This is a genomic window from Fibrobacterota bacterium, from assembly GCA_019509785.1.
Classification (GTDB): domain Bacteria; phylum Fibrobacterota; class Fibrobacteria; order UBA11236; family UBA11236; genus Chersky-265.
Window position 1 is genome coordinate 1 of record JAEKLQ010000057.1, and the last position, 57671, is coordinate 57671.

A 57671-nucleotide genomic window follows, 5' to 3' on the forward strand; every position below is an offset into this window, starting at 1 on the left:
GTATTCGGCGAAATGCATTTTTGGTCTTGCCTCCTATTGCCCCCGAAACACTCCTATGGTGGAATTGGATAAAGTCACCCACTACAGACCATTGGGAAGCTTCCTTGGGCCTGCAACCAGTGGCCAAAAGGAAAATAGCCGTTAGGTAATTGGCCCTAGCCGCTTCGCTCCCTCCGGGTCTAAGTGCCCGGTCCTTTAAGCATTCGAAGAGGGCCAGCACTTGAGGCAAGGGTAATGGATAGTTCCGATGCCCAGAGGTAGGGGCATGGGATTCCATCTTGGAGAGAGTCACCCCGTCCATGGGATTAAACCCTATCCACCTTTTCCGAGTTGCATAGTGGCACACGTTTCGGAAGTAGGTTAGCTCCTTATTGAGAAGAGATTTTGTATTGGGTTGCCCTTTTGTCCCGCCTAGCTTCCGTGGCTTCCTCCAAGCGATGTACCCTTTCCCGTGGTCGAATTGGCCTAGGGCCTCAATCCCCTGGACTTGGCAATACATGGCCCATAAATCCCCGAACCGATGTAGGGCTTGGACCGTGACTAACTTGACTCTTACCGTTCGATGCTGATGGGCCGGAATGCGGTCTAGGAGATCCGCTAGGGCCTTTATTGGAACCTTGGCCCCCTTTCCTTCCATAAGCGTTCCACGGGTCACTAAGAGGCTTAGAAGGACTTTTATCCGGTCCTCGTTTCCAAGGAAGCTCGGGAAGTACGGGGCATAGTGATCAAGGGCTTGGGTCCGGTTGTATTCGGCAATGGTTTCCCGGACTGTGACGGGCTTAGGCTGTATGGTTGGTACAGGGGCCAAGATTGGCTTTGGGGCTTCCCCTCCTAGTTCGGATAGGTGGTCCGCTAGAACGTCCTTCCAAAGCCTTCTATCCCTTCGTAGCATGGCCTTTATTACCCGGCCCATCCACTTGGGGGAAATGGCCCTTCTTTGTCCCTCAGTCAGGGACAGGTTAAAGACAAAATCATGGGCCTGTAAGGCGATTGCATGGGCACTAGGCTCCTTGGTTCCTATGCCATAGACTAGGGCCTTTCCGATGTACGGCGCGGCCTTGTGGTCTCGTATCCGGTTGAGGTTGAATATTGAAGCCATGGAACCTTTCCAGGTGCCGGAATAGTACCGGCGGGAATAGGATGACCATGGGCCGTATTGGCTTACTTCGGGTTTTCTATGAAGAGGAAGGCGGTTAACCAGGCTTGGGAAGCAAAAGCTCTACCAACTGAGCTAAATCCGCACGTGCCCCGGATCTTCGGCGGCTCGGATAATATAGACTGCCCAAGTGGATTTGGAAACGTCCTCGGGCTCGACGGTAATGCCCGGGCAATGCGGCTGGCGTTGGCCCCGGCTGGCTCAATTTTCCAAATTCACGGGGAGTTATTAACTTAGGTGCCGAACCAAAGAAACGGAAATCGACTATCATGGAATCCACTCTCGTCATTATCAAGCCCAACGGCGTTAAAGGCGGCATCATCGGGGAGATCATCTCCCGCTACGAGAAGGCGCGCTTGTCCGTTTCGGCGATCCAGATCAAGAGCTTGAGCAAGGCCGAGGCCGAAGGCTTCTATGCCGAGCACAAGGAGAGGGGATTCTTCGGGGAACTGGTTGGCTTCATGACCTCGGGCCCGGTCGTTCTGCTGGCCCTGTCGGGCGAGAAGGCCGTGGAGAAGGTACGCACCATCAACGGCGCAACCAATCCCGCCAATGCCTCCGCGGGCACAATCCGCCACGATTTCGCGCCGAACACCGGCGAAAACATCGTACACTCGTCGGACTCGGCCGTCAGCGCCGCCCGCGAGATCGCCTATTGGTTCGAAAAGACGGCGATAATCTCGTATCCCGCCTATTCCTACGTGAAGTGATCCGCCGGCGCCGCCGCGCCGCCGCCGTGGGGGTGCCTTGTGATACACGCATTCGGCGATAGCCAGCCGGCCTTAGGGCCCAGGGTTTTCGTCGCCCCCAGCGCCGACGTCATCGGCCGGGTGGAATTAGGCGAAGACGCCTCCATCTTTTTCCAATGCGTGCTGCGGGCCGATATCAATTTCATCCGCGTGGGCCCGCGCAGCAACGTCCAAGACCATACCACCATCCACGTCGCCAGCGATCTCGGGACGACCTTGGGCGCGGATGTTTCCGTAGGCCATGGCTGTACCATCCATGCTTGCACCGTGGGCGATCGCGTATTGGTGGGGATGGGCAGCATCATCATGGACGGCGCGGTGGTGGGGGACGATTGCCTGATCGCGGCGGGCAGCCTGCTGCCCAAGGGAAAGGCCTACCAGGCCGGCACCTTGATCATGGGCAACCCCGCCAAGCCCGTCAGAGGACTCTCCGCCGATGAGATCGCAGGCTTGGCAAAGCTGGCCCACAAGTACGTGAACGTGAAGGACGTTTACCTGCATTCGCGACCATGGCCTGGTTGAAATCCCTCGGCGTCTTCGCCCTCTTATTGATCGTCGGCGCCTGGGTCATCAACGCCTACGTGGTCGTGAAAGGCAAGGGCCGCACGTTCCAGGCCGCCGAAGATGCTCCCGCGGTAGATGCGGTCATCGTGCCGGGCGCCAGCGTGTACCGATCAGGCAGGCTCTCGCCCGTATTGCGCCAGCGCATGGAAGGGGCGCTGCGCTACCTCGCCTTGCACAAGGGCGTCAAACTGATCCTTTCCGGCCACGCCATCCCCCACGGGTATAGCGAAACCACCGCTATGGTGGAATTCGCGCGCGCCAACGCCGTTCCGGAAAAGGATATCATGGTGGACGACAGGGGGCGTAGCACCTATGTTACCCTGCTCAATTTCCGGCGCGCCTCGCCGCTTCGCCGCATCCTGATCGTGAGCCAGGACTACCACCTTCCCAGGGCCCTGTACATCGCGCAAGCCATGGGATTCGAATCGGCCGGGTTGGTGGTGAGCGAGGATGCCGCGCAATCCGGTAACATGCCCTTCCGCGAATACTTCACCCGCCTCAAGGACTTCCTCTTGCTGCGCGTGTCGGGATGGTTCAATGCCAATTGAACCGGAATCCGTCCTCCTTTCCGCGGGAGGGCGCGGTCCCCGGCGCCGGGGCGCAGTCGGCAAGGTAGACATCGCCTTCCTGATCAATCCCATCTCGGGCGGCGGCATCGGCAAGCGCGTCTTCCATCAATTGCCCGAGATCATGGCTTCCTTCGGCTTCGCGCCGGGCGCCTGGCGAGCCGAGTTGACCGAGGCCGGGCGTCTCGAAGAGCAGACGGACGGGCTGCTGGAGTCGGCGCGTAAGGTCATCGCCGTGGGCGGCGACGGGACCATCGGCTTCGTGCTCAGCCGCCTGCGCCTCCGGGATCTGGGCGACACGGAGATCGGCCTCATCCCCCTCGGGACCGGGAACGATCTGGGCCGCGCCCTGGGCATCTTCCGCATCTACAATGAGCGCGGCCTGTTGGCATGCGTGAAGCGGTTGCTCAAGGCGCAATGCGCGCGTTTCGATTTGTGGGACATCAACGGGCGGCTCACCATGGCCTCGTACGTGAGCTTAGGGATGGATGCGGCCGTGCTGCACGACTTCGACGTCGCCCGCAAGGCGGGCAAAATCCCCAAGGGTTCGCTGTTCAATAAGCTGTATTACATGAAGGCCTTCATGGCGCGGGCCACCGGCCGCATCTCGGGACGATGCACCTTGGTGCTGGGCCTGGAGGGCGGTGAGCAGCGTATCGAACTCACGGGCGGCATCTGCTGCGTGATCGCAAATATCAATTCCTACGCGGCCGGCGCGCGCCTCTTCCCTTCCGCCCGCTTCGACGACGGCCTCCTGGAGGTCGCGGTTTTCGATCGGCTCTGGAAGTTCTCCTCGTTGGTAGGGGTCACGCGATTGATTCCGCGTTTCGCCAAGCTGATGGGCCCCCGCGTCCGCCTATACCAGGCCCGCAGCGTGGAAATCCAAGGCGGGACCGGGGAGTTCTGCCAGGTCGATGGCGAAGACGTCACCGCCTACCTGGCGGAGGCCGGGAGCCTGCGTATCCTTCCTTCCCGGCAAGTGCAATTGCTCGATCTGCGCCGGGAATCCTTCAGTCTGTTTTAGACGACCAGGATTCCTGGTCTGCTTTGATCAGCAGTTCCACGTCATCCGCCACCAGCCCGCGCACCCCGGCCGACAATGCCGCCTTGAACTCCTTCTCCCCATGGATATCCCAGATGAGGAAGGTCCCGGAATCGGGAACATCCGGGTCTTGGCGGGTCAGCAGATCGACTTGGGAAGGCCGCACGGGGGCCTGGCGCGCGTTCCGATCGGCCACGTCCCTGCGCTCGCGAATGTAGCGGCGGAATATGTCCCAGGATACCGAGAAGTGGCGGATGGCCACCGCGGTCTCGGCGTCTTCGCCGGAATGGACTTCGCGGAAGCGCGCATAATCCTCGAAGATGCCCCCCAGGATCGGGAAGAGCCTTTCCTTCGATATAAAGCGCAAGATGCCGCCATGGAAGCTGGCCATGAAGGTATCGGGATGGGCGCCCGCCGCCTTCGCCATACGGGCGCATTTCTCGGCCAAGGTCTCGATATAGCCTTGGTTCTTCTCGACCGCCTTCGGGATTTTCAGTTCCAGGTAAAATGGCTTGCGGCCGAACTCCGCGAGGAACTGCTCCAAGCTGGGCATGCGGTAAGCCGGGGACGAGGCGCGCCCGGGCTTCCAGCGTAGGGCCATCTTTTGTAGTTCTTCCCAAGTCAGATCGAAGACGGATTCGCCCCGGCCCGCCAGGCGATGGCAATCGTCATCGTGGAATACCACCGGCACGCCGTCCCGGCTCAGTTGCACGTCGAACTCGACCATGTCGCATCCCGCCGCGTAGGCCGCGCGAAACGCCTCCAAGGTGTTTTCCAAATGCGAGTCGTGCCGTCCCCGATGCGCGACCTTCCAGAAATCGCTCATTTTCCGCCGCCCCCCGCCGATGCCGCCGTATGCCGGTTAGCTCGCAGGAAAGCGGGATAATCCGCTTCGATCCCCAAGGCCGAAATTCCGGGAGTGCGGGTCCTGAAGAAGGCATCCACCCGATCGAGGCACTCGGTCCCGCCGCCCCGGGTGAAATACGCGTCGGTGCGGCGACGCAGGAAATCCTCGGAGGTGCGGGCCCACTCTTTCTCCGCGGCCCATGCCAGCTCTCCGGTCAGCAGGCCGTAGGGGCCCGGCAGCCTTTCGCGCCGCGCCGCTTCACCGGATACGAATTCGGCCAGTTCCAGCGCCCGCTTGCCGTAACGGCGCAGCCAAGCCGCGGCCACGGGCTCGTCGGCGAAGGGATAGGCCATTAATCCGCGCCTCACCGCATCGCGCTCTTGCGTGTCCTTCCACGCCCCGGGAAGTGGCCTCGGCTTGATGTCCTTAATGGATGCCTTTTTACCGAGGATGTGCTTCAGGAAGGCATCGGCGAAGCTGCGATGGGTCGTGTATTTCCCGCCGACCCCAGAATACACCTTGTCACGCAAGGTATGGAATTCGTGTTCGCGGCTCAGGCCCACGGTGGAACCCTTCCCGCTACGAGCCAAGGGGCGGATTCCGGTGATGGTGCAGATGATATCGGGTTTCCAATCCGGGAAGTAAGTCGCCGCCAGCCGCAGCAATTCGCCGATCTCCGCTTCCCGCGGAACGGCGGGCCCGGCGGGGATTTCCTCCAGTTCGGTCTCCGTGGTTCCAATCAGATGCTTCCCCTTCCATGGCACGACGAAGAAATAGCGTTTGGATCCCGGCACCGGCAGGATGAAGCAGGAGCGCGAGGGCAGCCCGTCCGCGATCAGATGGATGCCTTGGGACAACCGCACCTGGGGAGCGCTGCCCGGGAAGGCGGAAGCGATGACCTGATCGGTCCAGGGCCCGGCCACGATGGCCACCTGGCGGGCCCGGTGGACGATCTCCTTCCCCGTCAAACGGTCGGACACCGTCACTTCCATGCGACCGTCACCTGCGGGTTCCGCCCCCTGGAAAGATTGGTAGTTGCTGATACGGGCGCCCAAGGACGCCGCGTCCGCCAGGTTTTCCATGACCAGGCGGGCATCGTCCATGACGCAGTCGGTATAGGCGTAGGCGCCGCAATCCTCCCCGGGCAGGAAGGCCGGCTCCAGGCGTCTCAGCTCGGCGGGCGGCACCCAGCGGTGCGCTTCCAAGCGGCGCCCCGCGGCCAGCAAATCGTACAAGGCCAATCCCGCTTTGATGATGGGGCGGGCGTGCCGGCCCAAGCGGGTGCTGGGAAAGAAAAAGCGCCGGGCTTCCACCAAGTGGGGCGCCAGGCCGAGCAAGGCGGCGCGCTCGCGCACCGCGTCTTTCACCAGGCCGAAATCGTATGTCTCGAGGTAACGCAGGCCGCCATGGAGTAGTTTCGAGGTATTGGTGCTCGCTCCCCGGCCGAAATCCCCGGCTTCGAACAAAGCGGTGGCCAGGCCGTTGAAAGCGGCTAAGCGGGCCAAGGCAGCGCCATTGATACCGCCCCCTACGATGATCAGATCGTAATCCAAGCTGCCTCGATCCCTTTCGCGGACATTTTCCTATTTTTCAAGGCGAATTGATTCCTAAATAACACGATTTTCCACTTTCTCACCAGGACAGGAGTCCATGCCCGTTTCCCTCCTCCGCTTCGTCATTACCGCCCTTTTGGCATGCGCCTGGGTCGGCGCCGCCGATGCGCCCCCAGCCGCGACCCCGACCGCCGCCGCCCCTGCGCCGCAAGCCGCCCCCGCCTCCAAGGATGCGCCCGCGCCCGTGAGCGCGCCTGTTGCGACGGATGCGGCCCCCGTGGATCCGGCTGCCGCGCCCGCTTCCCCTTCCGCCAATCCCCCCAAGGCCAAGACCCGCAAAGGCGGCGCGAAGGCTGCCAAAACGGCGAAGGGCCCGGCTTCGATCGTGATCACCGTCGGCCCCAACAAGATCTCGAAGAGCCAAATCGACACCTTGGCCGATCTGATGATCAACGCCCGTCATCAGGATGGTTCCGCGCCCCAGCGTGGCGAGCGCGAATATATCGCTAAAATGGTGGCCACCAACCTCATCGGGCAGGATTTGCTCGATCTGGAAGCCAAGCGCCTGAACGTGGTCGCGGATCAGAAATCCCTCGACTCCTTGTCGAGAGCCTTCCGCGCCAACTTCCCCAGCGATGAGGCCTATAAGCAGGCCTTACGCTCGGCCGGGGACACCGAAGCGGGCTTGCGCGAGAAGATGGCCCGCCAGATCAAGGCGGACAAGTTGCTGAACGCGCAGATGAGCCCGATGGAGCGGCCCTCCGAAAAGGAAATGCGGGATTTCTTCGCCGCCCACAAATCGGCCTTCCCCATCAACGATTCCCTGCGCGCCTGCCAAATCCTGTTCATGGTCGACGCCAATACCAGCGCCGGCGAGGCCGCGAAGAAGAAGAGCGAGCTGGAGTTGATCCGGGCGGATCTGGCCAAGGATACGGCGCGTATCGATGCGCTCCTCACCCGCTTCGTGATGAAGGCGCGCGAGATTTCCGATGGCCCCGAGAAAAAGGATGGCGGCGATCTGCAACGCTTCCTGCCTGGCGATTTCAACCCGGAGTTCAAGAAGCAAGTCACCGCCCTTAAAGTCGGCCAGATGTCGCCGGTGTTCCGCACCCCGCTCGGCTGGCACCTGGTCGTGCTGACGGAACGGAACGACGGGAAGTTCGAGAGCTACCAACTCCAAATCGCCCGCGCCCTGGTGACCGAGAAGGCTGCCAAGGCGGGTAAGGACCTGAAGAAATACCTCAAGACCCTGGCGGACCGCTACAAAGTCGCCTTCCTCGACGAGGGATACCGCGACAGCACCGTCGCGGGAGTCTACGAGCATTAAGGCAGGGTTCGGAGGCCGCATGGAAAGGACCTTGATCGCCCAAGACCAGCTGATCGGCGTGCGCTTCGAGAAGTGCGTGGTGGAAAAGCTGATCGGCCGCGGCGGTTATGGCCTTTCCTATCTCGCCTTCGACGGGGAGCTGCAAGAACATCGCGTCATCAAGGTCTCCCAGGATTCGGGCCTGGACGAAGCGACGCGCCGCCGCCACCTCAAGACCTTCCTGGAGGAAGGCCTCATCCTCAGCCGCCTCAAGCATCCGCAGATCGTGACCCTGCGCGGTCAGGGGGACAAGCACGGCCATCGCTACATGATCCTGGATTACATCCAGGGCTATAGCCTCCGCGCCATCCTCGATGCCGTGGGGCAGCGCCAAGTCGCCCTCGGGTGCGCTTGGCAGGACCTGATGGATCCCATCACCGCATCGGCCCTGATCCTTTCGGCCCTCTATCCGCTGGAGTACGCCCACCGCGCCAACGTGCATCTTCCCGATCGAGAGATCTTCGGCGTGGCCCATCGGGACATCTCCCCCGGGAACCTGATCCTGGGCGTGAAGGGGAACGAGAAAGGGCGCCTGGTGCTTATCGATTTCGGCACGGCCAAAACGGCCCTGAACGAGAACGTCACCGTCGATCAGAACCTGGTCGGAACCATTCCCTATATGGGGAAGGCGCGACTGCAGAAGGCCAACTCGCCGGAAGAGCGCGCGCTGCACCAGGAGTTCTGGAAGGACTTCCGCGAGACCCAGCACGACATCCACGCCATCGGCGTGCTCTACTACCAACTGCTCACGGGCCGGCTCCCGTTCTACGGCGAGACGACGCCGCAAATCATCGTCAAGATCCTGGATCGCGAAGCCTACACCCAGTGCCACCTGGACATCGCTTCCGCGCATCCCTATGCTTCCGGGGTCTTGAGGAAATGCCTGGCCTGGAACGATTTCAATCTCCCCCTTTCCGAGCAGGAATACCAGTACCCGGACGCGGCCGCCATGCGCCCCGAGATGGAAGAGGTCTTCCATTCCCTCTCTGGAGGCAGATCTGTTAACGACGTTCTCATCGCATTGGGCAAGCGCATGGCCCATCCGGAAGCCCTGGCCCCCGCGGAGGAAGGCGCCAAGGCCAAGAGCGGAACGGCCTCCACGGGATCGCTGTCCATGCCCGTGGTCCCGCAGCGCACTTCCGAAATGTTGCGCGCCCTGCCTTATCCGGTGAAGAAGCGCTCGCCTTGGCCCTACTTCGCCTTGGGCGCGGGATTATTGGTGATCGCCCTGGGGGCCGCATGGCGCTTCGCCCCCAGGCACTCCGACCTTTTCGCAAGGGCCAAGTCGGAACCCGGTCCATCCACGCACTCGTCCCCCCTTCCCGCATCCGCCCAACCCGTCACCGCGGTTCCGGCCTCCGGCACGCGAGCACCCGCCGCGCCGGCCGCGCGCCCCCTTCCCGCGCCTCGCGAAATCCTGGAGAACCTGGGCTCCGCGAAAGCGGCATCCCATCCGGATAAATCTTCCCGCCCCGCTCCGGCCTCCGCGAAACCCTCCTCCCGCCCGAACCCGGCAACCAAGGCCGCCCGCCCTGGCGGGAATTCCACCCTAACCCCGAATGCGGGCCGGGTCTCCCCGGGGGACGTCGCTCCCGAGGTCCCGCAGGTTGCCCCTTCCTCCGAAACCTCCGGGGAATTCGCCAAGGAGGAATTCGTGCAGGCTCAGACCCTGGTTCGCGAAGAGGATCCTTCCGCGTTCGAGCACATTAACGCCTTGTTGGCCAGGCATCCGGGATCGCCGGATCTCCGCCTGCTGAAATCCCAGGTGATTTTGCTGCGCAACCCCTCTTCGGCCGAGGCTCGCGGAGAGCTGTCGGCCTTGCAATCCGCACGGCCGGAATTCATGCATCCCGGCCTGTTCCATGAACAGTCGCTCTACCTCCTCTGGCAAGCGGATGCCGCCGCCTTCGAGGCCCAAAAAACCCCGGAGAACCGGGTCAGGCTGCTCAAATCCGCCAATGCTTACCTCTCCGAATACGGTTCGCTTCCCGCCTACCAGTCCAAGGTACAGGGAATCAAGGACCGCCTTCCGCGCTGAATCCGGCATTTGCGGAATACCGGCCTCGAACCTTTGAATTTCCAAGCGGTTTTGATAAATTAATGCGCCCGTTCGTATTGGCCCTGCCAGTACGGCGCCGGTTTCATTCAGAAGAGAGATAAAGGACTGCCATGTACTCTGTCATCGAATGCGGTGGATTCCAACATAAAGTCACCGTCGGGGAAACCCTGAAGCTTCCCAAAATGGACGTCAAGGTGGGCGACGTCGTCACCGTGTCCAACGTCCTCCTCTTCGCCGACGGCGGCACCATCCAGGTCGGCGCTCCGCTCGTTTCCGGCGCGGCCGTAACGCTTGAGGTCCTCAACCAGGGCAAGGCCGACAAGGTCATCTCCTTCAAGCGCAAGCAGCGGAAGCGCTACCGCCGCACCGTCGGCCATCGCCAACAGTTCACCGAAGTTCTCGTGACCGGGATCGCATCCGGCTCCGCCAAGGCCAACGTCGATGAGAAGGCCAAGATCCGCGCCCGGGCCCGCATCACGGCCCTCGAAGCGCGCAAGGTCCAGCAACCGAAGGTAACCCGCGCGCAAAAGATCGCCGCGGCCCAAGCCAAGTAAGCATTAGCCAGGGAAGATAAGGGAAAACATCACATGGCACATAAAAAAGGTCTAGGCAGCACTCGTAACGGCCGCGATTCCAATCCGAAGTACCGTGGCGTGAAAAAGTTCGGCGGCGAAACCGTCATCCCCGGGAACATCATCCTTCGCCAGAAGGGGACCCGCTGGCATCCGGGCCATAACGTCGGCATCGGCAGGGACTTCACCATCTACTCCCTGATCGAGGGCCAGGTGAAGTTCGAGCGCTACGGGAAAGATCGCCAGAAGGTCAGCGTCTATCCTGCGGTCGCCGTAGCGGCCGCCGCGGCCTAATCCACAGGCTCCCCAAACATCTCTACGTGAAAAGGCTTCCTTCCGGAAGCCTTTTTTCATTCCTTTCCGGAATGGCTGCCGCTTTCCGGGATCCCCATTCTTTATATCTTACTCGGCGATGCGCCTAGGCTTTAAATGCATTGCCTCGTTCGGCTTGGGCGCCTTGCTATTGAGCTGCACCTCCGAGCCCAGCGGAGTAAATCTGGACATCTTCCGCAGCCCTAGCCTATTCCGCGCCGATACCACGGCCTCCGATCATCCCTTCTGCGATCAAACCAACCCCGTCGGTACCCCCGCTGCCTGTAAACAAGAGCATAAGTACAAGCTGACCTGGTTGCGGCCGGAAGATACCGCGAACTTCCAGGGTTACCGCATCTATTTCGACACCGTCCCCGATGACAAGAAGTGGGCGGATGTCCAGAAACATCCCGAATTGGCCTCGGTCATCGTCCACCGCTCTCCGGTGAATGACAGCCTGGTTTTCGTCTTCACTAGCGACCGCAAAACCCTTCCCGATACCTTGCTCCCGGGCCAGGATCGAATCGTGGCGCTCGATAGCAACGGCCGCGCGGAGCTCAGCACGGGAAAACTGGTTTTCGCCCTGGTCCCGGTGTATAGCGGGAGCGGAGCCCAAGGCCAGCCTCAGTACGCGTACTTCGTCACTACGGATCGTCAGGCTCCGGACGTGTTCCGTCCGGATATCCGGCCTCTGCCCCACGGTCTCCGCATCGCTTGGGAGCGGCCCACCGATCGGGTGAGTTTCTTCGACCCCGGCTTGGATACGGGAGTCATCAAGGGGTACCGCCTGGAGTTGGGCTTGGACGGACGCATAACCGCCAATCGCCTGAATAGCTTCCAGCCTAAGCTCAAATCCTATCGCATGGGCGGCTCGGATAGTACGGCGGCCGTTCTGGATAGCCTGGAGCTCAAGAATGGCGTCCCCGACAAGATGCTCTTCAAACTCCCGGACGGCCATCGCTCGGCCAAACACACGCATCCCGATGCCACCGACAGCATGTACGTGGAGATCGAGGGTATGTTCCCGCAGGATACCCTGACCGTGCAGCTTTGGGCCATCGATAGCGCGGGCAATTCCAATGACAGCGCGATGTCGCCGGTCTCCATACGCACGACCGATACCACCCAGCCTTCGACGCCCAAGCTCGGTTTCGACTCCCTTTCGCTGAACGGTTTCACCATTACATGGTTGGCCGCGCGGGATTCCGTGGCCGGCCCCGGCGGCCTGACGGAGGCCGATCACCCCAACGCGAACATCATGGATTACCGGCTGACCCGCACCATGGTCCGGGCGCCCGGCGAGCGGACCACCAGCCTGGACCGGATGGACACCATAGTTCAGGATTCCTTGGTCCCGACGCGATCGCAGTTCCGCATCCCGGTCCGGTTCCTACCGCCGGGCGCGACCTATCATATGACCTTGTTCGCCGAAGACAGTTCGGGTTATCCTTCGCAGATCGATACCATGAACGTTACCACCCCGAAGGTCGCCTTCGCCGATACCGACAGCGTACTCACTTGTCCGCCGGGATTCATCCCTATGCCGCGCGGGAAATTCCAGCTGGGTTCGAACGCTTTCCCGGGTTCGGACGAAACGCCCCCGCGCATCGCGGCCATGGCGCCCTACTGCATCGAACCCTACGAGCATCGCGACTCCACCGGGCAACGCTTCGTCTCCAACGTGACCTACGAACAAGCCGAAGCCATCTGCGAAGCCATCAGTCCCGAATTCGCGACCAAGCTTTGCAGCGAAGCGGAATGGGAACGCGCTTGCGAAGGGCCCACCGCCGACTCGGCCTTGGCCCTGCGCCACGGGATCCAATCCGAGACCAATGATCCTTCCATTTTGCAGGCCAGTTGCAATCAGGCCACCAATGATTCGGATATGGCCTTCAATTTCTCCTTGCGCAATCCCATCTGCCTCACCACCGAAGGAGTATACGACATGGCCGGCAATTTGTCCGAGTGGGTGCGGGATACGTATTTCCCGAACGCTTACAATAGCTTATCTGGGGACACCTTGCGCCTGGATCACGGCACCGTCTTCGCGGACTCGGGAGAACGCCCGCCGCACTCCCTGCGCGGCGGCAATTACCTGAAACCCGACCGCCTGCAATTATCGGCCGTGCAAAACCTGGCGCGCTGCTCCAATCGGGATTTCCCGGAACAAGTACGGCCCGTGTACCGGGACAGTTGCCTCAGCGAGGATAAGCCCAGGCTCGTGGTGATCTTCGGCACGGGATTGGATGGGCACCGCTGCTTTACACCGAAGGATGTTTTCCTGGACCCGGACGTTACGGACTTGCGCCCGGCGCCCCGCATAGATACGGCCATCCTGGCATTCCATCGCGGCTCCACGAAAGTGGACACGCAACGCTTTAGCCCGGACTCCACCTTCCGTGGGAAAAAACCCACCTCGGCGAAACTCACGACCAAGACCCTCGCGGTCGTCAAGTTCGAGAGGATCTTGCCTATCTCCGCGCAGGACAGCGTTTACGACGATACCTTGGACGCCACCGAATTCCTGGACACGACGCAGGCGGGTTTGGCGAAAATCTTCCAGCGGGAGGCTTCGAACTCCGAATGGACGGTCCATAAGGAAGACGGAAAGTTCGCGATCAAATATCTCTACGCGTACACGCAATTGGGAAGCAAGCCTGCCCTGCCCTACTACTCCAATCGCGCCATCGGATTCCGTTGCTGTAGCTTGGCGGCCAAAAAAGTTGTTCCTACCGATTCCGTCGCCGGCCCCTCAGCGATGAGCGCAGCACTTCATCGATGAGGGCTGACGAGATCCCCCAGCGAGCGCCAAATCTTCCGCGGTAAAGAACTAACCAGCAACCGGCCCAAGTCTTCCTCCGCGACCCAGGCATAGCCTTCCGGGAGGATGCTCGCGGCTTTCCGCGCCTCTACGCTTGCCTCCGCCACGCGAACGCGATAGCGGTAATGGGTGATGCCATGGGACACGGTGGCGGGACGGGGCTTTAGGTGGGCGCCCGCCAGGCCGGGTAATGCCGCCTTCCATGCTTCCCTCAGGCCCGTCCAATCCGGAACCGCGAAGAACGGGAAGTTGACCAGGCCCGCCAAGCGTTCGGACTTGCCCGCCGTGTAAAGCAGGACTTCGCGGCCCTTCCCCGCGTTCCGATAGGCGGCGACCGCGTAGCCCTCCACGTCTACCCGGGCTTTACCTTCCTTGACTGGAGGCAAGGCCGCCTGGGTCCCCTCCTTGCGGGCCACGCAACCCGCGGCCAAAGGGCAATCGTCGCAGGCGGGATTGCGGGGGGTACAGATCAAAGCCCCCAGCTCCATCAACCCTTCATTGACCAATCCAGGCCGGTGGGCCTCGGCCCATTCACGGGCCTTGTCCCAATAGGCGGCACGGTTCGCCTTGGAATCGGGCAAGAAGGCCATACCGTACAGGCGGCTGAACACGCGGACCAGGTTCCCGTCCAGGATGGGTTCGGGGCGATCGAAGGCCAGGCTGGCGATGGCCCCCGCGGTGTATTCGCCGATGCCTTTCAACGCCATCAACCCTTCGCGGGAATCCGGAAAAACCCCTCCGCGCGAAGCGAGCTCCCGCGCAGTAACCAGGATGTTACGGGCGCGCGAGTAATACCCCAGCCCCGCCCAGGCTTCCAACACGTCCGCCTCGGCCGCGGCGGCCAGCGCGGCCACGTCCGGGAACCGCGCCATCCAGCGTTCGAAGTAGGGTACAACCGTAGCGACCTGGGTTTGCTGCAACATGATCTCGGCGATCCAGACCCGATAAGGATCACGCCGCGGCCCGCCGCCCGATTCGGAAAGGGCTTCCGGTGCGGAAAAGGGTTGGCGCCAAGGCAAATCGCGTTGGCCCGCGGAGAACCAGGCGGCCAGGGCCTCGGCTTCGCGTTCCACCTTCCCGGTCTTTAGGGCCGGCGGCATCGTTACTTCAAGCCTCAAAATCGGACATGGCGGCTACCACCGCATCGATCTGTCGCTCGGAAAGGTACACGTGGGGCGACAGGCGGATGCGTCCCAAGCGCGCTGCCGCGATAATTCCCCGGCCTTTGAGCGTCTTCACCGCGGCGATCGCGTCTTGACCCGGCCGGATCGCGCTTACGATGCCAGCGGCCGCATCGGGATAGGCGTCGGAATGGATGCCGTACCCGATTTCCCGTAAGCCCTCGGAAAGCCGCCGGGACAAGGCGCGGATGCGTTCCTGGACCCGGGCAAAGCCTAGCCCCTCGAGATAAGCGAGGCTGGCATCGAAGTACACCCAGTCGGTCATGCTTCCCGTGGAAAGCGTAAACCGGTCCGCCGTAGGTTTCCAGCCATGCTTATAAGGAAGATACTCCTGGTCGCCCGGAACCGATTCGGTGCCTTTGAAAACCGGCCGCAGGGATTCCAGATGATCGCCATCCACGTACATTACGCCTAGGCCCAGCGGGCCTAGCAGCCATTTCCATCCCGAGAACGCCATGTACCGGATACGCGCCGCCTTCACGTCCAGCTTCAGCAAACCGGCGCCTTGGGAGCCATCCACTACGAAGGCAGCGCCCCGCTCCGCGCAGAGCGCGCCCATTTCCGCCAGAGGCAAGGGCATCCCCGTGCACCAATGGACCGCGGAGAGGGCCACCACACGGACGCGGGGCCCGAGCGCATCCCGGAAGCCGGCGAGGAAGGCAGCGGGCGTTTCGGCCATGGGAATGGTTCGTAAGCGAACGCCTTTTTCCGCCCAATGCTCCCAAGGGTAAACGTTACTGGGATACTCGTTCTCCAGGAGCAGAATTTCGTCCCCGGGATCCAAGGACAGGCCATGGGAAATGAAATTCATCCCTTCCGAGGTATGGTGGATTAAGGCGATTTCTCCCGGCCGCGCGCCCAGCAAGGACTCGATGCGCCTTTGGATGGAAGCCCGGACGCCAACGTAGGACCAACCCTTGGCTTCCCCGCCCCTGAGACCGTACTCCTCAAGCCAAGCTCCGACCGCGCGCCGGATCGGATCGCCAACCGGCGTGGTGCCGCAATTGTTCAGCCAAATGAGATTGCGGTTGATCGGGAAATCGGCATGCACCCGGTCCCAATCCGCTTCGCTCGAAGCCGACGGGCCGGAATCCGAAGAGGCCATGGGATTAATTGGGGGTCGGGTTCCCGGCATTCCCGGCAGGGCTTCCGCCGCGCGGATCTCCGTACACCTTTTCGACTTTGTCGCCCTTGAAGGTGATACCCGTGATGAGATTGCCTTTGCTATTCACGTATTCCCAGTTTGTGTCGCCGCCGGTGGTGCGGTCCGGCGCGCCATAGAGCTGGAAAACCATCTCACGGGCCATGCCCACCTCCACGTACCCGTCGAGGAAGGCCTGCTTAACATTTTCCGGTATGCCGAACCCGTTCTGGATGATGTAGTCCTTGCGTTCCTCGGCCGGCAATCCGCGGGAAACCAGCGGACGGGTATAGCCAGTGGCGCAGGCGTCCAGGATAAGGCTGAAAACCACCGCCGAAACGAGTAGACCAGCGCCCGCCCAAAGCGGCAACCGGCGGGGCCTGTGGCCCGGACGCGACTCGGCGCCTTCCCGTTGCTTTCCCTTGGGGCCGGCTGGGTCGATGCTCATGCGATTCCTCCCTGCGATATATCTGAAAAGGCTTCCGGGAAAATATAAGAAGAGAACCCGCGGCCCGAAGGCCTCCTTCCCGATCACGGGCCCAAGGGGAATATTCTAGATTTTCAAGATACGCCTCGCGAGGAGTTGCCGAAGTTGCCCGTCCTCCTTCCCAGAATTTCCCGCATCTTCCTCATCCTGGCCCTGGCCGCGGCCGGCATCAGGAAAGCGCCCGCCGATACCGTTAAGCCCCTTTTGTTCGGGCCCTTCTTCATGAACCAGATCAGCATCACGGGAAGTCCGGCTGGCTATGATTACATCCTCACCAACGGCTTCTATCATTTCCAGGTCGGCTGGATCGAACCCATTGCGCAGGGGAATAGCGGCCTTTTCAGCGAAACATACTTCGAAACCGACGGAAACCTCAACGTTTCCCCCTTCACCTCGGACGTCGGCACCACCTTCAATCTGAAGCCCCTGCGGTACCTGGAACTCGGGCTCAGCTATAACCGCATGATGTTCCACAACTCCATGGTTTCATTCGCCAGCCCGAACGGCTTGCCGGACAAAAGGCTTTATCGTCCCGATGAGATCCTTTCTAGGCGCCAAGAATTGGGCGGCGCGGATATTTTCACCTACCATGCCAACTTCACGTTGGATATGGGACTGGCGCAATTCTATCTCTCGGGATCGCGCACTCTATGGGACATGGACGCGAAGGGCAAGGACTACGTGTACGAATACGGGGACGGTTTGCTGCTGTCCATACGCGACCGCGTGAACTACGCCATGGCCCAGACCACTTTCGATCTTCGGCCCCATTCCGTATTCCACAAAATGTCTTTCGTGGGGCTAGCCTTGAGGGATCAATACTGGGCCACGGAAACATCCAAACTCAAAAAGAATCTGGTATCGGGCGGGATTACCGGAATCCGCCTGGGACAGAATTCCCGTTTCCAGCGCCGCGGACTCGATTTAAGCCTGGGATATTGGACCCTCCACGATCAAATCCCTTCGGGGAATTTCGTGAAGTCGTGGGTGATCATCGCGGATTGGCAGTGGAACATCCACGTGCTTAAGATTTGATCGCTAGCGGCAATTCCGTATTTGGATCCTAATTCCGGGCCTCGCTCGATCCCTCGTCGGCGGATTCCGTTTCGGGAGAACCTTCGGTGCCCGGAGGAAGAACAAGAGGGTGCTTCTCCAAAAGACTCAGGCGCGCGTGCTCTTTGCGGGCCTGCGGCGGCTCGGAGAAGGAAAAATTCTTGAAGCACATCCTGAGGCTGGACAAGGAGTCGTTGTCCGCCAATCCCAGATCGGTCGCCAGCCATTTCCCGTCTAGCTCCTGGTAGGCTTTCACCGCCATGGTCTTCAAACGTTCCCCGTGGGTCCCGTAGAAAACCAAGCTCTTGACCAACACCGGGCTCTTGGATAATTCCACATCCAAGCGGCTGTAAAACGATTGGTACAGAGGCTTCAGCACTATGCTGATTTGATAGGTGGAATCGGTGATACGTAGGCTTTTGCAGGCGGAAAATTCCAAGAAGAAATCCGCCGGCAACTTGAGCATGTCTTCATAGGTGAGCAAGGTGCCGAACACGCCCTTCTTCCATTGCCGGTTGGCGATGCGCCGCACGCGATGCGTTTCTTCGTCCGTGATCCACTGTTCCTTGCCGAAATTCAGGCTCTTGTATTCGAACGCCTTGCGCGCCCCGGTAAGACAAAGCTTGCGCTCACCCAAATCGTCGGCGAACTCGGCGTAGCCTGCCAAGGAATCCTTGCCCGAAGTGAAATCGTCATGAACCATTTCCACCGTGGCCTGATACCGGCCATGGAATTGGTTTTCCAAAGCCTGAGTCAGAAGGGGACGTGCGATTTCATCCTGGCTCGTTCCGGCCGGCTCCGCGAAGGCCGAGCCGGTCCCTGTGATAGAGACGAATAGGATAAAGACTTTTAAATAGCGGATTGGCAGCATGCGAAATTCCAAATCTCGGGTAAACCGGGTCGCCGTTCCCTAAATTATATAATTCGGCACCCATCAGAAACCGCTATCCCGGTCGCAAAAAAGCCCGCAGATCCGCTATCTACGGGCTTTAACTCCAAGTGACGGGCGGCATGTAAGCGCTTGATCGAATGTATCCTTGCGCGCGGCCGAATTTCCGAGCCTCTCCAAGCCGGCTGAGGAGTGAGGAAGGCCATCTTTCCATGGCCTTCCTTTCCTGAATCTCACTCACCCTGGGCCGTAACCTCGATATTGTCCCAGGACTCGTCGGCGGGATTGCTGGATAGGCCCTTGCCGGCCTTCGTATCCGCCTGGCCCGCGGCCAAAGTCTGCCGGATCTTGAGTTCGATCTCCTCGGCCATGGCCCGGTTTTCCTTGAGAAAATCCCTGGCCTTCTCGCGGCCTTGACCGATGCGTTCCTTCCCGTAGGAGAACCAAGTCCCGCTCTTCTGCACGATCTCCATCTCCGTGGCCAAATCCAGAAGGCTGCCCTCGCGGGAGATACCGGTGCCGTAAAGGATGTCGAATTCGCATTGCTTGAAGGGCGCGGCCACCTTGTTCTTCACCACCTTCACCTTGGTACGGCTGCCGATCACCTCTTCCCCTTCCTTGAGGGAAGCGATCTTGCGGATATCCAGGCGCACCGAGGCGTAGAACTTCAAGGCGTTACCGCCGGTGGTGGTCTCCGGATTGCCGAACATCACGCCGATTTTCATGCGCAATTGGTTGATGAAGATAAGGCAGCAATGGGAGCGGTTCAGGATGCCGGTGAGCTTGCGAAGGGCTTGGGACATGAGGCGGGCCTGAAGCCCCATATGGGAATCGCCCATTTCGCCGTTGATTTCGGCCGCCGGCACCAAGGCCGCCACCGAATCAACCACGATCAGATCGATGGCTCCGCTACGGACCAAGGTTTCGCAAATGTCGAGGGCCTGCTCGCCGGTATCGGGCTGGGAGACCAACAGGTTATCGATATCCACGCCCAGTTTACGGGCGTATTGCGCGTCGAAGGCATGCTCGGCATCGATGAAGGCCGCCACGCCGCCGGCACGTTGAGCTTCCGCAATAGCGTGCAGGGTGAGGGTGGTCTTGCCCGAGGATTCCGGTCCAAAAATCTCGACGACGCGCCCCTTAGGTAGCCCGCCTATCCCAAGGCACATATCCAGCTGGATGCAGCCAGTGCTAATGGTCGGGATATCCATGGTCTCCTGGCTACCCAAGGTCATAATTGAACCCTTGCCGTGGTTCTTCTCGATTTGGGCCACGGCAGCGTCCAAAGCCCGCTTCTTGTTGGCGGTTTCTTCGGAAACGGGGGGAGAGGATTTTTTACTGGACATCATGAACTCCTTCTGGAAGGGAGGTGGAAAAGGCGCAGGTGGCCTTTGGGGAATATTTTAGAATATACTGCACATACGTGCAAGGGCATTTTTGGGTAGACGTGATGCTCATACCAGTTGTCCTGAGATCAAGAGCCGGAGTTGATTGAGCGCCCAATAAGCCGAGCGCCAGCGGATGGAATTCCGGTCGCCACGCAGCTTCACCAGGCGGGCATGGGCCCGCTCCTTGGAGGCGACGGCGATCCAAACGGTTCCCACAGACTTCTCCGGGGTACCTCCGGTGGGCCCGGCCACGCCGGTGACCGCGGCCGCGAAATCGGCGCCGGACCGCTCCCGACAGCCACGGGCCATGGCGAGGGCGGTCGCCTCCGAGACCGCGCCATGGGCGGCCAAGATGGCGGGATCGACCCCGAGCAAGTCGGTCTTGGCTTGATTGGAATAGGTGAGATAGCCCTGCCGGAAAACCTCGGAACTGCCCGAAGTTTCCGTAATCAAGAAACCCAGTCCCCCGCCGGTGCAGGATTCGGCTACGGACACCGTGGCTCCCTTGGCCTTGAGGGCGGACACCACGGCCTCGGGAAGGCTGAGGCCTCCCGCATCCACCAGGGATTCCCGCGGAATGGCCGCCAGCATGGAGGCCCAAGCCGCATCGAGCTCGGCGGCGCGTTGTTCCCGCTCCGCAGGAGAGCATAGGACGGAGAGACCCAAGTGCACGCCCCGCTCTTGGGGTAGACTCGAGAAGCGGAAACCCGCAGGCCAAGCGAGGGAAGCGAAAGCTTCGCGCTGCGCGCCTTCGGACCAAGCCCAGGTCCAGGCCTTTTTTTCGAGCAGGATCGAATCCCCGGTAAGGCCGGGAAGCACATGGAGACGGAACATGGCGTCCAGCTCGGCGGGAACTCCCGGGAAGGAATAAGCCGGAATGCCGTTGACTTCGAAGGCGAAGCCGCAGGCCGTACCCGCGGGGTTACGTAACGGGCGCGTTCCGTCCGGGACGAAAGCCTGGTTACGCTGCCCATCGGACAGCATCGGTTTCGGGCGGCCCACGAAAGCGGCCATCCCCCCGAGGAACTCCTCCAGCCAGGCCAGGGCTTCGGCGCTTTCGCGCAAGGGCTTGCCCAACCACGCCGCCACCGCCTGCCGGGTGAGATCATCGCGTGTCGGCCCCAGGCCGCCGGTGAGGATCAAGAGATCCGCGGGCGAAGGGGCATGCCGCCCAGAGGCCAAGTCCAAGGCGCGGCCGATATCCTCTTCATCGTCCGCGACGACCAGCGAGAAGGCCACGGCATGGCCCAAGGGCGACACGATGCGGGAAAGATCGAATTGATTGGTATTCAGGATCTTGCCGCCGAGCAGTTCGTCCCCGATATTGATTACGCCGATTCGCATGGAAGAAATATACCCTACCGCCGGGGACAGGAAGTGGCCCAGATGCGGACGCCGGCGTGCGGCCCATCCCGACGAAGGCGATATCGCGTCACGCGAAGTTGCTACCTTTGCTTCCCAAGCCGATGTGGTCCAAGGCATTGCTCAGAACCTTACCCGCACTTGCGGCCCTCGGGATCGCCCTCGCGTCCATCTGCGCGCGTCCGGCGGAGGCGCAAACCCATAGCGGCATCCCGGAAATCGACTCCCTGCCTTTAAAGGATTGGGGAGGGCCGGACCATCCTCTCCCCTACGGCAAAATCATGATCTTGTCGGCCCTGGTTCCCGGTGCCGGGCAGATTTACGGAAACCATCCCGTGCGGGGCGGCTTCCTGATCGGAATGGAAACCTTGTTGGCCGGCCTTTCGATTTATTCGAACCTGGTGGATATCCCGCATTGGCGCAATCAGGCCAACGATGCCTTGGACCAGGCCGATCTGTTGTTCCTACGGCAAAGCCTGGAGCCCGACAGCGTCGCGGCCTTGGAAGGCCAGCGCCGGAAGCAAATCGCCTTCGCCCGGGATCGCGTGCGCCTGGCCGCGCAGCAACAGGACCTGGCCAATTCCGAATTCGCCTGGGCCATCGGGCTGCACGCTTACGGAATCCTGGATGCGGGGGAGATCGCCTGGCGTAGCCAGCATCGCGATACCGAGCCCCGTTCGGTGCGCCGGGCCATGGCTTGGGGAATGCTCTTCCCCGGTGGCGGCCAACTCTACAATCATCGTTACGGCAAGTTCGGCATGCTTTGGATGACGCTGGGGGCCAGCACGGTTTCCGCCTGGTCGCGGCAGGAAATGGTGGACCTTTTCAATCGCCGCATCGCCATCGCGCGCAGCGAGCAGCCCGCGGGTTCGGAAACCCTGACGGACATGGAGAAGGATAGGACCTTGTACCGCAAGCGGCGTAACCAATATTATTGGGGCATGGCCCTGTTCTACGTTTACGGGGTCCTGGACGGGATGGTGGATGCGGCTCTATCCGATTTCGACGCGCCCGCCAAATTCGCCGTCGCGCCTTCGCCCGATGGCGGATTGGCGGTTTCCTGGCAAGTGCCTTTCTGAAGGATCCTTTTATATCCCATCTTCGCTCGTGGCCTTCCGCCATCTCGCGAGGAACGCCTCCCATTCCTTCTTCGCGTACTCCAATCCCTCCCCCGGGTTAGGCGCTGTTCGCACGTATTCGTCCAGGCACTCGGCGAGGGTCGGAGGTTCGAGATGGCGTATCCAGCGATCGAGGCGGAAATCGAAATACAGCTCGCGATGATCGAGCGGCCATCCCGGCGGGAGCTTTTCCGCCAAGCGGCCCATGAGAGCCGCCGGAAAGCCGGCTTCGGCAAGGGGCAAAAGGAAAGCCGCCCCCGAGGGACCGTCCCAGGCTTTACCCAGGGACCGCAGGACGGATTCCAAAGCCTCCGCTTGGGGCGGAGAAAGGCGCTGGAGCCGGGACTTCGGATCGGAATCGTCCAGGCGGAAAGGTTTGCCCATGTCGGCCAGCATAGCATGGGCGGGGACCGAGTGGCCAGGTCCCGAGAGTGGACGAGGTAAAAACGAAAAGGCCCCGGGGAGGTTTCCCCGAGGCCTGCGCAAACCGACTGGAAACGTTTATGGGCCGGCGGTGAGGGGCTTTTCCCTCACTAGTACCATACTGTTCGCGTCCAGGGCCAATTTGGTGGGATCGATCTTTTCGCCAAGGAAAATGAACAAATGGGCGACATTGCCCGCTTCGCCGGCGATGAACACGTTCCCCTCGACATGCAGCGAGGCGCTATCCAAGCGGACCGCCGTTATCCCCTGCAGGGTGCGCATGTCCGCTTTCCAGCTCCGCTGGGTCATGACGGTCTCTAGGTTCGCCTGAGTCCCCGTATAGGCCGGCGGAGGAAGGGTATCCGCCGGAGGGGGATTGTTCACGACATGGGTGGTGTCCGTCGGCGGATTGTTGTTGGGCTGTTGATCGGGATTCGCCGCCATGGGGTAATTGTCCCGGATGGCCAGCTTCAGCTTATCCGACGGATCCGCGAAGAGGACGTATTTGCTGGCCCCGGCTTTGTCGTAAACGAAGACGTACTGCAAAATCGGATCCTTGATCAGGGACAACGGGTTCACTTCCACGCGGAAATACGCGCCTGTGGAATCCTTGACCACGCCGATGAAGTTGGCGGAAGCGACGAGAGCGGCCTTTACGAGATCCAGGCTACCCATGTAGGGCTGGGGCTGTCCGCCCGGGGGGGGCTGGGTGCAATTCGCCGTGGCCGGATCGCAGGGCTGGGTGCAGTTGGTCCTAGTCGGATCGCAGGGCTGGTTGCAAGTGGTCTTGGTCGGATCACAAGGCTGCGTACAGGTTGCCTTGGTCGGGTCGCAGGGCTGGGGGCAAGTGGTCTTAGTCGGATCGCAAGGCTGCGTACAGGTTGCCTTGGTCGGGTCGCAGGGCTGGTTGCAGGGACCCTTGGTGGAATCGCACGGCGGATTCTGCACTATGGGATTGGTGGCCGGGCATTGCGTTCCGGGCTTGCCGTAGTCCAGCGAAATCGGGCGCATTTCGACGATGGGTACGATGCTGTGGACATCGCCGTAGGAATCGCGGGCCTTGTCCATGATGGCCGGTTGGCCGACGATGTACTGGTCCTCTATCGCGACTACGATGCTCTGGCCCATCTGGAAGGCCATGGAATCGGAATTATGCGCCTGCTTGGAAACGTCCGAGCCGTCCTTCATCGGAAGCAGCTCGAGCTTCAAGACCACCTGGCCGCACATCGGGGAGAGCGCGTTGCTTACGCCCACGCTGTCGTCCTTCACGCGGTAGACGTGGCCGCCCATCGAGACGAAGAAGTAATCGCCATCCTTCAGGCTCAGCTTGGCCGTGACGAACATACGGTAGTTGGCCGCGCCGGACATATAAGTGCGGCTGTAGTTCGTGGTCGGATTGGTGGCCGGGTTGCAAACCTGGCCCGCGGGGCACTGGTTCGGATCGGTGGAGCAATTGGTCTTGGTCGGATCGCAGTTCGTGGTCGTGCACGAGCCCTTGGTGGGGTCGCAAACCGGCTGGTTGTTGACCGGATTGGAAACGAAGCCGCCACCGGTCTTGTCCTGGAAAATCCAGCCTTTCATGCTGCCCTTCGCGCCCGTGAGTCCGATGGTGAAATCGGCCTTGGCTACGCGTCCGCACATCTGGCCGGGCCAGCTAATGTGGATCCCGTTGGTGTCGGACTCCTGGAAGAAGTGGCCGTCCACCACCCAATTGCCCTGGCCGTCGTTGAAGACGTGGCCGCCGGCCTGGGTATGGTGATAAACCTTTCCGTCCGGGGTCTTGTAGGACCAGTCCGCATCGTAGTCGAAGGAACCGTCGGGCTGGCCGCGGAAGTTGGCGCCCGGCACCACGGCGAGGGTATCGCCGAAAGCGCCGATGTAGATCGCCGTAGTGCCGTTGAAGACGATCACCGCGCCGGTGTCCGTGCCCTGCGGCGGCGGCCGATAGCCCATGGAACCAGTATTCGTGGTATTTACGGGATTGTTTACGACTTGGCCCGTGGTACCGCCGTTGGCCGGCAGATAGCGGGAGACGTCTTCGCCGCGGGCGCTGGCCGCGAACTGCCCCATATAAGGCCCGGAACCGAAGTTGATCGAACCTTTGGCCGGCGCCATGATCATGTCGATCGGGCCCTGGAGCAAGGCCATGTTCGGGTCGTAGTGGCCGCGCAGCAACAGGCATTTGCCCGCGTCCGGGCCGCTCTTGAGGGTAACGGGTACGTAGACCTCGCCGGCCATCTCGTTGAAGGCGGTAGGGACGCTATCCATCAGGGTGTCGCCGTTGAACCAAGCCGTGTAATGGACCATCAACGCCTTGCTGGTATCGAGATACAACCGGAAGGAGATGCCGTTCACGTTGGAGCCGATTTGGAACTTGCCGGTGAAGGCGCCTAAGGGGGTGGTGACGCGGGCCCGGGTGCCCGGGTTGTTGTTGGGATCCATGGGATTGAATCCGAGCATCATTTCGATGTCGTCCGGGAAACCGTCTCCGTCGGAATCCTGCCAAATTATCCCCAAAGCTTGCAGCTTCACGAACTCGGCCTTCTTGGTCGCGTCGTCGGCCTTCTTGAAGATGAGGCTATCTGTGCCCTTCGGATCGAGCATGGCTTCCAGGAAGTCGGCGATGCCGTCGCCGTCGGTATCGGTACGGAAATCCGGATACGAATTACGATTGCGGGGATCGGTCTTGTACTTGGCCTCGATTCCGTCGGGAACACCGTCCAGATCCGCATCGGAGAAGGAATTCCCCGTGACCGGTTGCGTGTTGACGAAGTTGGTCTGGGCCGATTGGAGCGCGTTGAAGGCCGCGTCCCCGGTGGGGTAGTTCTTGCAGGCGAAGTATCCGCGCGTGGGTCCGAAATCCGATTCCGCGTAGTAACGATCGGGGCTGAAGCCGTTGGCCAGGAACTGGGTGGCCGAGGTGTCGCGGACGGCGATGGCCTTCCACTGATACACGCCGCCGAAGCCCTTGGCGGAATCGTAAAGCGTGGTGATGGCGTTCTCGAAGATGGTGCGATCCCATCCGGGCAGCTTCAGATCCTGGACGCGGCGCAGGATGGCCGTGGCGTTGCCGCTATCGGGCACGCCGGCTGAATTGAGTTTGAAAGCTTCCCCTTTGGCTTCGTGGTTGGACGCCTTCACGAAGATCAAGGCTCCGTAGGGCGAGCGGCCGAAGCAGAACTTCGGATCCTCGGCGATGCCTACCAGGTAGCCGCCGATACTGTCGAGGGCGGGGCCGTTGAACTTGAAGGTTACCTTCCCGTCGGCGGACATGACCTTGTCCTTCAGGGGCGCGGTCAGGTTGATAGGCATGATTTGCTTGACCGAGATGTTCTTCGCGTCGATGGTTTTGTTGAAGTCCTGCTGGTTGTCGATCTTCTCGCCGCTGACGATGGAAGTGATCAACCACTTGGAACCGTCGTACACCAGGATGAACTTCAGGATCTGATAGGAGGTATCGCTGAGGGAGCCGGCGTCGCAGGATCCGCGATCCTGGAAGTTGCGGCGGCTGTACTTGTCATAGCCGATCATCTTCACGGCCAGCTTGGCGGTATCGCCGACGACGTTGACCGAAGGATCCACCTTGAACTCGTCCTTGGTTTCGAGCTTGATGGGCTCCAAGGCCACGGTCGAAGTCTGTTGCAGCATGCCGGACATGAAGCGATCGTCGTCCTTGGCGGCGTCCATGTTCACCGGGCCCTTGAATTTGGACATGTCGGGTCCGTAACCATAAATCTTGGCATTGTAGGTGAAGCGCGGGCCGGTGGGATCCCAGGTCAGGCTGGTCTGCGCGATGGCCTTGAAGTCCTTGTCGTACACCATGGGCGATTGGCCGGGATTCAGGTAGGCGCTGACCCAGACTTCGTCTCCGCCGCCCTGGGGCAGCACCTTCCAGAGCGAATGCAGCTCGTTGCAACGATCGGCCTTGTCGTAGAACACGGGGGCCGGGAAACCGGCGGCCAGCGAGGCCTTATCGGCGGTTTCCGAGCGGATCTTGTCCAGGAACTCGGTCTTGGACTTGATGGAATTCTCATCGTACATGCGGAAGTTGGGATGGAAGGCCGCGCCGAAGCGGCCGATATCGCCGGACAGGTAGGCGTCGAAGGCCGCTTCCACGGCCAAGGCCACTTGTTGTTCCTTGCCGGTGTTGTCCTTGGCCGCGCCTTCGTAGTCTTTCACCGTGAAGGAGAAGCTGGTCGCGGTCTTGAGGGCCTTGCCGGAAAGATCCAACACGCTTACGGGCAGGGAAACGGTATAGGTCTTCCCCACCTCGAGCGGATCCTTATGGATAAAGTTGGCGCGGGCGCCGTTGACTTCCCAGTAGCCGGTCACGGCCGGCGAGATGGAGGCGTTCTTCAGAACCGAGAAGACTTCCACCGGGCGGTTGAAGCTCACGCCGGGATTCTGGATGGGCTTGAGGGTATCCTTGTCGGCCGGGAAAGTCGAGGCCACTTGGAAATCCACCTTATCCAAATCGGCGGCGGCGGCGGTCACGAAGGTCGCCTTGTATTCCTTTTCGAGGGGATTCTTGGCGAGATCCTTGAGGGTGGTCGGCAGGATCAAGCCGTACTGCGCCCCGGTCGCCAAGGAGGCGACGGACAAGGTCATCACCTTGCTGTCGCCGCTCCAGGAAACCGTCACGCCCGTCGCGGTGTCGGCCAGCACCATCGAGGTCGAGGTATTGGCGGTGTCGATACGTCCCAGGATGACGCCCTTGTAAGAGTCCCGGTTCATGGGCTCGGAGAAGTTCACGTTGATCTTGGCGTTCTTGTCGGGGATCGAACCGACCAGGAAGATGCCATCACTGTTGGCCGAAGCCGCGTCGAACACGCCGACCACGGTCGGGGCGGTGACGTCTTCGATGGCGGTGGCGGTGTCCATCTTGACCACCGTGTCCGCCTTCGGATTCAAGTTGGGGATGGATGTGGTCACCAATTGGAAGGTCTCGAGATCGAGGTACACCGCGAAACCGAAGTATTGGCCTTCGGGCAGGATGGCGGTGTAGTTGCCCAGGGAGTCGGTCCTCAAGGTCGTATCGGCGGCGGTGGTCGCCTTCAGGGAGTTGAAGATGAGGATGGTCGCGCCCGAGAGCGGGATCTCGCTCTTGGTCAGCATGCGGCGTTCGCCGGCGGCGTTGACCGCCAGCTTGCCCAGGATTCCCGCGGCCAGGCTTTTGCCTTCGCCGGTGAGGTAGCCCGTGACGACGCCCTTGCCCTTATTGTTCGCCACCAGGGAGTCGAGCTTGGTGACGATCTTCTTAACGCCCGGGTTGTTTCCCGAATCGTCGGGCGGAGCTACCACCGTCTTCGAGGTTTTGCCGGCTTTCTGCGAGCAAGCGACGAAGGCGAGGGAAGCGGCGCAGGCGGCCGCCACCATGGTCTTACCGAAGAATCTGGAACCGTGCCGCGGGCCGGTCCCCTTGTTTAAGCGGAAGAAGGGAATCATTGCCGATATCTCCATCTGGGTATTCCTGGATCGGTGGTTTGGGACCGAAGACTCTGAGGATTCTAGGGGGTGGGCGCGGAAGCGGCAAACATTTTTTCCTTTCCTTTGACCGTCCTCTATCGCGAGATGGAACGCGCCCTTTCCTTCGGAATCCGCGGTAGTTTTTTCGGAAGCAAGCCTTTACTTTTCCGCCGCCATGTTCCCGGGCGGGGCATTGCTAGATTGGGGCACCCTTCGGCCCCGACCGGGCCGCGGAAGATTCGGCCCAGGCGGCCTGGGATGAAAAGGAGCCGGTATGACCGCGCAAAGCATGACGGGTTACGGGAAGGCGGAGGCGGTAGGCGAAGGCTTCTCCGTTACGGTGGAACTGAAGTCGGTCAACAATCGCTTTCTCGAGTTCCAGGTACGGGCCTCCAAGAACATCCTTCCCCTGGAGCCGCGCCTCAAGCAGGAAATCGGCAAGCATCTTTCCCGCGGCAGCGTGAACTGCCATGTCCAATACGATAGCATCGGGCCCGGCGCGGGGGGCCTATCCTTCAATGAGCCGGTTTTCCGGGCCTATGCGACCTTGCTCCAGGAGGCTCAAAAGCGCCTGGGATTGGAAACCGTGATTAGCGTAACGGATCTGCTTAAAATGCCCGATATGTTGACCGCCGCCGAGACCTCCGAACCGGCGGAGCTCGCCTTGGATCGGATCCTGCCGGTTTTCGAGAAGGCCTGCCGCGAGCTGGTTGCGATGCGGACCAAGGAGGGCGCCGTGCTCTCCGCCGATCTGGAAGCCCGCATCCGCGCCTTTTTCCCGGGCCTCGAAAAGGTGAAGTCGCTGGTGCCCGTGCGCCAGCAGGAATACGTTTCCAAGATGCGCGCCCGCGTGAAGGAAATCGTCGGGGATGCGGCCATCGAGGAAGGCCGCATGGCGACCGAGATCGGAATTCTCGCGGAACGCCTGGACGTCACGGAAGAGATCGTGCGCCTGGAGGCGCATCTGCACCATTTCCTGGAGACCCTGGCGGATCACAAGTCGCCGGGGAAACGCCTGGGATTCCTATTGCAGGAAATGCTGCGCGAAGTGAATACGCTCGGGACGAAAAGCCAATTCCCGGACATGCAGCACTTGTGCGTGGGCTGGAAGGAAGAGCTGGAGATTATCCGGGAGCAGATCCAGAATATCGAATGAGGAAGGTGAAGAAGAGGGTAAAGGGTATAGGGTTAAGGGTTAAGTAAGACGAGGTTTTATACCCTTTACCCTTTACCCTGTACCCTCTACCCTATACCCTTAACTTTTTCCGGAAAGGAATCGGCAGACCCGATCTCAGATTGGCTGGATCTTGGCCTTGATGTCGAGAGTGGTACCATACTCCGCCTTCAAGGATTTATGCACGGCCTCGAGCGTGAGCGGCGTCGTAATAAGATCGATCTCGAGCTCTTGGGCCCGGGTGATTTCCTTGGGCTTAGGCAAATGCCCGTGGCAGAACACGATGGCCACGATGTCGACTTCCTCAGCCACTTCCATCAATCGGATGTGCACGAGGTTGGTGACCAACATGATGTTGGTCAAATCGTCGGTCAATTCGTTGAGATCGGATCCCACGTAGACTAGGTCCACGCTGTCGTGAATCAGTTCGGAATTCACCAAGCTACCCTTGATGGCCTCGATCATAGAACGGAGATCCGCTTGCATACGCCTTTCAGCCCTGAAGGCAATTTGGTAAAACGTCCCAAAAAGTATTAACTACGGGGCTTAAAAAGCAAGATCTACGCATTATTCGCGCTTGGCCGACTTGTCACCCCCTGCCGGGGCCGGGGCGCCGGGGCCGGGACGCTCCGGAACAGGGTTAGGCCTGGTTTTTTGAGTAGATTTCCTGCCGGACTTGTTGACTATCCGGCCCGGCGGGCCTAAGTTAAGGACCATCATGGAGATTCGAATGATTTCAAAGTTCCCCCGCTTTGTTTTGCCCGTCACGGTCGCCCTGTCCATGGCGGCCCTTTTTGGTTGCGCCGGGAGCAAGCACTCCTCCGCCTCCGCCTCGATGAGCGACGCCACCGCCTCCGAGCCGCCCAAGAACCAGAAGCTCGACGATGCCCGCCATTCCGCCGAGGATGCCGAGCAGAAGGCTCATGAGCTTCGCGTGGAAAAGAACCGCAACACTGCCAAGAACGACAAGTAGAGCGGATAATTGTTCTCATTTAACCTGCCCGCGACGGACGATGAAAAGGTCCGGTTAGCGGGCGAAGGCGAAAAGAATTTCATCCGGGTCGAGCGGGCATATGCCGTCAAGCTCCTGACCCGGAACCCCGGCATTACCATCCAAGCCGACGAAGAGCCCAAGGTCAAACAAGCCCAGGCCGCCTTGGAACGCATGCGCGATGCCATGCGGACCGGCCATGATCTGACCGACTTCTATGTGCAAGAGATCGTCGCGGGCGGATCTACGGGCGAAGTGAAGAACGGCGATTTCACTCCGCACCTGGAAAAGCCCATCCTGATCGATCGCTTCGGCAATCCCGTGCAGCCCAAGACGCGCGGACAGGCCCGTTTCATCGGCGTCATCAAGCAGCACGACATCGTACTGGCCGCCGGCCCCGCGGGCACGGGCAAGACCTTCCTGGCGGTGGCCATGGCCGTGCAGGCCCTGGAAAAGAAACTGGTGGAGCGCATCATCCTGGTCAGGCCGGCGGTGGAATCGGGCGAGAGCCTGGGCTTCCTGCCCGGCGCCATCGGCGAAAAGATCGGCCCCTACATGCGGCCCCTCTACGACTCCCTCAGCGTCATGCTGTCGGCGGAAAAGCTGAAGGAGTACTGGGACGGCAACTCCATCGAGATCGCCCCGCTCGCCTACATGCGCGGCCGCACCCTGGGCAAATGCTTCATCATCCTCGACGAAGCCCAGAACACCAGCATCTCCCAGATGAAGATGTTCCTCACCCGCATCGGCATCGGCTCCAAAGCCGTCCTCACCGGCGACGAGACCCAGGTCGATCTCGACAAGTTCGAGAAAAGCGGCTTCGCCCACGCCCGCAAGATCCTCGGAGGCATCGAAGGCATCGGCCAAATCGAACTCTCCGTCGAAGACGTCGTCCGCCACCGCCTGGTGCGCGACATCATCAAAGCCTACGAAAAGAGCGGCTTCCCCGCCTAACGTTCCGGGCGGAAGCGATTCCGCCCCCTCTGCTCCTCGACCGCCTCGAACGATTTCCGGACCGGGAGACGGAACCCCGCCGGACCGCAGGCGCGGGTCTGCGGGGTGGATCGGGCGCGAAAACTGGGACGGCGGGGCCGGGTCTCCTGGCCGCTGAGTTGCGAGCGCCCGCGGCTTGGGGAAGGGTCCGAACGCTTCTACAGAAAGCCCGCGCCAGCCGGCGCGAGACCCACAGTTCGGTTCGCGGGCGTACCTTCCCCAAGCCGCGAAAAGACAGCGCTAGTGGCCAGCGAGCATCCGAAGCGGCACGGAGCCCCGGCACCGCCAGACCCAAACCGAAGCGCCCGCTCCACCCAGCAGCCCCGCGCCAAGCGAAACGCGCGGAGGACCCAACGCTACCCGCGGACGATTTTTCGCGGCGGCCAAACGCGGCCAAACTCTTGCATTCTTTTCCATTCCTTCTTAAATTTCCCCATCCCAAGAGACGAAAAGAAGACGCGCGACATGCAAGATTTTTTCGGTAAGAAGAATTGGCTTGGCCTGCTCCTCGGGGCGGTTTTGCTCGCGATCGGTTTTTATCTCCTGGGCCGAGGGCCGGCCGATAACAAGATCGCCTTGAACGTTGCGCCTTTCATTCTCATCTTCGCCTTCGCGGTGGTCCTTCCCGTCAGCATCCTGATGGGAGGGAAAAAGGAAGAGAAGTAATCAGGGCGTTTAGCTCAGTTGGTTTAGAGCATCTGCTTTACACGCAGAGGGTCGGGGGTTCAAGTCCCTCAACGCCCACCAGCTGTTCCGGAGTGGTAGCTCAATTGGTTAGAGTACTAGCCTGTCACGCTAGGGGTTGCGGGTTCAAGTCCCGTCCATTCCGCCACTGACCCGCCCGGCCGGGGCTCCCGATAAGGGAAGTCCCGGCCCGGGACGGCGTCGGTTTCCTTATTCCTCCTTCTTCTCCCGCCTCCATCTTCCCATCCATTCGACATAGCACGCGATTTCCGCAGTCGCGGACCAACCAATATTTATTTTCGGGTAGCCATGAAGAAATGCCTGTTACCTCCCCAGGAACTGCGACTCCTGGAAAACCTGGAAAGCCACGATCCCTTCTCGTGCCTGGGCTACCATCACGTGGTGGTGAACCGGCAGACTTCGGGAATCCTGCGGGTGTTCAACCCGCGGTTCAAGAAGGTCGAGATCGTGTGGGAGGACGGCGGAGCGCAGGGAGATGTACCGCAAAGCAATTCATTGCCCGGGGACGGCGCGCGCATCGTCACGGCCGAGTGCGAGTACGCATCCGGCACGGGGCTTTTCGAATGCCTGCTTCCCAACCACTTGGAGTTTTTCCCCTACCGGATCCGGGCGACCTCCCATTCCGGCGAAGTGATCGAATACGAGGATCCGTACGCGATCCTGCCCGTGCTTTCCGACTACGACATGTTCCTGATCGGCAAGGGAACGCATTACCAGATTTGGAAGAAGCTGGGCGCGAACCAGGTGCGCCATCACGGCCAGGACGGGGTGCACTTCGCGGTATGGGCGCCCAACGCCAAGGGCGTGGCGGTGATCGGGGATTTCAACGGGTGGAACGGGCGCAGCCATATGCTGCGCAAGCTTTCCTTCTCGGGCATCTGGGAAATCTTCATTCCCGGCATGGCGCATGGATCGAACTACAAGTTCCTGGTGCATGGCGGCAACGGGGCCAAGGTGGAGAAGATGGACCCCTACGCGAAGGAGACCGAACTGCGTCCACGCACGGCGGCCATCATCGCCGATCCTTCGCCTTACGCGTGGGGCGACGCGGCCTGGACCGCGCAGCGCGCGCATGCCAACCGGGACGATAGGCCGATTTCGATTTATGAGGTACATCTGGGATCGTGGCAGAAGGCGCCGGGGCGCGAGTCCGGTTTCCTGACCTATGAGGAATTGGGCGAGCGCCTCATTCCCTACGCCAAGGGTATGGGCTATACGCATCTGGAACTGATGCCGGTGCAGGAGCATCCCCTGGACGAATCGTGGGGATACCAGGTGATCGGCTATTACTCCCCGACCAAACGCTTCGGATCGCCGGTGGGGCTGAAGCGCTTCATCGACAAATGCCATCAGGCCGGGCTGGGCGTGATCCTGGATTGGGTGCCGGCGCATTTCCCCTCGGACTTGCACGGCTTGGACATGTTCGACGGGACCTCATTGTACGCGCATGAGGATCCGCGCAAGGGCAGCCATCCGCAATGGGGCACGCGCATCTTCAATTACTCCCGGCACGAGGTGAGCAATTTCCTGATCGCCAACGCGCTGTATTGGCTGGGCGAGTTCCACGCCGACGGGTTGCGGGTGGACGCGGTGGCATCCATGCTCTACCTCGACTACGCTCGCGAGCATGGGGCCTGGATCCCCAATCCGGACGGGAGCAATACCAACCATGAGGCGGTGGAGTTCCTGAAGCACATGAATTCCCTGGTGGCGCAACATCATCCCCATTGCCTGATGATCGCCGAAGAGAGCTCCGCCTTCCCCGGCGTGACGCATCCCCTGGATCATGGCGGCCTGGGCTTCCATTACAAATGGAACCTGGGCTGGATGAACGATTTCCTCACCTACCTCTCCAAGGACCCGATCTACCGGCGTTACCATCAGGGCCTTTTGACCTTCGAGATGAGCTATGCCTTTTCGGAGCGCTTCACCCTTGTCCTTTCCCACGACGAGGTGGTGCACGGCAAGGGTTCGCTCCCGAACAAGATGCCGGGGGACGAATGGCAGAAGTTCGCCAACGTGCGCTCCGCGTTCACCTACCTGTTCGCCCACCCCGGGAAGAAGCTGCATTTCATGGGCCTGGAAATAGGGCAATGGTCGGAATGGAATCCCGGGGTTTCCCTCGATTGGCATCTCCTGCAAAACGAACGCCATAAGGGCTTGCAGTCCCTGGTGCGGGACCTGAACGGCTTGTACCAAAGCGAGCCGGCCTTGCACGAGCTGGACAGTTCCTACGAGGGCTTCCAATGGGTGGACTTCCACGACCAGGACAACAACATCGTGTCCTTCTTGCGTAAGGGAAAGCACCGCGAGACCGGGGCCCCGGAGCTGATCCTATGCCTGTTCAATTTCAGCCCCATACCCAGGCACAATTACCGGCTAGGGGTTCCCTTGGACGGGAGTTATCTGGAAATCTTCAACAGCGACTCGCAGATCTACGGCGGCGGCAACCTGGGGAACCTGGGCGGCAAAAGGGCGGAGCGCATCCCCATGCATAACTTCCCCTTCTCTTTGCAGTTGACAGCGCCCCCCATAGCGGCTTGTTTCTTCAAGTTCTCCGATGTGATATCCTCGGAGGCCGTAGCGCTTGGCGGTCAAAAGGGCTGACGGGCGCTTCAAGGTGAAGCGGGCGCTTTGGAAAAGCGGGCGCCTTTCCCGGAAGCCGCGGAGGTCGAAGTGCCGCCTACTATTCCTAGCCAGGTCCGGACGAAAAGAAAGCCTGCCGGCCGCGCCATAGCCCTCGCCGCCGCGGCTACGATGCTGTCACTTATGGGCGGATGCGCCCTCCTGCAAGGGTTGCAGGATCGCCTGGGCGTGCTGGGGATGCGCTTCTCCCTCGAACGCGTGGACGTTTCCCATCTGGCCTATCCCACCAGCATACTGAGCGCCGCGGCCGGGGCCTTCTTCCCGGACCGCTCCTTGCTGGGGCAATTCGGCGTGGACATCGTCTGCGGGATCCGCGCCGCGAACAGCCAGGCCGGGCGGGCGGTTTTCGACGGGGCCTTGGGCCGTTTGCGCGTGCAAGACGTCTCGGCTTCGGCGCGCAGCGCCCAAGGGAATATCCCCGCGTTTTCCGTGGGGCCCAATTCGGATACCGTGATCAACGTGACGTTCCCCTTGCGATTGGACAATCCCGTTTTCGCCAAGGCGGCCTGGAAGGCCATCGTGGCCGGGCAGGACGTGCCCTACCGCGTGGACGCGGACATGCGCTACCGCATCCCCGGGGCCGCGGCCTTAGGGTTGCCCGATACGCTGCGGACGGTGACGCTGAACGTGGATAAGGGGAACGTGAACGCGAAAGCGAGCGGCAACCTTATCGACCGTATCCTGGCGGTGATCGATAAGGTGCTTTAGGCGGAAAGGGCCTTGAGGAGCCTGGAGGGAATCGGGCGGTTAGAAGCCCAGCCCTTTCAGGGCTTTCTTCCCTTGTTGCTTGGCCTGATCGGTGGCCTTCTTCTTCTGCTCTTCGGCGGCGGCGGCGGCCTTTTTCTTTTCCGCGTCCGCGGCGGCTTGCACCTGGGCTTTGGCCGAATCCGCCTTGACCTTGGCTTGGCCTTCGAACTTGGCCTTCTCTGCGTTGGCCTGGGCCTTCAATTCGTCCTTCTTCTTTTGCAGGGCATCGTTGAGGGCGTTCTTGGCCCCTCCGGAAGCTTCCGATACCATGCGCTTGCTGTCGACGGCGAAGGTGGGCTTGGCCAGGGTGCCCCCGACCAGGAAGTAGACGATAGCCCGCCCGGCCTTATCCATGGGGACCAGGCTGGCGCCCGAGAGCGCGGAGGCCCCCGGGAGCTTGGATAATTCGGAAGTGAGGGCGCTGCTCGCCCCCGCCAGCGCGCCGCTGGCTCCCGGGGGCAGATGCGATTCCAGATTCAGGTTCAAGGTATTGTCGAAACCGATGGCGCCCGCGGCCAGCACCGCGCCCACCACGGATTCGGAAATGTTCGCATCCTTCACCAGCAGCTTGCCGTTGGAAGCCTCCAAATCAGATTTGAAGCTGGAAAAGGACAGGTCATGGAAGGCCAGGCTTTTGCTGTACTTGGACAAGGCGTCGGATAGCCCTTTGACGAAGCCGGATTCGACCAGCTTCCCGTCCGTCAAGGCGAAGGCGATTTTCCCCGTGAGGTTGTCCGACATCGCCTGAGGCAAGCCGTGGGTGGCGACGTCCATGTTGAGGGTGAGCTTGCCGAAGATGACGCTATCCGCATGCGCCAGGCTCTTCATGATGCGGTTGTTGGCCGGCAGGCGATCGTTCAGGCGCGAGATGAAATCGTTGGCCTCCACATGGTTCACGTCCAGTTTGATGGCCACCTTGGCGTCCGAGGTATCCTTCAGATCGGCCCGCACGTTGGAAGTGAATCCCCCCGTATACAAGGCGCCTTTCATCGCGGTGGTCGCGATGCCGTTGGCCAGGCTGGTATGCGAGGAAAAGCCGGTCATGGCCAGGTTCATCAGTTGCGTCTTGGCCAGCTTCAGGTCTATATCCGCATCCAAATTGGGCAGCTTGGGATAAGCCGTCATGGGCGGCGTGGGCTTTTCCTCTTCCTTGGGTCCGCCCGGCAGAAGCTCGTCGAGATTGAGGAACTCCGAGGTGATCGCCAGCTTGGCTTTGGTGGTTTGGCCCTTCGCCATCTTGGGCATGACCATGGCCAGGTAATTGGCCACCGTGCCGTTCACGTTCAGGTCCGATTGCCCGATATGCACTTGCAGGGCCTCGCCGATCTGATCGTTATCCACCTTCACCTGGCCCGACAGCTTGACCGGCGCGGGCAAGGGCTTTCCTTCCGCGGCCACGCCCTTCAGCTCGATGGTCCCATTGGCCTTGAGGTTCTGCGGCGCCTTGGGATCGAGAGGCCCGGAGGCCGCCAGCTTGGCCTGGATGAGGCCTTCCGCCTTGAGCGATTTGTCGGCCAGGGCCAGCTTTTCCAGCAAAGGCACCAGCTTGCCGAGGTCCAGTACGGCGTCGAGGTTGAAGGCCTTCAAGAGCGGAACGGGCTGGTGCCAGGCGGTGAGCAGGGCGTTCATGTCGACCGGATTCCCGCCCATTGTGAAGGCGAACTTATCCAGCCGGATGCTGTCCCCTTCCACGTTCAGATCCATGTTCATGTTCTCGAGGCCCGCGGGCAGATCGCGATGCGACACGCCGCCGTCCCGGATGGTGAATTTCGCGGTGACATCGGGGATGGAGCCAGAGTCCAGGGTACCCTTGATGTGGGCTTCCAGATCGGCCACTCCCTTGACGCTCAGCTTGGGGATGTCCGGCGAAAGGCTGGCGGGCACTTCCTTGAGTACCGAGGCCAGCTTGATGCCAGGAGCGGAAACGGAAAGATCCACCGCCGGGGGCTTGGTCATGAAATGCGTGGCCTCGCCCTTCACGGTCGCGCGGATGTCCTGGAAGCCCAGCTCCAGCGACTTGATTTGCACCCGCTCCCCGGGCAGGTTCAGATGGATATCGTGCCGCAGGGAGATGCGGATATCGCCTTTGCGCAGCCCCGAAGCGGAATCGCTCACCGAGATCTGCGCGATTTCCAGCTTGCCGCGGGTCTTCACGTCCTCGAGGCGTTGATCGAGATCGAGCGAAACCTGTTGGTTGATCTTTTCCAGGATGATCTCGCGGCCGCTTTGCGCATCGCGATAGCGTACGCGGCCGTTCTCGATCACGAAGGACTTGAGGGCCACGGCGGCCGGGCTTTCCATGACCGCTTTGGCCGTGTCCTTTTTCTGAAGGGTATCCGATTTGCCCAACCCTTCCAGGTTGTTATGGCCGCGGGCGTCCACTTCGTAAAGGATCTCGGGCTCGACCAGCTTGATTTCGTTTACGACGGGGGCGAATCGCAGCAGGGAGAGGAAATCGATGGAGAGGGCCAACTCGCGCAGCTTGATGACCGGATCCTTGGAGAAGCCGGGGGCATTGGCCACGTTGACTTCGGTGACCGAGAGCTTCAGGTTGGGGAAGACGCGGATGGATACGTCCTCCACGCTCACGTCGCGGTTCAGCGCCTCCGAGCCGTGCTTATGCACCAGTTCCTTGATCTTGGCCGGGGGGAAGGCGATCTTGATGGCGAAATACGCCGCCAAACTGAGGACGACCACCAGGACCAGGCCTGCGAGGATGATGCGTTTGAGGACCTTCATGCCTGGGCTCCTGGTAGGTGGGATTCAACGGCAAATCTAGCTTTATCCGCCCTGAAATGAAAAAACGCCGCCCTTGCGGGGCGGCGTCTCGCATCGATCGGAGAGGGATGCTTAGATGGTATTGACTTGCAGCAGGACCGAGCCGGCAGCGGCCTTATCCGTTCCGGTGATCGAAGACATCGTTACCAGGGCCAACTTGCCGCCGGTCGACATCACCAGGAACATGTCGCCCTGGGCCACGGTGGAACCGTGGATCTTGGTTCCGGCGGTGAAAGCCGCCTTGGCCGCTTCCTGATCGGCGGGCTTGGTGGTCACCTTGACCATGTCCACGTCCTGGATCTTGGTCACATCGTAGCTGTTGGTCAGGTTGATGTTGTTGGCGACGCCCGAGGCCCGCGCCATGACGGCGTCTTCCAAATGGAACGCTCCGCCGTAGAACAGGAATACGAGGTCGATCGTCGACTGGGCGGCGTTCGCCTGGGCCGAGGTCAAGGCGGTGCCCGCATCGATATCGATGGCGGAACCGTAAGTCGCATGACCCTGGGCGCCAATGGTCACGGAGGTGCCCGTGGGAAGCGCGGTGTGATGCGAGGTATCGGTCTTGGTGGTATCCTTGTTGTCATTGGTCAAGCAGCCGGTGACCGACAGCGAACTCGCCAGCATCATCGCACCGACGAACATGCCGCCAAGCGTAACCTTCTTCACATTTGCCCAAAACTTCATGCATTGCTCCTTAAGTTGTCCGGTGGATTGCGGATCAACCGGCATAGTATCGCAAAATTAAATAAGAATTCCAGGAGTAGCTAATAAAATCTGACTGAATAAGACTAATTCTTAGTTACCAAACGGGTGGTTTGGGTGGATTCGCTTACTTGGATTCCAATGCCCGGATACGATCGCGTAGGTGGGCCGCCTTTTCGTATTCGAGATTGGCCGCGGCCTCCCGCATTTGCTTGCGAAGCGCTTCCACCTCGGCGGGCAAGGCCTTTTGCGGCTTGCCCTTGGCGTCGGCCTCGTAGGCGGCTTCCTCTTCCGCGACCAGTAAAGCCTTCAGATCAACCGAATAATCCGCATCCGGAACCAATTGCAGGTGCTTGTGGATCTCGCGCTGGACGCTGCGAGGGACCATGCCCGTCCGCGCGTTGGACTCCGCCTGCTTCCGTCGGCGGTTCTCCGTCTCGGTGATGGCGTAACTCATGCTATCTGTCATTTTGTCAGCATACAACAGCACCCTGCCGTTCAGATTACGCGCCGCCCGCCCAATGGTCTGGATCAAGGAGCGATTGGAACGCAAAAAGCCTTCCTTATCGGCATCGAGGATGACCACCAAGGAAACCTCGGGCAAATCCAACCCCTCGCGCAAGAGATTGATCCCAACCAGGATATCGATGGCTCCTTCGCGCAACTCCTTCACGATTTCGCTGCGGGTCAAGGTGTCCGTATCCGAATGCATGTAGCGCACCTTCAGCCCCGCCTGAAGCATGTAGTCCGTCAAGTCCTCGGCGCTGCGCTTGGTCAAGGTGGTAACCAAGGTCCGCTCGCCCCGCCGGGTGCGGATGGCGATCTCGTTGAGGATATCGTCGATCTGGCCCTTGGTCGGCCGTACCTCGATTTCCGGATCGAGCAACCCCGTGGGCCGGATGATTTGTTCCACCACTTCGCCGCCCGTCTTCCGCAATTCATAATCGGCGGGCGTGGCCGATACGAACAAGGTCGCCGGCATCTTGGCCTCGAACTCATGGAACTTCAAAGGCCGGTTGTCCAGGGCGCAAGGCAGTCGGAACCCGTAATTGACCAGGTTTTCCTTACGCGAACGATCGCCGTTGTACATGGCGCCGATTTGGGGAATGCTCACGTGGGACTCATCGATGATGAGCAGGTAATCGTCCCCGAAGAAATCGATCAAGGTCGAGGGCGGCGAGCCCACGGCCCGGTTCTCGATGATGCGCGAATAGTTCTCGACGCCCGGGCAATGCCCCACCTCTTTCAGCATCTCCATATCGTACATCGTTCTCTGATTCAGGCGCTGGGCCTCCAGGAGCTTGTTCTCCGCCGTGAACTTCTTCAGGGTTTCGTCCAACTCGTGACGGATGTCGCGCAGCACGCGGTCCATGCCCTGCTCGCTGGTCACGTAGTGCCGGGCCGGATACACCAACACCTTGTCCAGCTGGGCCTCTTCTTCGCCGGTGATCAGGTTGATGCGCCGGATCTTCTCCACCTCGTCCCCGAAGAATTCGAAGCGGTAGGCGAAATCGTCGTAGGCGGGATGCACTTCCACCACGTCCCCGCGCACCCGGAAGGTTCCGCGCCGGAAATCGAAATCGTTGCGCCCGTAGTAGATGTCCACGAACTTGCGCAACAATTCGTTACGCTCGATGGTGTCCCCCACCTTCACCTCGACCATGGTTTTCTTGTACTCGGTAGGCGATCCCAGGCCGTAAATGCAAGAGACCGAAGCCACCACCACCACGTCCTGGCGCGACATGAGGGACATGGTCGCCCGCAAGCGCAGCTTGTCGATCTCGTCGTTCTGGCTGGAATCCTTCTCGATATAGGTATCGCTGGAAACCACGTAAGCCTCGGGCTGGTAGTAATCGTAGTAGCTGACGAAATACTCCACCGCGTTCTTCGGGAAGAAGGACTTGAATTCCTGGTACAACTGGGCGGCGAGGGTTTTGTTATGCGAAATGATCAAAGTGGGCTTGCCAATGTTCTGGATGACATTGGCCATGGTGAAGGTCTTGCCCGATCCCGTGACCCCCATCAGGGTCTGGTATTTCTCCCCCGATCGGAAGGCGCGGGTGATTTGTTCGATGGCCTGGGGCTGGTCGCCGGCGGGTTTGAACGGGGATTCGAGTTTGAAGAGGGACATGGGTATCAATATACGTTTCGGGTCCGCCGGGAAATGTCAGCAGGGCGCGTCGGGCCGGGGGCGGGGCTTTCTTTTCGCGCGCTGGATTGGGGCGACCGCAGGTTGTGCGGTCCGCGGGCGGGCCCGGACCGGGAGCGCGCCTTGGACTCGGCCCGGACGTCCCCGGGGCTCCGTGCCGCCTCGGATGCTCGCTCGGCGATAATTGGGTCTGTTCACGGGCTGGAGAAGGTTACGCCCGCGCAACCAAGGTATCGGTCTCTCGCCGGCTGGCGCGGGCTTTCGATTCCCTGGATCAGAATCCTTCTCCAGCCCGTGTGCGCTCGCAACTCGGCGGCCCGGAGCCCCGGGGCCGCCCTCTCCGTGGCCGGGCGCGATCCCGGCCCGGACCCGACCGCTCTTCGCGGCCTGAGGCGTGCCGGGGATCCGATCGGGATCGTTCTTCCTCCCCGCGGAAAGTTGCTGGCGCAGATGACCGGACATCGATGGGGGGCGGAGCTGGCCGGGACGGGGGGTCCGGCGCGGCGAGTTAAAGCGGAAGATGGTCAGGGGAAGCGCGCTGGACTAAGGGAATTGCTGGCCCGCGGCAGCCGGCGAGAGACCGGCAGATTGGTTCCGCGGGCGTCCCCTTCCCCTGGCCATCAGGCGATTCGGAGCACCGGCTAGCTTTAGTCGAGCCTCGCCGGACCCACCGGCACGGCCAGACCCACCTCAAATGTTCAGGGAATCTGCGCCAGCAACCGAGTCGCGTCGAAGGACTCGCGGCTCTCGGGATAGGCCTTCACCAGCTTTTGCGCGGTGGCCTTTTCCTTTTCGGTATTCTTCAGTTCGCGGTAGCAGAGAGTCAGCTTCCACAAGGCGTTGGGCACCGAGGGCGCCAAATCGACTTTCTCGTGGCCGGCCACCTTCTCTTCGGGATTCCCGGTCCGCTTGCCGAATTGGGAGACCAGCTTCTCGAGGGTCTCCGTGGCCAGGGCGTAATTCTTGTTTTGGATGTAGCAGGAAGCCAGGCCGTGCAAAGCGCCGGAGGAAACCAGGGGCTGATCCGTATTGCCGCCATCGATTTGCGAGAAGGACTTGATGGCGTCATCGTACTTGGCTTTGGCGTATTGGACCTGGCCCAGCATCAGATTGGCCTTGTCCTGAACCAAGCGCGAGTGGCTGGCTTTCACGAAGGCGTTGAGGAAGCTTTCCGTCGAATCGTACTTGTCCTCGCTGAAGTAAATGTAGGCCTTACCCAGCTCCTTGTTTTCTTTCGCTTGGGATTGCAGGCGATCGCCGTTCCACCATACCCCGACGGCGATGACGACCGCGATGGCCAAGAGGAGGTAGGAGGTTTGCTTGCCGAAGCGGGGCCAGAAAACGTCGAGGAACCATTCGACCAAACCGGCTTCCTTATCCGGTGCCTTGGCTGCCTGGTCTTGCTTGAAAAGGTTCATTCCATCCTCATGTCGACGCTGTGGCGGGGACCGTAGCCCCTTCGAAAAACGGCCCCGAAAGCTAGCTATCCCCCCCTGCCCGGTCAACCGTCCGCCAGATATCCTCGCGATCCCTGGAACGCAAACGGCACGATCCGGGCGGCAAGCGGTTCGGGTATCGAAGGACCTTCGGGTGCCGGTGTGGTATAATCGGCTTGGCCGAAACCGAAAGGGCCAACCGACATGGCCTCCCAGGAAACCGAAGACTCGCAAAATCCCGACCTCTTGTACAAGGAGCTGACCTTGAGCTCCCTGGTCCATGAGGTAACCCGGGTCATGCATTCCGCGGCCACTTTGGATCAAGCCATGCAGGCGTTCCTCCTGGGCGCCGCGGAGTTGACCGGGGCCGAAAGGATGGCCCTCCTCACGTTCAAGGACGGCGAGGCCCGTCTGACTCCGGCCCATGATCTCGGGCTTTCGCCGGAAGTGAAAGCCATCCTCCAAGCAGCCCCTTCCGTAGGACCTGTGAAGGAAGTCCTGATCTCGCAACGGCACCTGCTGGTGGAAGAGGTGCTTCCCGGGGATCCCTTCCTTCCGACCGGGACGGAGCGCTACTTGCTGCTTCCCCTCACCACCCGCATCGCCGAGATCGAGCCCGGCGGGCCCAGTTGCATGTTGCCGGTGGGAGTGCTGTGGCTGGATGCGACGCTTCCCGGTCCCGAACTTACCGGCCAGTCGATTTCCCACCTCTCCGCCTTGTCCCAGCAAGCCAGCCTCATGCTGGAAACCTGGCGCGCCCAGCGCGAACTGGCATCCGCCAACGTCGAACTTAAGCAAGCGAACTTGAAGCTCAACGAGGCGTACGCGGCCTTGAGCCAAGCCCAGAAAATCATCGAGAAGGATTTGGATCGGGCCCGCTCCATCCAGAACAACCTGCTCCCGGCGGCCTTTCCGGAACATCTGCTCAAGCGCGTAGCCTCCCGGTATATTCCCGCGGGCATGGTTGGCGGCGACTATTACGATTGCTTCGAGCTGCCGGGAAACCGGTTGGGGGTGGTGGTGGCCGACGTTTCCGGCCACGGCATCGGGGCGGCGCTGGTGATGTCGATGTTCAAGGCCCTGCTGCGCTCCTTTTCGGAGAATGACCCATCGCCTTGTTCGGTGCTGAACCGCATCAACGCCACCTTCATGACCCAAAGCCTGGGGGCGGCGCAATTCGTCACCGCTTATTACGGGATCTTCGACAAGGCCGTGCGGAGCTACGTCTATTGCAATGCCGGCCACGTCGCGCAACTGCTCCGCCATGAATCCCCGATCGAATCCCGCGCGGAGCTCTTGGAGATGCCCTCCCAGGGCCTGGTGCTGGGCATGTTCGACAATACCTTCCTCACCGACGCCGTCCTTTTGCTGCCGGGCGATGCCCGCCTATTCCTTTTCACCGACGGCATCACGGAAGCGCACGGGACGACCGGCAAGATGTTCGGGGTGGAACCGGTCAAACAGCTGGCAATGGACTCCGCGGCCGAATCGCCCGCGGGAGTGGTCGACGCGCTGATGCGCGCCCGTTGCGATTTCCTGGGCGGCTCGATCCAGGCCACCGGAGAATTGGCGGACGACGCCACCCTTGTTATCATAGACCTGTGAACGCCGCCCCGGGCTTGCTCCACCCCTTTCCGGAATGGGACGACCGTCTCGCCGCCGCGTTCACCACCCGCGACCTCCCTCCCGGCGCGCAACCCCTCGATGCCTATGACCGGCTCAACCTCGGATTCCGTTCCGGCGGCGATGCGGATCGTACGGCAGGGAATTGGAAAGAGGTCCTGGCGGCCTGCCGCCTGGAAGGCCTCCCCTTGGTCCTCCCCCGCATGATCCATGGCGATGCCTGGGCCGATGCCGACGTTCTGATGGATCCGACTCCGCCGTTCCATGCGGATCCGAACCGACCCTTTAATAGCGACGAGGGGAATCCGCCTTCCCGTCCCGGTTTCGCCGCCTGGGAGCCCGAAGGATGCGATGCCCTGGCCGCCGGCGTTCGCGGGCGGGTGCTCGCCGTGACCATGGCCGATTGCCTCACCGCCCTGGTATGGGATCCGGAATCCGCCACCATCGCGGCCGTGCATGCGGGCTGGCGCGGAACGCGGGCGCGCATCCTGCATAAGCTTCTGCGTTCCCTTACCCAAGCGGGGCGCCTGAAGCCGGCCAGCACCTGGGTCGCATTCGGCCCTTGCTTACGGCCCCAATCCCTGGTCGTCGGTCCGGAAGTGGCGGCGCAACTCGATCCCCGCTTCCTCTTCCCCCATGCCGGCCAAGTCCATTTCGACATGCCGGCGGACAATCGGGCGCAAGCGCTGGAAAGCGGAATCGCCCCGGAACATATCCGCGATCTGGGCGGCGATACCCTTTCCGAACCCGGCCGGTACTTCTCGTACCGGCGCGACGGGGCCGCATCGGGACGCCTAGCCGCCTTCATTTGCCTCCGCTGAAAGACGCTTGCCGAAGCGGTATCCGTTGCAAACGATCCCCCAATTACTTATCCTATCGGCTTCGGCCGGCGCCGGATAGGCGCGGTCCCTATTACCCGGAGGAATCATGAAAGCAGCGTGGATTAAATCCCTGGCCCTGGCCGCCGTGGCGGTCGGCTATTCCCATGCCATCTTCGGCATCGGCGGGCAATGGGCCCCGGCACCGGGGCTCGAGGTCAAAGGCAGCTCCGGTACGTTGGTCGGATCGGGCGCGAACGCCATCACCCTCTCCCAGGCCAAGGTCTCGGGGCTGAACGGCTTCGGCGTCAAGCTGTGGATAGACGCGCTGCCCTTAATCGACATCGAAGCCGGTAGTAACGTGCAATGGGGCCTGTACGACGTGACAGTCGCCCAGGGAAATAATTCGCAGAAGCTGACCTTCGACCTGGGCGTTCCCACGGTGGACAAGCCCGGTTTCGCCCGCATCGTCAGCGACGTGACCGTACTCTACCCCTTCCTCAAGCTGCCGCCCCTGGTGCCGGTCAGCATCGTGAAAGTCTACGCCGGCGCCGGCCTTTCCCATGTCATCGCGACCGAGGTCCTGAACCAGAAGTTCGCCGCGAAAGCGGTGGACAAGGCCACGAATTCCGGCGTTGATCCTTCCGCGGCGGATACCCCGGACAAGGTCGCCAAGGTCCTCGTCAACGCCATCAAGGACGAAGGCCTCAAGAGCGGCATCGGATTCCATCTGGAGGCGGGCGCCAAGGCCAAGATCCCGATCATCCCCATCGCCGTCTTCGCCGATATCAAATACCACTTCCTGAGCGCCATGCCCTCGGGCGTGGACGCGAACAGCATGACCTTCGAGTTGGGCGGCGCGCTGGCCTTCTAAGCGGCCCGTACGCCTGGAACGGAAAAGCCGGGGGCCCAGCGCTCCCGGCTTTTTTTTGGCCGGTAAGGAATCGAAGATTGCCTAGGGGCGGGGCGGCCCTAACGGGCCGGGGCCGGAAGTTCTATGGGCCGCGCCATCAACACGTGGCGCGGCAGCATGTTGGACTTGCCCTTCACCTTCACGGCGCGGATGATTTCGTCGAGCATTTCCTGGGTGCAAAGGCTGCGGCCGGTCTGGCGCGGTGTCTTGCCCCAGAGGCTCACGCGCGGCTGTTCGTTCCAGATACTCTCCAGAACCCATTCCAGCTCGGGAACGGCTATGGTAGCGCCGGCCAAGTCCTGCACGATGCGTGAAAGCAAGCTGGGGCTCAGTTCCCAATCATGCAGCAGGGCCGGGAAGGACCACGACTCTTCCAGCTCCTTGTCCAGATACTCCTCCCAACGCACCAGGGCCTGGAGGTAGTTCTCGCTGGGGATGGGCATGTCCACGCAGAAATCCATCCAATGGGCGTGGGACCACAATTTCTTCTCCAAGGTACAGGCGGAAAGGCCGTTGGGGCAAAGCCGCAGGCAAGTCAGGGCGCGCGCGCGGAGTTCATTGCCCGTGAAATAGGTCGGGGCGGCGAGCAGAACCGCTTCGGGCACGTTCACGTTGATGGAACGCAACGGGGCGCGATGCACCTGCATGAAGCACGCGTCCTTGTTCGGCTTGGCCGGCGCCGTCCACCAGGAAAGATAGTCGTTAGGGCTGTAGAGTATCTCGCGTCCGGTCCCCAGGTCCCGGCCATAGAAGCGCACGCGATCCTCGTGCATGCCCATGAACTCCACCAGCGCGGTCTCCGCCTCGCCCAAGCGCAAGGCCAGGACCTCTTCGAGCTGGGTCGGGAAGTCGGTCTCCTTCATGTAGATCTCGTAGACGCTTCCCTCGGGCTGCGCCGTCTCATGCAGGAAATAGGACATGAAGCGCCCGAAGGTGGATGGGTAATCGTTGGCCGGATAGGACCAATGATAGCCGCGGCTCTCCAGGGGTCCGAGGAAGGTTCCCCGGTGCTTTTTTTCCTCGAACCGCTCGGGCTGGGAAAGGGCGAAAGTGCAAACCTTCTGCCATTCCAGGCCCAACAGGTTCGCTTGCTGGGAGACGGGGAATTTGTACTTGCGCTTCACGTATGGCACCCTCGACCCGAGGCCTTGCGCTCCAAGCGCCGCCGGGGTCAGACACAGGGTACGGGGTGGGCGCGGAGGGCGTAAAGACCGGGATTGAGGTTGGGCCGCGAAGCTCAAATACCGAAAGGGATGGGGATTCCTCGGGACAGGGCGACTAATCCGTTATATTATGCCCAAATGCGGGGAAGCCTGAGCCGATCGCAACTCTTCGCCACCTGCCTGCTTCTCGGCCTACCGGGTTGCCTGGTTCCGAATGGTCCTTTGGCCGCCTCGGTTTCCGATATCAAACCGGGCGAATGGTTCGAAGTCCCGGATTCCAAATTGGAAAAGGTCGTGCCCGCCGTCGTGCCGGAAGGGAGTTGGAACGGGTTCCAGGCCATCATGCAATCCTGGAGCGGGGGCGCGCTGGACTCTAAGCGGGAAAGGCTTATCGTTTGGGGAGGGGGCCACCACGACTATTCCGGCAATGAAATCTACGCCTTCGATCTGAACAAGCTGGCCTGGTCCAGGCTTACCGATCCCAGCCAGGACGTGGGCGGGGATGAATCGACGGGGGAGTATCCGGACGGCAAGCCGCGTTCCCGGCATACCTACAACTACATCCAATACGTTCCCGCCATCGATCGTTTCTGCACCCTGGGCGGCCAGGGGATGTTCCCTTCCGGCCAGGTGGGGACCGATGCCACGCATTGCTTCGACTTCGAGACCTCGGCCTGGGAAAGGAAGGGCGCGGGCGCGAAAGGATCCATCGGCGGCATATCCGGAGTGGATGAATCCACGGGCAAGGTCTATATGCATACCTCGGGCAGCAATGCGCGCCTATTGATTTGGGATCCGAAGAGCGACACCTGGTCGGCGCACGCGAATTATCCCGATGGGTGGTTCGGGTACTATTTCACGGGGTCAGTGGGCGGAGGCTACTTCATCGCCATCGGTACCGATAATAACGGCAAAGCCAGCGTGCTTACCTGGAACCTGGCCTCCCCGGATGCGGCGCCGCGCATCTCGGATGCGCCCGCCGACGTAGAACCGGCCGCAAAACCCAATCCCGGATTCACCTACGACTCCAAGCGGAACCTGTTCGTGGCCTGGGCGGGAGGCGCGCAGCTTTGGACATATAACCCGGTATCTTCCGGTTGGGATAAGGTCCCCGTCTCCCTTACCAATAAAGTTGTTCCCACCTCGGCCGAATCCCTGGGCACTTTCGGCCGTTTCCGATACGTTCCGTCCAAGGACGTTTTCGTGGGCGTAAACCGCACTTCCGAGAACGTTTGGATCTTCCGGATGCCGGCTTCCATCCCTTTGGCGGCCTCCAAAAATCCCGGGAATGGGTTCGGCGTGCTGCGCATGGCAAAACCCTCTTGGGCACGGGCGTATAGGCCGGATGGCCGGCTAAGGAAGATAAGGCCGCAGGGCGATGCGCTCGACACCCGCATCCGTACCCACGAATAGGAATCCGTCCGCCACCGTCACGCAGGTGACCTTGGTCCCGGGAATGCCGTCGACCAGCCGGAAGTCGTTCCAGAGTTGCTTGCGCACGTCGTAAGCCGCCACCCCGTCGGCATAGGCCACGTAGAGGATATCCCCATCGAAGCGCAAGCGGAACGGGGCGTTGCGCTCCAGCAACACCTTGGGCAATTGCTTGCGGGGCTTCGCCATGACGCGGTTCTCGTAGATCCAATACAGGGTGGTATCGTGGTACACGACCGACGGATTGGGCACGTTGCTGGCCTCGGGCACGTCCTTGGAGGAAACCGCGTTGAGGCTTTTCCAGGCTCCGTTCTGGAAAACCTGCAGGCCATAGCGCGTAGCCGCCCAAAGATCCTTGTCCTTGGATGAAAGTTCGAAAACCTCCACGCCGCCGGATACGGGCAACTCGCCCAAGGTCTTGATCTCTTCCCTATCCGGGGACTCCAGATAACAAACGCCGCGCTCGGTGGCGGCATATAGGTTGCCCTCGTGCACGTGCAGGAAATTCACGCGCACGTCAACGCTGCCCATCAGATGCCGGTAAGTGAGGAACATGCCGGTACGGGGATCATGGCGTACGATGCCCTTGTCGGTCGCCAACCAGATGTAATCCTTCCATCCCTTCACGTCGCGCACGCAGCCGTCCCCGAAGCCGCTCTCCAAGGTGGCCGGATAGGCCTTCCATCCGGTCAGGTCGCTCTTGGCCTTTACCAGCGAGCCGTTGCTTTGGCCGGTGATGGAGTTGCCGCCCACCACGCCGTAATCCGCCGGGCAGGAACCGAACCAAAGCTGCCCGCCTTCGGCTTGGATGACCGAGGTGGCGGGGAAGTCGAGCCCGAAGCGGAAAGAGGATGCCTGTTTCCGGCGCAACGATCCATAGTAGGGGCCCAGGCCGTCGGTGAGGACCCAGAGGTTGTCGTAGTCGAAGACCTTCGCCTGCGTGATGGGCGCCCGGCGCATGTATTTGTCCCGGATGGCGTCCCCCAGGAAGAAGTCGTTCTCGGAAAGGGTAAGCCCGGTGAGGTCGGCCGGCTTTCCCACGTCGTTGGCGGCGTTCCACTCGTCCAGACTGGCGTCGGTAAAGCGGCGGAAGGCTGGGTTGTACTCCAGCAAAGCGCCGCCCGCCAGCACGGCATAGAGCTTGGACCGGGAAGACGAGTAACGGATGGATTGGATGGGCCGGCCCACGTTCAGGTTATCCACCCAGGCCTGGCGCCGATAATCGTAACAGAGGACCCCGCCTTCGGTGAGCAAGTAGGCCATCTTGGAATCGCCCACCACTTGGGTCGGGGACTTGTGGGTGGAGATGAAAAGGAGATCGCGGGTCTGGAGATTGGCCGCGTGGCTAACGGAGAGGGCCGACAACGCCGCCCAGGCCGCGGCCATCGCGGAGGCTATGCGAATATTCATCCAAGATCCCCTGCAGATCGAAGCCTGAAAAACGTTGTCCGACAAGATCCATATCCTGGCGCAGTTTGGCAAGTTGGCTCTCGTCCTGCACCAGTAAAAGGCGAAGCGCTTGGGCCTTAAGGCCGGGCAGTTCGAGCCCGAGCTCGCCATAGATGGCAACGGCGCGGGCATTGGCTTCCAACGCCTCGTCGCGCCGGCCGAGCGAGAACAGGCACAGGGCGGATTGGTTCATGCAGGCCGCGACCTTGGCCAGGCGGCCTTGCTCGCGATAAGAATCGCCGGATTGCCGCCATAGCGAATCGGCCAGGGCGAAATCCTTGCGGGACATGGCCGCCAAGGCGTCGATGGAAGGGGTTTTACGTTTCCCCGCCAGCTTACGCCAACTTTCCAGTTCGCCTGCCCAAGAGGAAGGCTCGCGGCTTTGGATCAAGTAGCGCAAGCGATCCCCGCGCATGGGAACCTCGCGACCCGCATCCCCTTTGGCCAGCCGCAAGGCCGAATCGACCAGGCTTACCGCCTGATCGACATGGCGGCGGGCGAATGCGGTTTGGGATCGCTTCCAATACCACAGGGATCGCAGGCCCTTGTCCCGCACCACTAAGCCCTCCAGCATACGGTCCGCCTCGTCCTCTTCCCCGGTTTCCATTTCCAGATCGGCCAGGTTGAGGGTGGCCTTCGCGATCCACTCTTCCTTGCCCTTGAGGACCGCGTCCTGCAGGGCCTTGGCGAAGAACATGCGGGCGAGATCGAATTTGCCGGCGGAATAGGCGGAGATGCCGCGCTCTGCGTACTTGGGGGAATCGTCTGCGCGTGCGGTCGCGGCGAACGCCAACAACGTCAGCGCGGCGAGCGCAATTCTTAAGGCTGCCGTTCTCCCGGCCGGCACCCTCGCGGACCGCATTCTCATGGCCCGGCCTCGTTCAACAGCACGGGATACTCGCCCTTCTTATGCATCCTCCCGCGGATGAACCAGAAGGATGAGACCGCATCCATCAAGTCGCCGGCTTGGTCCAGCTTGCCCGCGCCCTGAAGCATGATCTGATCCATGCGGCGCAGGATGGTCTCCCCGTGATCGGCCAGGACGTTGGCTTGCGCGCCCAGGCGCTCGGTCTCCTCGGCGGTTTTCACCAGGCGTTCCGATGCGGTATCGGCGCGGGCCAGTATCCCGTTCAAGGAGGCATGCAGGGTATCGGCCATGGTACCCACCCGGCCCATCACCTTGCGGCCCTCGGTGACGGCCGTATCCACGTTGTTCACCCCTGCCAGCATCCGATCGTAAAGTTCGCGAGAGCCCAGCAAGGCCCCCACCGTGGTATGCGGATCCTTGCTCATCACCACCACCTGATCGATGCTGTTGATCAGCTGGTCCATCTTCCCCATCAAGGCCGTCAGGCCGGTGAGCACGGTTTCGATATCGCGGGAGTTGGATACCATCAAGGTGTCCCCGTCTTTCAGGATCTCGCCGCCGGGGCCCTGGGTTTCGATGTTGACCACCCGGTCCGAGACCAGGTTCTTGTCGCGCAGGGCGAAGGCCACCGATCGGCGCGTGATGAAATCCTGGAACTTGCGATCGATGGTGAGGTTGAGGACCACCTTGCCCTGGGATACGTCATGCCCCCCATGGCTCAGAAGGTTCAAGGACTCCACGCTGCCGATCTTGACGCCGTTGAAAAGCACGTCGGCGCCGGGGCGCAGGCCCACCCCGCTATCGAACACGGCCGCGAGGGAGTAGCGTATCTCGAACATGCCCTTGTGCGCGAAGAGCAGGCCCAAGCCCACCATGAAGGTGATCGCCGCCGTGGCTACGAAGAAGCCGGCCAGCAAATCCCGATGGCGATGCAGCTCCAGCTTCATGCGGGAGCCTCCCCGGTCATGGCCGCTTCCTGCTCCAGTTGGCGGAAGAGGAATTCGACGAAGCTATCCTGGCAATTCTTGAGCTGCTCGAAGTTCATCGGTTGCAGCAGTTCGCCTTCCTTGAGCACGCCGATCTCGCCGCCCAACTCGCGCGCGGCGAGCAAATCGTGGGTCACCAGCACCATGGAAACGTGGTTGATACGGCGGATGTTGGCGATGAGGGCGAGAAGCACGCTGCGGCTGATGCGATCCAGGCCGGCCGTGGGCTCGTCCATGAGGATGAGCTTGGGCCGCATGATCATGGCGCGGGCCACCGCGGCGCGTTTCAGGATCCCCAGGCTCACGTTGGCGGGATATTGATGCTGATGATCCTTGATGAGCAGCATCTCCAGCGCATTATCCACCCGGTAGCGTATCTCGTCCTCATCCCCGATGTTGTGGTAGATGAGGGGCAAGGCCACGTTCTCGAAAATGGTCTTGTTGGAGATCAGCGCCGGGTTCTGGAAAACGAAACCGACTTCCTTCTTCAGATCGTTGAAGGCCGCGGCGTTGAGCCCGGATATGTCCCGGCCCAGAAGGCGGATCACGCCGGCATCGGGCTTTTCCAATCCGATCAAAAGGCGCAGCAAGGTGCTCTTGCCCTGGCCCGACAGGCCGCAGATGACCAGGATCTGCCCCGGCAGGACGTGGAAGTTGACGCGCCGGAGGATGGGTTCCTGCCCTGCGTAACCGAAGCGCAGGTTGTGGACCGAAGCGATTACGCTCATCCCGCGCTCGTTCATAGGATCCTCAGATTGGCCAGCAGCGGCACGGCGAAAAGCACGTCGAACAAGGTGATGCACACGAAGCTGTTCACGACCCCCAGGGTCGTCGCTTTGGGCACCGCGCGGATATCGTTCGTTACCGCCATGCCGTGGAAGCAGGCGATCACGGACACCAGCATGCCGAAGGTTACCGGCTTGATGATCCCGAGCACCCCGTCCATCACGCCCATGGAGGCCAGGATGCGCTCCAGGAAAAGCGACAACGAGAGCTGCACCTCGGCGAAATCGGAAAGGAACAGGGAGAGCATCTTCACGACCAGGTAACCGCCGAAGATGGCCACCAGGTTGAAGATGACCGTGAGGCAGAACATGGAAAGCATGGTGGCCGCGAAGCTGGGGAACACCAGGTATCGGACCGGATCGATGCCCATGGTCTTGAGCGCGTCGATCTCCTGCTGCACCTTCATATTGCCGAGGTAGGTGGAAAGCGCCGATCCCGTGCGGCCGGCCACCAGGAAGGCGGTGAACAAGGGCCCCACCTCGCGTATCACCACCAGCACCATCACGTTGCCGAAATAGTCGCCCGCGCCGATCTTGGGCATCACGGTCGCGGCCTGCAGGATGGTGGCGCTGCCGATGACCAGGGCCAGGAAGGCGACCAAGGGGATCGCCTCCACCCCGGTGAAGTAGATCTGGGAGATCAGGTGGTCCATGGCCTGCCGGCGATTGCCGACCTTGTGCACGGCGCACCAGGAGGCCTGCAGCCCCAACTCCATCAATTGGCCGACATAGGACTTGCGGTAACGCAGGCCCATCCAGGCAAGCAAACGGGTCATCCCGGTGATTGTACCACCCGGCCGGGGGAATTAGCGGTTGGCGCGGAGTTTGAGACTGGCGGGATTTAAAGCGGGTTTGGGATTTTGGAGATGGGTTAAGGGTACAGGGTAAAGGGTAAAGGGTTAGAGTATGGCATTTCCCGCTTTTTCTTAACCCTTTACCCTGTACCCTTAACCCTATACCCTGTCTTCGCCGGCCAAGAGCAACCCGATCTGATCGAGAACCTCTTCCCTGCCCGACTTGGTGTCCGCGCTCGTCAGTAACGGCGGCTCCGGAAGGCCGTGGAACTTCATGATCGAATCCAGCGACTTGCGCAGTTCGCCCTTGGAAAGCTTATCGCCCTTGGTCGCCACAGCCAGGATGGGGACGTCGAACCCTTGCAACCATTGCAGGGCCTCGCGATCGACCGCGCTATCGGCGATGCGGGAATCGATCAGGTAGAGCAGGCCGCGCAATTGCTTGTTCCCCCGGAAGAAGGATTCGATGGCTTCTTCCATGGAACGTTTCTCGGCGCGGCCGATCTTGGCGTAGCCGAAACCGGGGATGTCCACCAAATGGAAGGCCGATCCCGCCGGCCCGCTTTTGTTGATGAGGAAAAAGTTGATCAAGCGCGTCTTACCGGGCACCTGGCTGGTCTTGACCAATTGCTTGCGCTGGACCAGCATGTTCAGCAAAGACGATTTGCCCACGTTGGATCGCCCGGCGACGGCGATTTGCGGCAGGCCGCTGGATGGGAACTCGGCCGGCGCGGATGCCGAAGTCACGAACTCGGCGGAATGGATCTGCATGCGGGGGAGGGCCTTCAGCCCACTTCGACGCGGCCCTCGAGGGCCCGCTGCACGGTGAGTTCGTCCACGTATTCCAGTTCCGATCCCACCGGGATGCCGCGCGCCAGGCGGGAGACCTTGGCGGGAGTGCCTTGCAGCTTCTGGGCGATATAGGTGGCGGTGGCTTCGCCTTCGGCGTTGGTGTTGAGGGCGAGGATCAGTTCCACGCGGCCCTTGGAAGCCCCCGCCGCGGCGCGTTCCCAAAGGCGGGCGAAATTGAGATCGCCCGGGCCGATGCCGTCCAACGGGGAAATGCTTCCGCCCAAGACATGATAGATGCCCGGAAAAGTGCCCGATCGTTCGAAAGCGAGGATATCGGCGGGTTTCTCGACCACGCAGATGAGGTCGCGTTGGCGCCGCTCGCTCGCGCAAATGCGGCAGACCTCGCGTTCGGTGTAGTTGCCGCATTCGGAGCAGGCGTGGATGCGGGCCTTGGCATCGGTCAGGGCCCGGGCCAATTCCTGCACGGGCCCGGAGTCCTGGGACAAGAGATGGTAAGCCAAGCGCTGGGCCGTCTTGCGGCCGATGGAGGGCAGCCCGGCAAGATGATTAATGAGGTTCTCGATGACGGATTCCCTCGCGTCGGCTTCGGACATGGGGATTAAAATACTCATTATCCTCCGCCTGTCCCTCCCGGCGGAGCCGCGCCCGGTGTTTTCCGGCCTTCCTTTTTGTTAAATTCACCTCCGCTTTACCGCATTCGATTACTTCCGGAGGCGAACCCGTCCGCTTGACCATGCGCTCGCACCCTTCCCAAAGCTTCCCTAGCGTCGCCGCCTTGCCCTTTACCGTCACGGCACCCTTTGCGGCCGCGGTCAGAACGCGCCTCGCCACCGGAAAACGCGGCCCAATCTTCCTGGTGGCGATCGCTATCGCGGCCATGGTCGTTTCCGGAGCCTGGGCTGCCGCTCCGGCCAACCTCTCCGTTCCCGACTCCCAGCCCGCCCGCGATCCTTTCCTGTCGCCGCCTCCCGGCGCCGCGGTCCAGGATTCGGCCGCGCCTATGCAAGCGGCCGTGAAGCTTTCCACCCAGGGCGCCTTCACTTCCCAGGCCGCCCGCGTTGGGGACTCGTTGGACTACGTGGTCTCGGTGGAATGGGAGGATACCCAGGTCCCGGTCATGGTGCTGGCTCCCGATAGCGTGGAGTTCCCGGGTTTCAAGATCCTGGGGCAGGCCACCCAGCACTCGAAACTGGCCAATGGCCAAACCGTTCGGAACCATACGGACTTCATCTACAAGCTGCGGGCCGCCAGCCAGGGCCCGGGCAAGGCCGCTTCGCTTAAGGTCCGCTATCTCTCCGGTTTGTCCCAACGGGAAGAAGCCGTCTTCGTTCCCTCCGCCCTGATCGATATCGGTCCGGCCCCGGTGCGGTTGCTGGACATGCTTTGGTTCAAGCTCCTGCTCTGGATCGCCATCTTGGCCGCGGCCGTGGCCGCGGGTTGGGCCAGCTTCAGGCTCGCGGCCCGCAAGCGGATGGAAGCCCGGCCGAGGCGCGCCGATCTTCGCCCCCAAGTGGACGCCTTGAAATCCCGGCTGCGGACCGTCCAGAACAACGCGGAAGCCAGCAAAGCCGTCCTGATGGAAATGGAAGCGATAGCGACCGCCTTCCTCTTGGAGGAATTAGGCGAAACCAAACCGGCAAGCGAAACGAAACCGGCCCGCTTTGAGTCCCTGGCAGACGCTTACTTGTCCAAAGGCGGCGGCGGAGCGACGGGTCGCGAAGCGGCGGATTGGGCCAAGCTCAAGGAATTGTTCCGGCATGCCCGCTTCGCGGGCGGCTACAAGGAGCCGCACGAGCTCCAGGACGCGTTCAAGACTTTCAGGAAATGCCTCAAGATGCAAACGGAGGACGAACTATGACCAACGGGACCAAGGTGGATATCCAAGCCATCACCGAAAAGGTGAAGCGCGAAGGCGCCTTCATCCAGAAGATCCTGGACGAAGTGGGGCGCACCGTGATCGGGCAGCGCAACATGCTGGAAAAGCTGATCATCGGGCTGTTGGCCGACGGCCACGTTTTGCTCGAAGGCGTGCCGGGCCTGGCCAAGACCACGGCCGTGAAGTCGCTGGCGAATGCCATCAACTGCCACTTCAGCCGCATCCAGTTCACCCCGGATCTGCTGCCCGCCGATCTCATCGGCACCCTCATCTTCAATCCCAAGTCCGGGGACTTCCACGTCAAGCGCGGGCCCATCTTCGCCAACATCGTGCTGGCGGACGAAATCAACCGCGCCCCGTCCAAGGTGCAATCTGCCTTGCTGGAGGCAATGCAAGAGAAGCACGTGACCATCGGGGACACCACTTACCCGCTACCGCCACTCTTTTTGGTGCTCGCGACCCAGAACCCTTTGGAACAGGAAGGCACCTATCCTCTGCCCGAAGCGCAGGTGGATCGCTTCATGCTCAAGGTCACCCTCACCTACCCCACCAAGGAAGAGGAGAAGGCCATCGTGAACCTGGTATCGGGCAAGGGCCTGCATACGGCCGAGAAGATGGCTACCGAGGAGGACATCCTCAGGGCCCGGTCCACGGTGGGCGAAGTATACATGGACGACAAGATCATGGACTACATCATCAACCTGGTGGGGGCCACGCGCGATCCCGTCGGACATGGCATCAAGGACGTCGCCGGGCTGATCGAGTTCGGTTGCTCGCCGCGGACCAGCATCAGCCTGGCCAAGGCTTCCAAGGCCCACGCCTTGATCCGCGGCCGGGGTTACGTGACCCCGGAAGACGTGAAGGCGATCGGGATGGACGTGATGAAGCATCGCCTGATCCTGAGCTACGAGGCCGAAGCGGAGGAAGTGAAGGCGGAGAACGTGGTGCAACGGGTATTCGATTCGGTAGAGGTCCCGTAAGGATATTCCGGCAACGGGAGCCGCATCAGCATGATACCGAAAGAAGTCCTGAAAAAAGTCCATCAGATCGAGATCCGCACCACGGGCATCGTCAATTCCGTGCTCGCTGGCGCGTACTCGTCGTCCTTCAAGGGCCAGGGGATGGAATTCGCCGAAGTGCGCGAATACGTGCCCGGGGACGAGATCCGCTCTATCGATTGGAACGTGACCGCGCGGCACGGGACGCCCTTCATCAAGAAATTCACCGAGGAGCGCGAGCTCACCGTGATCCTGGTGGTGGACGCATCCTCATCGGGGGACTTCGGCAGCCAAGGGGAGATGAAAGGCGAGGTGATGGCCACCCTGAGCGCCTTGCTCGCCTTCTCGGCCACGCACAACAACGACCGGGTGGGATTACTCATCTTCACCTCCCAGATCGAGATGTACATCCCGCCCAAGAAGGGCCGCCGCCACGTGCTGCGCGTCATCCGCGAGCTGCTGTATTTCAAGCCCAAGGAACGGGGGACCAATCTGGCCCTGGCCCTGGAGTACCTCAACAAGATCCAGAGCCGCCGCGCCGTCGTCTTCGTGGTCTCCGACTTCGCCACCGGAGATTTCGAAAAGCCCATCAAGGCCCTGATGCGCAAGCACGACGGAGTGGCCATCACGGTATGGGATCCGCGCGAGCGCGAAATGCCGGACGTGGGCTTCATCGAGCTGGAGGATGCGGAAACCGGCGAGATCATCCTGGTGGATA

General features: G+C 61.3%; 47 protein-coding genes and 2 tRNA genes (1 of these 49 running past the window's edge). 26 read left to right on the forward strand and 23 right to left on the reverse strand.

Annotation, left to right across the window (positions count from 1 at the left end):
* Nucleotides 1-1425: 1425 nt before the first annotated feature.
* Genes ndk through JF616_17105 form a run of 4 tightly spaced genes read left to right on the forward strand, consistent with a single transcriptional unit; the run spans nt 1426 to nt 4059 of the window.
* Nucleotides 1426-1866, forward strand: coding sequence for a nucleoside-diphosphate kinase (ndk, locus tag JF616_17090; protein ID MBW8889474.1), 441 nt, complete (start codon nt 1426-1428; stop codon nt 1864-1866).
* Nucleotides 1867-1905: 39 nt separating this feature from the next.
* Nucleotides 1906-2427 carry a gamma carbonic anhydrase family protein gene (locus JF616_17095; protein MBW8889475.1) on the forward strand — a complete coding sequence of 174 codons (522 nt, stop codon included), beginning with the start codon at nt 1906-1908 and terminating at the stop codon, nt 2425-2427.
* On the forward strand, nt 2415-3017 hold the full coding sequence (locus JF616_17100; GenBank protein MBW8889476.1) for a YdcF family protein: 603 nt from the start codon (nt 2415-2417) through the stop codon (nt 3015-3017). Before JF616_17095 ends, JF616_17100 begins: the two co-directional genes overlap by 13 nt.
* Nucleotides 3007-4059, forward strand: coding sequence for a hypothetical protein (locus JF616_17105; protein ID MBW8889477.1), 1053 nt, complete (start codon nt 3007-3009; stop codon nt 4057-4059). The genes JF616_17100 and JF616_17105 overlap by 11 nt, the downstream gene beginning before the upstream one ends.
* Here the strand turns inward: JF616_17105 and JF616_17110 are convergent.
* Nucleotides 4046-4903, reverse strand: coding sequence for a hypothetical protein (locus JF616_17110; GenBank protein ID MBW8889478.1), 858 nt, complete (start codon nt 4901-4903; stop codon nt 4046-4048). The genes JF616_17105 and JF616_17110 overlap by 14 nt on opposite strands.
* Entirely contained in the window at nt 4900-6477 is a 1578-nt protein-coding gene (locus JF616_17115; protein ID MBW8889479.1) for a glycerol-3-phosphate dehydrogenase/oxidase, read from the reverse strand. The genes JF616_17110 and JF616_17115 overlap by 4 nt, the downstream gene beginning before the upstream one ends.
* Before the next feature lie 97 nt (nt 6478-6574).
* On the opposite strand from JF616_17115, the gene JF616_17120 reads away from it, so the two are divergent.
* The 5 genes from JF616_17120 (at nt 6575) to JF616_17140 (ending at nt 13568) form a co-directional block, all read left to right on the forward strand.
* Nucleotides 6575-7804 carry a peptidylprolyl isomerase gene (locus tag JF616_17120; protein MBW8889480.1) on the forward strand — a complete coding sequence of 410 codons (1230 nt, stop codon included), beginning with the start codon at nt 6575-6577 and terminating at the stop codon, nt 7802-7804.
* Nucleotides 7805-7823: 19 nt separating this feature from the next.
* A complete protein-coding gene (locus tag JF616_17125; protein ID MBW8889481.1) occupies nt 7824-9881 on the forward strand; it encodes a protein kinase in 2058 nt (685 codons plus the stop codon).
* Between the two features lie 131 nt (nt 9882-10012).
* On the forward strand, nt 10013-10456 hold the full coding sequence (rplU, locus tag JF616_17130) for a 50S ribosomal protein L21 (GenBank protein ID MBW8889482.1): 444 nt from the start codon (nt 10013-10015) through the stop codon (nt 10454-10456).
* Nucleotides 10457-10489: 33 nt separating this feature from the next.
* On the forward strand, nt 10490-10768 hold the full coding sequence (gene rpmA / locus JF616_17135; protein ID MBW8889483.1) for a 50S ribosomal protein L27: 279 nt from the start codon (nt 10490-10492) through the stop codon (nt 10766-10768).
* A 163-nt stretch (nt 10769-10931) separates the two neighbouring features.
* A complete protein-coding gene (locus JF616_17140) occupies nt 10932-13568 on the forward strand; it encodes an SUMF1/EgtB/PvdO family nonheme iron enzyme (GenBank protein ID MBW8889484.1) in 2637 nt (878 codons plus the stop codon).
* Here the strand turns inward: JF616_17140 and JF616_17145 are convergent.
* Genes JF616_17145 through JF616_17155 form a run of 3 tightly spaced genes read right to left on the reverse strand, consistent with a single transcriptional unit; the run spans nt 13559 to nt 16377 of the window.
* Nucleotides 13559-14707, reverse strand: coding sequence for an A/G-specific adenine glycosylase (locus JF616_17145; protein ID MBW8889485.1), 1149 nt, complete (start codon nt 14705-14707; stop codon nt 13559-13561). The genes JF616_17140 and JF616_17145 overlap by 10 nt on opposite strands.
* A 7-nt stretch (nt 14708-14714) precedes the next feature.
* Complete coding sequence (locus JF616_17150) at nt 14715-15893, reverse strand: aminotransferase class V-fold PLP-dependent enzyme (GenBank protein MBW8889486.1); 1179 nt, start codon at nt 15891-15893, stop codon at nt 14715-14717.
* 4 nt (nt 15894-15897) lie between these two features.
* A complete protein-coding gene (locus JF616_17155; GenBank protein ID MBW8889487.1) occupies nt 15898-16377 on the reverse strand; it encodes a hypothetical protein in 480 nt (159 codons plus the stop codon).
* A gap of 144 nt (nt 16378-16521) precedes the next feature.
* Here JF616_17155 and JF616_17160 point away from each other — a divergent pair, with 144 nt between their 5' ends.
* Nucleotides 16522-17451: a hypothetical protein gene (locus JF616_17160; GenBank protein MBW8889488.1), complete on the forward strand. Its 930-nt coding sequence runs from the start codon at nt 16522-16524 to the stop codon at nt 17449-17451.
* A gap of 28 nt (nt 17452-17479) precedes the next feature.
* Here JF616_17160 and JF616_17165 read toward each other — a convergent pair whose 3' ends face one another.
* From JF616_17165 to JF616_17175, 3 genes are all read right to left on the reverse strand, one after another.
* Nucleotides 17480-18340: an outer membrane lipoprotein-sorting protein gene (locus JF616_17165; GenBank protein ID MBW8889489.1), complete on the reverse strand. Its 861-nt coding sequence runs from the start codon at nt 18338-18340 to the stop codon at nt 17480-17482.
* A 251-nt stretch (nt 18341-18591) separates the two neighbouring features.
* Complete coding sequence (gene recA / locus JF616_17170; protein MBW8889490.1) at nt 18592-19704, reverse strand: recombinase RecA; 1113 nt, start codon at nt 19702-19704, stop codon at nt 18592-18594.
* Nucleotides 19705-19812: 108 nt separating this feature from the next.
* Nucleotides 19813-21090, reverse strand: a complete 1278-nt coding sequence (locus tag JF616_17175) for a nicotinamide-nucleotide amidohydrolase family protein (protein MBW8889491.1) — start codon at nt 21088-21090, stop codon at nt 19813-19815.
* A 107-nt stretch (nt 21091-21197) separates the two neighbouring features.
* Between JF616_17175 and JF616_17180 the strand changes: the two genes are divergently transcribed.
* Nucleotides 21198-22187 (forward strand): hypothetical protein, encoded by a 990-nt coding sequence (locus JF616_17180; GenBank protein ID MBW8889492.1) that lies wholly within the window; start codon nt 21198-21200, stop codon nt 22185-22187.
* 9 nt (nt 22188-22196) lie between these two features.
* Here the strand turns inward: JF616_17180 and JF616_17185 are convergent, their stop codons facing one another.
* The gene (locus tag JF616_17185; protein ID MBW8889493.1) at nt 22197-22610 is read right to left on the reverse strand and encodes a hypothetical protein; all 414 of its coding nucleotides are present in this window, start codon (nt 22608-22610) and stop codon (nt 22197-22199) included.
* 117 nt (nt 22611-22727) lie between these two features.
* Nucleotides 22728-28094: an Ig-like domain-containing protein gene (locus JF616_17190; GenBank protein MBW8889494.1), complete on the reverse strand. Its 5367-nt coding sequence runs from the start codon at nt 28092-28094 to the stop codon at nt 22728-22730.
* A gap of 295 nt (nt 28095-28389) precedes the next feature.
* Here JF616_17190 and JF616_17195 point away from each other — a divergent pair, with 295 nt between their 5' ends.
* Nucleotides 28390-29271, forward strand: coding sequence for a YicC family protein (locus JF616_17195; protein ID MBW8889495.1), 882 nt, complete (start codon nt 28390-28392; stop codon nt 29269-29271).
* Between the two features lie 135 nt (nt 29272-29406).
* On the opposite strand, the gene JF616_17200 is transcribed toward JF616_17195, so the two are convergent.
* The gene (locus JF616_17200) at nt 29407-29775 is read right to left on the reverse strand and encodes a hypothetical protein (GenBank protein MBW8889496.1); all 369 of its coding nucleotides are present in this window, start codon (nt 29773-29775) and stop codon (nt 29407-29409) included.
* A gap of 244 nt (nt 29776-30019) precedes the next feature.
* Between JF616_17200 and JF616_17205 the strand changes: the two genes are divergently transcribed.
* The 7 genes from JF616_17205 to JF616_17235 all read left to right on the forward strand — a co-directional run bounded on the left by JF616_17205 (nt 30020) and on the right by JF616_17235 (nt 35332).
* On the forward strand, nt 30020-30262 hold the full coding sequence (locus JF616_17205) for a hypothetical protein (protein ID MBW8889497.1): 243 nt from the start codon (nt 30020-30022) through the stop codon (nt 30260-30262).
* Between the two features lie 192 nt (nt 30263-30454).
* Nucleotides 30455-31234, forward strand: a complete 780-nt coding sequence (locus JF616_17210) for a PhoH family protein (GenBank protein ID MBW8889498.1) — start codon at nt 30455-30457, stop codon at nt 31232-31234.
* A 504-nt stretch (nt 31235-31738) separates the two neighbouring features.
* The gene (locus JF616_17215; GenBank protein MBW8889499.1) at nt 31739-31939 is read left to right on the forward strand and encodes a hypothetical protein; all 201 of its coding nucleotides are present in this window, start codon (nt 31739-31741) and stop codon (nt 31937-31939) included.
* Nucleotides 31940-31942: 3 nt separating this feature from the next.
* Nucleotides 31943-32020 (forward strand) — tRNA-Val (locus JF616_17220).
* Between the two features lie 8 nt (nt 32021-32028).
* Nucleotides 32029-32105 (forward strand) — tRNA-Asp (locus JF616_17225).
* 161 nt (nt 32106-32266) lie between these two features.
* Entirely contained in the window at nt 32267-34585 is a 2319-nt protein-coding gene (gene glgB / locus JF616_17230) for a 1,4-alpha-glucan branching protein GlgB (GenBank protein MBW8889500.1), read from the forward strand.
* Nucleotides 34586-34747: 162 nt separating this feature from the next.
* Nucleotides 34748-35332: a hypothetical protein gene (locus JF616_17235; GenBank protein ID MBW8889501.1), complete on the forward strand. Its 585-nt coding sequence runs from the start codon at nt 34748-34750 to the stop codon at nt 35330-35332.
* Between the two features lie 39 nt (nt 35333-35371).
* Here JF616_17235 and JF616_17240 read toward each other — a convergent pair whose 3' ends face one another.
* From JF616_17240 to JF616_17255, 4 genes are all read right to left on the reverse strand, one after another.
* Nucleotides 35372-38110, reverse strand: a complete 2739-nt coding sequence (locus tag JF616_17240) for an AsmA family protein (protein MBW8889502.1) — start codon at nt 38108-38110, stop codon at nt 35372-35374.
* Between the two features lie 111 nt (nt 38111-38221).
* Nucleotides 38222-38833, reverse strand: a complete 612-nt coding sequence (locus JF616_17245; protein ID MBW8889503.1) for a hypothetical protein — start codon at nt 38831-38833, stop codon at nt 38222-38224.
* Between the two features lie 145 nt (nt 38834-38978).
* On the reverse strand, nt 38979-40982 hold the full coding sequence (gene uvrB / locus JF616_17250; GenBank protein ID MBW8889504.1) for an excinuclease ABC subunit UvrB: 2004 nt from the start codon (nt 40980-40982) through the stop codon (nt 38979-38981).
* 716 nt (nt 40983-41698) lie between these two features.
* On the reverse strand, nt 41699-42418 hold the full coding sequence (locus JF616_17255) for a tetratricopeptide repeat protein (GenBank protein MBW8889505.1): 720 nt from the start codon (nt 42416-42418) through the stop codon (nt 41699-41701).
* 222 nt (nt 42419-42640) lie between these two features.
* Between JF616_17255 and JF616_17260 the strand changes: the two genes are divergently transcribed.
* The 3 genes from JF616_17260 (at nt 42641) to JF616_17270 (ending at nt 45751) form a co-directional block, all read left to right on the forward strand.
* Nucleotides 42641-44041, forward strand: a complete 1401-nt coding sequence (locus JF616_17260; protein MBW8889506.1) for a PP2C family protein-serine/threonine phosphatase — start codon at nt 42641-42643, stop codon at nt 44039-44041.
* Complete coding sequence (locus tag JF616_17265; GenBank protein MBW8889507.1) at nt 44038-44880, forward strand: laccase domain-containing protein; 843 nt, start codon at nt 44038-44040, stop codon at nt 44878-44880. The genes JF616_17260 and JF616_17265 overlap by 4 nt, the downstream gene beginning before the upstream one ends.
* 106 nt (nt 44881-44986) lie before the next feature.
* Entirely contained in the window at nt 44987-45751 is a 765-nt protein-coding gene (locus JF616_17270; protein ID MBW8889508.1) for a hypothetical protein, read from the forward strand.
* A gap of 98 nt (nt 45752-45849) precedes the next feature.
* Here the strand turns inward: JF616_17270 and JF616_17275 are convergent, their stop codons facing one another.
* Nucleotides 45850-46923, reverse strand: a complete 1074-nt coding sequence (locus tag JF616_17275) for a hypothetical protein (protein MBW8889509.1) — start codon at nt 46921-46923, stop codon at nt 45850-45852.
* A 168-nt stretch (nt 46924-47091) separates the two neighbouring features.
* Here JF616_17275 and JF616_17280 point away from each other — a divergent pair, with 168 nt between their 5' ends.
* A complete protein-coding gene (locus JF616_17280; protein MBW8889510.1) occupies nt 47092-48366 on the forward strand; it encodes a hypothetical protein in 1275 nt (424 codons plus the stop codon).
* On the opposite strand, the gene JF616_17285 is transcribed toward JF616_17280, so the two are convergent.
* The 7 genes from JF616_17285 to recR form a co-directional block, all read right to left on the reverse strand.
* A complete protein-coding gene (locus JF616_17285) occupies nt 48307-49794 on the reverse strand; it encodes a hypothetical protein (GenBank protein MBW8889511.1) in 1488 nt (495 codons plus the stop codon). The genes JF616_17280 and JF616_17285 overlap by 60 nt on opposite strands.
* Nucleotides 49730-50701, reverse strand: a complete 972-nt coding sequence (locus JF616_17290) for a hypothetical protein (GenBank protein MBW8889512.1) — start codon at nt 50699-50701, stop codon at nt 49730-49732. Before JF616_17290 ends, JF616_17285 begins: the two co-directional genes overlap by 65 nt.
* Nucleotides 50698-51648 carry an MCE family protein gene (locus JF616_17295; protein MBW8889513.1) on the reverse strand — a complete coding sequence of 317 codons (951 nt, stop codon included), beginning with the start codon at nt 51646-51648 and terminating at the stop codon, nt 50698-50700. Before JF616_17295 ends, JF616_17290 begins: the two co-directional genes overlap by 4 nt.
* The gene (locus tag JF616_17300) at nt 51645-52430 is read right to left on the reverse strand and encodes an ATP-binding cassette domain-containing protein (protein MBW8889514.1); all 786 of its coding nucleotides are present in this window, start codon (nt 52428-52430) and stop codon (nt 51645-51647) included. The genes JF616_17295 and JF616_17300 overlap by 4 nt, the downstream gene beginning before the upstream one ends.
* The gene (locus tag JF616_17305; protein MBW8889515.1) at nt 52427-53248 is read right to left on the reverse strand and encodes an ABC transporter permease; all 822 of its coding nucleotides are present in this window, start codon (nt 53246-53248) and stop codon (nt 52427-52429) included. The genes JF616_17300 and JF616_17305 overlap by 4 nt, the downstream gene beginning before the upstream one ends.
* A gap of 177 nt (nt 53249-53425) precedes the next feature.
* Nucleotides 53426-54037, reverse strand: coding sequence for a YihA family ribosome biogenesis GTP-binding protein (locus tag JF616_17310; protein MBW8889516.1), 612 nt, complete (start codon nt 54035-54037; stop codon nt 53426-53428).
* Nucleotides 54038-54051: 14 nt separating this feature from the next.
* A complete protein-coding gene (gene recR, locus JF616_17315) occupies nt 54052-54672 on the reverse strand; it encodes a recombination protein RecR (GenBank protein MBW8889517.1) in 621 nt (206 codons plus the stop codon).
* Between the two features lie 134 nt (nt 54673-54806).
* Between recR and JF616_17320 the strand changes: the two genes are divergently transcribed.
* The 3 genes in view from JF616_17320 to JF616_17330 are tightly spaced (at most 30 nt apart) and all read left to right on the forward strand, a layout consistent with a single transcriptional unit that may run on beyond the window.
* Nucleotides 54807-55937, forward strand: coding sequence for a hypothetical protein (locus tag JF616_17320; protein MBW8889518.1), 1131 nt, complete (start codon nt 54807-54809; stop codon nt 55935-55937).
* On the forward strand, nt 55934-56935 hold the full coding sequence (locus JF616_17325) for an AAA family ATPase (protein ID MBW8889519.1): 1002 nt from the start codon (nt 55934-55936) through the stop codon (nt 56933-56935). The genes JF616_17320 and JF616_17325 overlap by 4 nt, the downstream gene beginning before the upstream one ends.
* 30 nt (nt 56936-56965) lie before the next feature.
* Nucleotides 56966-57671: the 5' portion of a DUF58 domain-containing protein gene (locus JF616_17330; protein ID MBW8889520.1), read on the forward strand. It continues 182 nt past the right edge of the window; 706 of the gene's 888 nt are visible here — the first part of the coding sequence; its start codon is at nt 56966-56968; its stop codon lies off the right edge, out of view.

What these genes read in the sequence shown, in the direction of transcription:
- JF616_17175 (MBW8889491.1), bottom strand. Translation starts at nt 21,090, where the DNA reads ATGCGAATCGGCGTAATCAATATCGGGGACGAACTGCTCGGCGGCAAG.
- JF616_17300 (MBW8889514.1), bottom strand. Translation starts at nt 52,430, where the DNA reads ATGAACGAGCGCGGGATGAGCGTAATCGCTTCGGTCCACAACCTGCGC.
- JF616_17235 (MBW8889501.1), top strand. Translation starts at nt 34,748, where the DNA reads ATGGGCGGATGCGCCCTCCTGCAAGGGTTGCAGGATCGCCTGGGCGTG.
- ndk (MBW8889474.1), top strand. Translation starts at nt 1,426, where the DNA reads ATGGAATCCACTCTCGTCATTATCAAGCCCAACGGCGTTAAAGGCGGC.
- JF616_17285 (MBW8889511.1), bottom strand. Translation starts at nt 49,794, where the DNA reads ATGAATATTCGCATAGCCTCCGCGATGGCCGCGGCCTGGGCGGCGTTG.
- JF616_17310 (MBW8889516.1), bottom strand. Translation starts at nt 54,037, where the DNA reads ATGCAGATCCATTCCGCCGAGTTCGTGACTTCGGCATCCGCGCCGGCC.
- JF616_17185 (MBW8889493.1), bottom strand. Translation starts at nt 22,610, where the DNA reads ATGGGCAAACCTTTCCGCCTGGACGATTCCGATCCGAAGTCCCGGCTC.
- JF616_17325 (MBW8889519.1), top strand. Translation starts at nt 55,934, where the DNA reads ATGACCAACGGGACCAAGGTGGATATCCAAGCCATCACCGAAAAGGTG.
- JF616_17295 (MBW8889513.1), bottom strand. Translation starts at nt 51,648, where the DNA reads ATGAAGCTGGAGCTGCATCGCCATCGGGATTTGCTGGCCGGCTTCTTC.
- uvrB (MBW8889504.1), bottom strand. Translation starts at nt 40,982, where the DNA reads ATGTCCCTCTTCAAACTCGAATCCCCGTTCAAACCCGCCGGCGACCAG.
- JF616_17240 (MBW8889502.1), bottom strand. Translation starts at nt 38,110, where the DNA reads ATGAAGGTCCTCAAACGCATCATCCTCGCAGGCCTGGTCCTGGTGGTC.
- JF616_17150 (MBW8889486.1), bottom strand. Translation starts at nt 15,893, where the DNA reads ATGGCCTCTTCGGATTCCGGCCCGTCGGCTTCGAGCGAAGCGGATTGG.
- JF616_17255 (MBW8889505.1), bottom strand. Translation starts at nt 42,418, where the DNA reads ATGAACCTTTTCAAGCAAGACCAGGCAGCCAAGGCACCGGATAAGGAA.
- JF616_17260 (MBW8889506.1), top strand. Translation starts at nt 42,641, where the DNA reads ATGGCCTCCCAGGAAACCGAAGACTCGCAAAATCCCGACCTCTTGTAC.
- glgB (MBW8889500.1), top strand. Translation starts at nt 32,267, where the DNA reads ATGAAGAAATGCCTGTTACCTCCCCAGGAACTGCGACTCCTGGAAAAC.
- JF616_17105 (MBW8889477.1), top strand. Translation starts at nt 3,007, where the DNA reads ATGCCAATTGAACCGGAATCCGTCCTCCTTTCCGCGGGAGGGCGCGGT.
- JF616_17190 (MBW8889494.1), bottom strand. Translation starts at nt 28,094, where the DNA reads ATGATTCCCTTCTTCCGCTTAAACAAGGGGACCGGCCCGCGGCACGGT.
- rpmA (MBW8889483.1), top strand. Translation starts at nt 10,490, where the DNA reads ATGGCACATAAAAAAGGTCTAGGCAGCACTCGTAACGGCCGCGATTCC.
- JF616_17155 (MBW8889487.1), bottom strand. Translation starts at nt 16,377, where the DNA reads ATGAGCATCGACCCAGCCGGCCCCAAGGGAAAGCAACGGGAAGGCGCC.
- JF616_17305 (MBW8889515.1), bottom strand. Translation starts at nt 53,248, where the DNA reads ATGACCCGTTTGCTTGCCTGGATGGGCCTGCGTTACCGCAAGTCCTAT.
- JF616_17200 (MBW8889496.1), bottom strand. Translation starts at nt 29,775, where the DNA reads ATGCAAGCGGATCTCCGTTCTATGATCGAGGCCATCAAGGGTAGCTTG.
- JF616_17290 (MBW8889512.1), bottom strand. Translation starts at nt 50,701, where the DNA reads ATGAGAATGCGGTCCGCGAGGGTGCCGGCCGGGAGAACGGCAGCCTTA.
- JF616_17210 (MBW8889498.1), top strand. Translation starts at nt 30,455, where the DNA reads ATGCGCGATGCCATGCGGACCGGCCATGATCTGACCGACTTCTATGTG.
- JF616_17110 (MBW8889478.1), bottom strand. Translation starts at nt 4,903, where the DNA reads ATGAGCGATTTCTGGAAGGTCGCGCATCGGGGACGGCACGACTCGCAT.
- JF616_17270 (MBW8889508.1), top strand. Translation starts at nt 44,987, where the DNA reads ATGAAAGCAGCGTGGATTAAATCCCTGGCCCTGGCCGCCGTGGCGGTC.
- recR (MBW8889517.1), bottom strand. Translation starts at nt 54,672, where the DNA reads ATGTCCGAAGCCGACGCGAGGGAATCCGTCATCGAGAACCTCATTAAT.
- JF616_17165 (MBW8889489.1), bottom strand. Translation starts at nt 18,340, where the DNA reads ATGCTGCCAATCCGCTATTTAAAAGTCTTTATCCTATTCGTCTCTATC.
- JF616_17125 (MBW8889481.1), top strand. Translation starts at nt 7,824, where the DNA reads ATGGAAAGGACCTTGATCGCCCAAGACCAGCTGATCGGCGTGCGCTTC.
- JF616_17205 (MBW8889497.1), top strand. Translation starts at nt 30,020, where the DNA reads ATGATTTCAAAGTTCCCCCGCTTTGTTTTGCCCGTCACGGTCGCCCTG.
- JF616_17145 (MBW8889485.1), bottom strand. Translation starts at nt 14,707, where the DNA reads ATGCCGCCGGCCCTAAAGACCGGGAAGGTGGAACGCGAAGCCGAGGCC.
- recA (MBW8889490.1), bottom strand. Translation starts at nt 19,704, where the DNA reads ATGTCCAGTAAAAAATCCTCTCCCCCCGTTTCCGAAGAAACCGCCAAC.
- JF616_17120 (MBW8889480.1), top strand. Translation starts at nt 6,575, where the DNA reads ATGCCCGTTTCCCTCCTCCGCTTCGTCATTACCGCCCTTTTGGCATGC.
- rplU (MBW8889482.1), top strand. Translation starts at nt 10,013, where the DNA reads ATGTACTCTGTCATCGAATGCGGTGGATTCCAACATAAAGTCACCGTC.
- JF616_17195 (MBW8889495.1), top strand. Translation starts at nt 28,390, where the DNA reads ATGACCGCGCAAAGCATGACGGGTTACGGGAAGGCGGAGGCGGTAGGC.
- JF616_17280 (MBW8889510.1), top strand. Translation starts at nt 47,092, where the DNA reads ATGCGGGGAAGCCTGAGCCGATCGCAACTCTTCGCCACCTGCCTGCTT.
- JF616_17245 (MBW8889503.1), bottom strand. Translation starts at nt 38,833, where the DNA reads ATGAAGTTTTGGGCAAATGTGAAGAAGGTTACGCTTGGCGGCATGTTC.
- JF616_17215 (MBW8889499.1), top strand. Translation starts at nt 31,739, where the DNA reads ATGCAAGATTTTTTCGGTAAGAAGAATTGGCTTGGCCTGCTCCTCGGG.
- JF616_17100 (MBW8889476.1), top strand. Translation starts at nt 2,415, where the DNA reads ATGGCCTGGTTGAAATCCCTCGGCGTCTTCGCCCTCTTATTGATCGTC.